Source organism: Nostoc sp. NMS9 (genome assembly GCF_017114995.1).
Lineage (GTDB): Bacteria > Cyanobacteriota > Cyanobacteriia > Cyanobacteriales > Nostocaceae > Nostoc.
Genome location: NZ_JABXKL010000071.1, coordinates 173014 through 223146, shown reverse-complemented (window position 1 = coordinate 223146; position 50133 = coordinate 173014). Strand labels below are relative to the sequence as shown.

The following is a 50133-nucleotide window of genomic DNA, read 5'->3' as shown; positions in this document are numbered from 1 at the left end:
TTTGCCACCCTTCAGATGTACGGAATTTGTTCAAAACTCAAATAGGAGTCCTATAGTCCGCTAGCAATGAGTTCAGCAACAAACTTATCAAATGTCTGACCTAGATGTACGTTCATAAGAAATCTCTAGAAACTCCAACCGTATTGGGCAGATACCTACACGTTGGTTCTCTGTGGGTATTGATTGCCAAGCAAGGCGATGTTTCCAGTGCGATGTGAAATTAAGTTGAACTGCTTGCTTAAAGTCCTCCAAAGCTGCTGAAAAAGCTTTCTCTTTTAGCTTTGCTGCACCTTGGTTGTTCAACTGTTTAGGGCATTGTGGATTCCATACATATTTTTGACAAATTTGGTGGGCAATTTCTATATCACTGCCATTGTCAGGATTTTGAAAGATGGGATGATAATGTAACCTGTTGCAGCAAACTTGCAACCATTCTTGCCACCCACAGTGCCACAAGCGCACTGTTCCATCAAGACTACCACTGGCAATCAGTTTACCATCAGGGCTAAAAGCTGCGGAATTTACCCAATATTCATGTCCGTGCCAAGGTTGACCAATGGGTTTGCCGTTGCTATCCCACAAGCGCACTGTAGAATCATTGCTGGCACTGACAATCCACTTACTATCAGGGCTAAAGGCGACAGAATTAACTTCTTTTTCATGTCCGCGCCAAGGTTGACCAATGGGGTTGCCGTTGCTATCCCACAAGCGCACTGTAGAATCATTGCTGGCACTGACAATCCACTTACTATCAGGGCTAAAGGCGACAGAATTAACTTCTTTTTCATGTCCGCGCCAAGGTTGACCAATGGGGTTGCCGTTGCTATCCCACAAGCGCACTGTAGAATCATTGCTGGCACTGACAATCCACTTACTATCAGGGCTAAAGGCGACAGAATTAACTTCTTTTTCATGTCCGCGCCAAGGCTGACCAATGGGGTTGCCGTTGCTATCCCACAAACGGATTGTCGAATCATTGCTGGCACTGATAATCCACTGACCATCAGGGCTAAAGGCGACAGAATTAACTTCTTTTTCATGTCCCTGCCAAGGTTGACCAATGGGGTTGCCGTCAGTATCCCACAAACGGATTGTCGAATCATTACTGGCACTGACAATCCACTGACCATCAGGGCTAAAGGCGACAGAATTAACTTCTTTTTCATGTCCCTGCCAAGGTTGACCAATGGGGTTGCCGTCAGTATCCCACAAGCGCACTGTCGAATCATTGCTGGCACTGACAATACACTTACCATCAGGACTAAAGGCGACAGAATTGACCCAATTCTCATATTTGCGCTGCGATCGCCCGATGACCCGATCTTGTAGTATTTGATGTAGCTCCCACAAACGCACAGTTTGATCGCCACCACTGACAATCAGCTTGCCATCGGGGCTAAAGGCTAGGGAATTAACCTGTCCTTCATGTCCGCGCCAAGGTTGAGTGATGGGGTTGCCATTGATATTCCACAAGCGTATTGTCCGATCGCAGCTACCACTAATAATAAACTTGCCATCAGGGCTAAACGCTACAGAATTTACATGTCCTTCATGCCCGTGCCAAGGTTGACCGATGGGATTACCTTGTATGTCCCACAACCGCACTGTACAATCACTACTACCACTGACAATAAACTTGCTATCAGAGCTAAAGGCGACGCAAATAATTTTTGCCTCATGTTTGTGCCAGGGTTGAGTGATGGTGTTACCTTGTAAATCCCACAAACACACCGTTCCGTCAAAACCAACGCTGACAATGCGTACCCCGGAGGGGTTGGCGCAGCCATCGCCATTTGGGTTAAAGGCGACGGAAATAACTCCTTCCTTGTGTCCGCGCCAAGGTTGAGTAATGGCGTTACCTTCTAAATCCCACAAACACACTGTTCCGTCAAAACCAACACTGACAATGCGTACCCCGGAGGGGTTGGCGCAGCCATCGCCATTTGAGCTAAAAGCGACGGAAATAATTCCTTCCTCATGTCCCTGCCACGGTTGAGTAATGAGATTACCTTGTAGATCCCATAAACACAAAATTCCGTCAATACTGCCACTAACAATAAACTTGCCATCAGGGTTAAAGGCTATACAATTAACCTCTTGCTCGTGTCCACACAAAAATTGAACAGTAGGATTGCCAATGATATTCCACAAGCACACCGTAGAATCGCTACTGCCACTGGCAATAAACTTGCCATCAGGACTAAAGGCTACACAATTCACCTCTTGCTCGTGTCCGCGCAAGCTATTCGTCTCTGTGGGTGTGTTCATTGCTTCCTTTAAGCTTCCCAAAACAGGAGCTAGAAGCTGGTTTGGGTATTTCTCTAGATTCTCACCCATTGTTTGAATTGCCAGCACCAAACCCTCTAGCGGTTGAACAGGAAGTAAATTTAAAACCCTGGCAGATTGCTCGCGCAGTTTTAATTCAGTCAGTGCAAGGTTTAACTTTTGAATCTCTTGTTCCTTTTCTTTCGAATGGCGATCGTGCCATCCAACACTACCATTAATAAATCGATTAGCTTGTTCGTCTAAATAACCAAACGTTTGCTCTTTTAGTTCTTTATAAGTCTTTGTCTTCAGAACCCGGTTTGCAATATTTTCTCTTTCCCACAGTACATCTAAGGTGTATGCCAGAAGTGGTAGATAATCATTTTGTTGGTGAAAATCATGAATAATTTGCTCAACTAATCCTTGTTCAAAGGTAACGCCATTTCTAGCAGCAGGTTCAGCGATCGCTAACTTTAATTCTCCATCGCTCATTCTAGTGAGTATACGACTATAGCAATCGTGGATCTTCGCAAGTTGGGGATACTCACTAAATTTATCCAAAAAATCAGAGCGCATTGTTAAAACAATTTTCACAGAGCTATCCTGCTGCTGGAACAGTTGAAAGAGACTAGCAACAAATTTATCGCGTTCCGGCTTTTGAGTTTTCGTAAACAGTTCTTCAAATTGGTCAATAAAAATCAGAACGCACTGATAATCTTGTTTGAGGAATGTGACAATTTTAATTAGAGTATTTTCTCTTATTTCTCGAGCAATATCCGCTATTGGTGATTTTTTCCCATAAGTAAAAGCAAGACACTGATAAAGAGATTTAAAAGGATTTTCATCTGGGTGAAAACTTATATTAATTAATGAATTGTTATTGTTTCCCAAATAAGGAATTAAACCTGCCCGAATCAATGATGATTTGCCACTGTCTGATGCTCCTAAAAGCAAGAGTACATTATCTTTTTTTAAGCGATCGCCCAGATTAGCAATCCACTTCTCCCGACCAAAAAATTTGTCTTTATCTTTAATTTCAAAAGTTTTTAGTCCTAAGTAGGGAGAGTCTGTTTTAAGTGGACGACGATGAATGTCCTCAGACTTACTGTCAGAAAAAAAGTTGTATTCAGAAATACCTTGGACATTACACCCAATATTTATATCGCCTTCAGAACTGTTAACCATCTTATCTCCTTACCTTTGGACACCTCTGGCTAAATCTTTACCTCAGTTATAGTTCCTCCGCTAATCTTTGTAAGTAACTCAACAAAATTAATTACATCTCTTGTGAAGCTTTCCCTGTCACCGCTCTATAGGATCTACGGTGTAGACACAAGTCGAATTACCCCCCTTAATCCCCCCTTGTAAAAGGGGGAAACCGGAAAATCTAGTTCCCTCCCCAATGCATCGGGGAGGGTTAGGGTGGGGTAAAACCCGGATTTGTCAATTATTTCCAACTTGTGTGTACACGGTAGCCTATAGGATAGAAGTTTTGTAAATCCCGTCCCATCCTTAAATAGCTTTATTCAGCAAAATTACTTAAGTAACTTTCAAAAATATGTAGTAACTTTATCCTAAAACGCCGGAAATGACAAACGGGATGGAACTTTTTGATAACCTACACCTTGCTATGTTTAGCGGCAAAGGTGGAGTCGGAAAAACGACAATCTCCTGCACCTTTGCATGTCGTTGGGCACAGAAATTTGCCAATGAGCAAATTCTTTTAATCTCAACCGATCCGGCTCACTCTCTTGGAGATGTTTTACAAGTTAGCGTTGATGACATTCCTCGTCCCATAGCGGAACTACCCAATCTACTAGTAAGGGCGTTGGATGCAAAGCGTTTGCTACAAGAGTTTAAAGAACGTTATGGTCAGGTGTTAGAACTGTTAGTGGAGCGCGGTAGTTTTGTTGAAGGACAAGACTTGCTTCCAGTTTGGGATTTAAATTGGCCTGGACTAGACGAGTTGATGGGCTTGTTAGAAATCCAACGCCTTTTTAAGGAGCAGCAGGTAGATCGAGTAGTAGTGGATATGGCTCCTAGCGGTCATACTCTCAACTTGTTTGGATTGATGGACTTTTTAGACACTTTCCTCCACTCTCTTGAACTGTTTCAAGAAAAGCATCGGTTTATTAGCAAGACCTTTGCTGGAAGTTACACACCTGATCGCGCTGACGAGTTTTTGCAAACTCTGAAAGCTGAACTGTCCCAAGGTCGTCGTCTGCTTCAAGATCCCACCCATACAGCTTGTTTGTTAGTTGCGATCGCCGAACCAATGAGTTGGTTGGAGTCAAAACGATTCCTAGAAGCCTTACAAACCATGCAGATTCCTTGCGGAGGGTTGTTTGTTAACCAAGTCCTTGGCAGTGCGACTGACCCAGATCGTTACCAAGAACAACAACCGCTGATCGGTCAGTATACGGATCTTGCTAGCGGAAAGCCGATGTTTATTGTGCCACAACAAGATGAGGAGCCTTTAGGGATTCTAGCCCTCAGCCATCTCATCAACCAAATCGATATTCCTCAGCTTGAACCGCTATCTCCTATTGATCTACTCCCAGTTCAATGGCCGGAAACAATTCCTCCTAGCTTTGGAGATTTTCTGAGCAAAGGTCGTCGCCTGTTACTAATTGGCGGTAAGGGTGGAGTAGGCAAAACCACAGTAGCAGCTGCCATTGGTTGGGCTATGGCTCAACAACATCCTGAGCGTAAAATTCGCATTGTTTCTATCGATCCAGCCCATTCCTTGGGTGATGCCTTTGGTCTGAGTTTAGGACACGAACCATATCAAATAACTGCCAATCTTCGAGGTCAGGAAGTGGATGGCGATCGCATTGTCGATCAATTCAGAGCCGATTACCTATGGGAACTGGCCGAAATGATGAGTGGCGAAACCCAAACAACCGAAGCTATTGAAATTGCCTATGCTCCTGTTGCCTGGCGCAAAATTGTCGATCAAGCTTTACCAGGGATCGATGAAATGCTTTCCCTGTTAACAGTAATGGAATTGCTAGAGCAACAAGAAGAAGACTTGATTATTTTAGACACTGCTCCTACAGGTCATCTTCTGCGTTTTCTAGAAATGCCAACTGCACTGGCAGACTGGCTAGCTTGGATTTTCAAACTCTGGATCAAGTATCAGAATGTCCTTGGTCGTACAGAGTTTATGGGGCGTTTACGAATTTTGCGACAGCGCGTGGTCAAAGCCCAAAAAGTGCTAAAAGACCCACAACAAGCAGAGTTCATTGGGGTTACACTTAACCAGGCTAGTGTACTTGCCGAACAACAACGCCTGTTCAAATCTCTTCAAGAAATAGGTGTGAGCCAGAATTACCTTGTTCTCAACCGCTTTACTTCTACAGCAACCATTAATTGCGATGGTGCGAGCAAGGATGACTGCCAGACAAATTTTCCAGGTTTGACAATGGTTCGCTTACCTGTGCTTCCTCGCTCAGTTCAGCCTTTAGAACGCATCCAAGCAGCAGCCGCCTGTTTATTTTAACGGCTAATTAGACTAAATACTTTCATACCCAAAGAGAAATTTATTATGCATCGCACTCCAAACCGCAGACAAATTCAAGCCAAACTTAGCTCAATGCCTCCTCAACGTTCTCAAGCAACAGTTTACTTAAATGCTTACAAAATCATGTTGGAAAAAGAGCGTTTAGAGCAGGAACTAGAGAAACTCGAAGCACGCCGACATCAGATTCAGCAGCGTCTTGCTATTTTAAATAGTCAAACAATTGCTGAAGAGGACACGACCCATCAACAAGCAAATACTAAGTTGGAAGACAATACACCAAAATTCAACACCCTAACATTGGAATACTAAGTACTAAGATTTAAGCTTGCCTATATCATTCTCATTCCCTTTGCTCTCTATTTTAGGAAATAAAACCCTGTACATACTAGTGTGAAGTATGCAAACTACGATCTGGCATAGTTGTTTTGAAAAATCTAACGTCAGTAAAATTTGCTTTATCTGTAATAGCATCAGTAAAGTTCGCAAGGCTAAAATCTGTTTTTATAGGTTCTACTATATTCCCTATAGTTTCTTCGTAAGGGCTAAAATCAGCACTGCTTAAATTAGCCTCAGTAAAATACGTTGATAATAATTTAGCTCCTTTGAATTTAGCCCTCACTAAATTAGCTTTATCAAAATTAGCTCCTGTTAAATTGCATTTATTAAAGTTAACATTAGCTAAATTAGCACCTGTAAAATTTCTATAAGAAAAATCTTGTCCACAAAGGTCAGCATCGCTAAGATCGGCTTTAAAGTTTGGATCTAAGTCCACTTTATTGTTCCACTCCTCACCATTTTGCAGTAAGCTCAAGTGTATTCTGTTAGCCATTTTTTTACCTCAGATATCAGTATAAATGTACTATATAACAATTTTACAGTCAAGCATATATTGGGGGTAAAAAACGTTCTTTGTGAGTAACGCCTATTAAACTACTAACTAATTCGGCTTCTAGGGTACGAGGTAACGTAATTTTCTCATAATATTCATTTTGTTCATCCCAATAGCCACACACTTTATAATCACACTGGTCAAGATGTTCTTGAACAAGAAGATGAGCAATTGTATGAAAGATTACTAAACGAATTTCCTACTTGGATTAAAGAGGCAAGGGCTAAAGGTATATTGAGTGCTTTGTAATAGCAGTCATTGTATGAGTGTATTTTCTACCAATTACTTAATTGCCAATAGGGGTCAAATGAGCAATCGATACTGTTGGTCTTTGAGGCATTTTTCTCTCTTTTTATCGGTCGTAGTTATCCCAACGTTAATTCACCCGACTGTATATCAACGACTAACCGACGATTTGTTAACCATTGACGACCGAGTAAAACTTCTGTTAAATCTTTGCCAACATGTACAGGTATGTCAAACTCTTGACCATCAAATAGTACTTGACCAAGATAGATTTCAAATTTTACATCTCCCCGTGCAGTTCGCATTGTTTGCTCTCGTAAACGCTCCCAACCAAGTGCATCTATATCTTGGTCATTAATCGCTAACCAATATGAAAAACCTGTATCAAACATCGCCCCAACAGGTAATTCTAATCCATCTGATGTTATTAAATTAATTTCAAAAAGTAGTGCATCCTCATCACCAAAAAAACCGGAAATCGTCATATCGTGCCGCAAGCCCCAGACTCATTAATCCGAAAAGTATAGTGGATTTTGCCTGGATGCTGTTGGCGACACTGTAATGAAACTACTTCTAAATCTTTATCAACAAAATATTCTCCACTATCCGGTTCAACTGCAACAAACCAGTTGTAGTGAGTTTCAATTAACTCTGATTTAACTCGATCAAAAATAGGTTTACAACGTTGGTAAAAAGCCTCGCGTTCGGCTTCACGTCGTGCTTTTTGTTCCTCATTCCACTGGATTTGGGGGAATATTCGTCCCCTGCGTGCGGTACGAGCAGGTTTAGTTTCAGTCATGGCTGATTATATTCTGAATCGCGATACTTATATTTTCCCTCATCCACACATCGCGGATTAAATTCGATGAAAAAAGCCTTGCGTTCGGGGGTACTGTCCGTGAAAAATATTGTATTGTGGTTGTGGGAATACACGGTATCACAAGCTACTAATTTTTGATGTTGGCAAAAGTTTTCGGTGTACTGAAATTTATTCATGGGAATTAACTTCTGCCACGGCAGCTGACGGCAGTTGCTACCCTTCTCCTAACGGAGACGCTGCGCGAACGGGAACGCCAAGGGCGAACAAGTCGGCAAAGCCGCCCAACGCACTGCCTCCTTTATGTCGGGAAACCCTTTCGGCAGTTCCTCCTCTGCCTCCTGCCTTACTCTTGTGTTTGATTGTGTTCCTCCTGTTCTGCTTCCAAAATCGCTAATAAAAGGGCTTCTTCCTGAATTTCAAACTCTTCTTCAGGAATTTCTCCCATATCAAAAGCAAGTTGGAGTGCAAGAAGTTGCTTGCTGAGATTTTCTTTATCATCAATTTCAGTACTCGCCTGTTCTAAAATTTTTTCCCCAAGCCACGTTACCCCCATTAATGGGCCAGTAATCGGTAATAGTAAGAAGCGCAGAACCATATTGCTTTACACTTGTGTGGACTTCTTAAAGGTATCCTCTCAACACCGTAATCATGCTGATGACATAAATATTAAACATTACTAGTCTTGTGTTGATGCCAAAATGCGTTGGATTTGAGTCCAGTTAAGGCTGATTGACATCTGTATTTTATATTTGCAATGTAAAAAAATACTTTTGTATGACACATTACTACTTAGGAGGTACTTAGAGTTTGACAACAGTATTAAATGCATCTCCCCAACGATTTGTCAATACCCCTGCTGTTCAACGCATCGCTCAACGTGCTTTGCGCTATCTACAGTCAGGTTTTTCAATACATTTACGCGGTTCAGCCGGAGTCGGAAAAACTACTCTGGCAATGCATCTAGCTGATTTGCTCAACCAGCCTATCATCCTCTTATTTGGAGATGATGAGTTTAAAACCTCAGACTTGATTGGTAATCAATTAGGTTATACCCGTAAAAAGGTTGTTGATAACTTCATCCACAGCGTTGTCAAAGTTGAGGATGAACTCCGACAACATTGGGTTGATGCACGATTAACCCTAGCTTGTAAAGAAGGATTTACGCTGGTTTACGACGAATTCAATCGATCGCACCCTGAGGTAAATAACGTTTTACTCTCTGTACTTGAGGAGAGGTTGTTAGTATTACCAACAAACCAACATCGAGCCGAGTATATCCGGGTTCATCCTCAGTTTCGGGCAATCTTAACATCAAATCCTCAAGAGTATTGTGGAGTTCATGCAACTCAGGATGCTTTGATGGATCGTGTTATTACCATCGATATGCCTACACCTGATGAACTGAGTCAGCAGGAAATTGTAGTTCATAAAACAGGTATAGATTCTGAGAAAGCAGAAGTAATTGTCCGCTTAGTACGGACGTTTTGGAGTCGATCTGGTTCTGGACAGGGCGGTGGATTACGTTCCTGTCTGATGATTGCCAAAATCTGCCACGAACACGAAATTTCCGTAAACCCTGGAGATTCTTGCTTCCAAGATATTTGTGCCGATATCCTGCTTTCTCGCACGAATCAACCTCTCATCGAAGCAACTCGGCTACTGGAAGAGGTTTTAAGTGAATTGTATCATAGTATAAATACTCAATCTCAGTCGTCAGAGATAATACCAAACAGCCCAAATCAGATTGTATTGGAACAACGAGTACCTTACGAGCATGAAGTCTACAACTACCTGTGTAATTCTCCAGGAAGGCGTTTCTCTGAATTGGCAGTAGAATTAGCGATTGATCGCAGTCAAATTGTGGCTGCACTCAAGTCTCTTAGAGAGCAGGGAGTATTAGTACAAATGCAGGGCAATGCCGAGCCGCCGAACGTATCACAGACAGTTGCTTTTGATTCTGGCCATTTAATAAACAAATGAGTACTAATACTAACCGAGGAGTTATCACAGCAACTCAGGGTTCTAGCTTGGCAGATATTCTAGAACGGGTTCTGGATAAAGGCATTGTTATAGCAGGAGATATTTCTATTTCCGTAGGCTCCACAGAATTGCTCAACATCCGAATTCGTTTGTTGATTTCTTCTGTTGATAAAGCCAAAGAGATTGGAATTAACTGGTGGGAGAGCGACCCCTATCTTAATAGTCAAACTCGCACCTTATTAGCAACTAATCAACAACTTCAAGAGCGTCTTGCCAGTCTAGAAACAGAACTGCAATCGCTCAAAGTACTCAATCCTAATAATCATCAGAATGCAGGCGATTAGTAAATCAAAAGGTTCCGATTCAGGTTTAGCACCATTGTTACTGACGGTTGTTGAGCTGATACGCCAACTCATCGAAGCTCAGGTGATTCGGCGAATGGATGCTGGCACCCTCAACGACTATGAGCTAGATCGAGCTGCCGAAAGCCTGCAACAGCTTGAACAACAGGTTGTTAAACTTTGCGAGATATTTGATATTGACCCAGCCGAGCTAAATATTAACTTGGGTGAAATGGGAACTTTACTTCCCCAATCTGGAGGATACTACCCCGGTGAAACCTCTAGTCAACCCTCTATTCTAGAACTCCTCGATCGCCTATTAAATACGGGTGTTGTGGTTGAAGGTGACTTGGACTTAGGACTAGCTCAGTTAAGCTTAGTTCATGCCAAGTTGAGATTAGTACTCACCTCTAAACCCCTGTAATTTTTTTATCTAGATTCTTCTTGGTAAGACATTCTTATGAGTTATGGCTTTTACATTTATGGAATTTTGACCTTGCCTGCTCCACAAAACTTAAATTTACAGGGCTTAGATCGGCAACCTGTACAAATTAAAATTTTGGATGATTTTGCAGTAATCTACTCGGAAGCACAGCAAGAGCGTTATTTGGCCAGCCGTCGTAACCTGCTAAGTCATGAAAAAGTCCTTGAGGAGATCATGCAAGCAGGCGATCGCTATTTACTGCCCGTGCAATTTGGACTTTTGGTTTCAAGCTGGGAAACGGTTTCACAGCAATTAATTCGTCCTCATCAAGAAGAATTGACGCAATTGCTTGCGAAGTTATCGGGTTGCCGAGAAGTTAGTGTCAAAGTTTTTTGGGATACCGAGGCAGAAATTCAGGGACTATTGGCAGAACACCCAAATCTCAAAACCGAAAGGGATAAACTAGTAGGTCAACCCCTGAGTATGGAGCGGGTAATCCAAATAGGGCAAACCATCGAACAGGGAATGAACGATCGCAAGCAAGGCATCATAGATATATTTCAAGGCACACTCAACTCCATTGCGATCGAAGTGGTAGAAAATACTCCCCAAATGGACACAATGATCTACAATTCAGCCTACCTAATTCCTTGGGAAGCAGAATCACAATTTAGCGAACACGTTGAAGCACTCGATCGCCAATTTGAAAACCGTTTGCGAATTCGTTACAACAATTTCACTGCCCCGTATAACTTTGCTCGTCTTCGATTAACCATTTCCAACTGATTAATTCCTCTCCCTGTTGAACAGCAATAAAAATTGAGAATCAAAAATATTGAAACTTTTAATTTTTTGGAACAGGACTTACGCAATAACTCTCTAAAACTCTTATTTCTCTGCGTCCTTGGCGTCCTTGGCGGTTCGTTTTTTCATTATTTTGCGTAAGTCCTATGAAAATAAAATTTTTCTCTCCCTTTTATTTAAGTAAAATCAATGGACGACATATTTAAAGGATTTGAACACCTATTAGAAATTGCCAAAGCTTTAGAAGAAAAAGTAGAGAAAGGCGAGTTAAAAACTTCTATTCAAATTCGGTCTCATAATCTCAGTAGTATTCCCCGGCAAGGCAATATTCCGAGAACAAGGAGTTCCAGCCGAGTCAGATCCAATTCCACCGATGCAGCTACACCAATGGATGATGCTGATGTCACCCCCCCATCAGCTCGGACGAACTCAAAAACTTCTTGGCAAGATGTCGGGGGCTTGGCTGATGTTCTCCAAGAAATCAGAGAGTTAGTTGAAATTCCACTTAAACGTCCAGATTTATTGGTGAAATTAGGGTTAGAGCCTCCGCGTGGGGTTTTGCTCGTTGGCCCACCTGGTACGGGAAAAACTTTAACAGCCCGTGTTTTGGCAGAAGAGTTAGAGTTAAACTACATTGCCATCAATGGTCCAGAGGTGATGAGCAAGTATTACGGGGAAGCAGAAGCTCGTTTGCGAAGTATTTTTGAGAAAGCAACTCGTTCTGCTCCCTGCCTGATATTTATTGACGAAATTGACAGCCTTGCCCCAGATCGCAGCCAAGTGGAAGGTGAAGTTGAAAAAAGACTAGTGGCGCAGTTGCTTGGGTTAATGGATGGGTTTGCCAAAACCGAGGGCGTAATTGTATTAGCGGCAACAAATCGTCCTGATTATCTCGATCCGGCGCTTCGTCGTCCAGGACGCTTCGATCGCGAAGTTCAGTTTCGGGTTCCCGATCGCAATGGACGATTGGAAATTCTGACGATTTTGACAAGTGCCATGCCCTTGGAGACTTCGGTTAATTTAGGAGCGATCGTTGATTTGGCAGTCGGTTTTGTTGGTGCCGATATCAAAGCTCTTTGTCAAAAAGCAGCCTACATTGCCCTTCGTCGTCAAGTCCCCTCGCTCAATAGTCCCGTTCCTGAGAACATGACTATCATGCAGCAGGATTTTCTCGAAGCAATTAAGGAGATAAAACCCTCAGTTCTTAGGGCTGTAGCAGTTGAAATACCAAGTGTCAGTTGGGATGACATTGGTGGTTTGGATGATGTGAAACAAAAACTTCAAGAATCTGTTGAGGGCGCACTCCTCTATCCCGAACTATACGAGCAAACCAAAGCCAAGCCTCCCCGTGGAATTCTGTTGTGGGGGCCGCCGGGAACGGGAAAAACCTTACTTGCAAAAGCGATCGCTTCTCAGGCTAAAGCCAACTTTATTGCTGTGAATGGCCCGGAATTATTAAGCCGATGGGTAGGTGCCGCAGAACAGGCAGTCAGAGAACTCTTTCGTAAAGCTCGGCAAGCAGCTCCTTGCGTTGTGTTTATAGATGAAATTGATACCCTGGCACCAGCACGCGGACGATTCAGTGGTGATTCTGGAGTTAGCGATCGCGTTGTCGGTCAACTGCTCACCGAACTGGATGGGTTGCATGAATGCCCGAAAGTACTGTTAGTAGGAGCAACCAATCGTCCAGAAACGCTCGATCCTGCCTTGCTCAGAGCAGGAAGATTGGACTTACAAATAAAAATCGATCTACCAGATCGAGCCAGCCGATTAGCGATTTTAGGAGTTCACAATCTAGATCGTCCCCTGGTTGATGTCGATTTAGAAACCTGGGCGACAGTTACCGAGGGTTGGAATGGGGCAGACTTGGCTTTGTTGAGCAATCAAGCTGCTTTAAGCGCAATTCGTCGATACCGCGCCCAGGGGAGTGACTCCAGCTTGATTCAGATTACAAATGATGATTTCCAAGTTACATACCAAATGCTTGCTAATCAGCATCAATCTCAATAGAGGGCAGAAGGCAGGAGGCCTCCTGCCTCATCCCAGCTACAAATATTTACGCCGTTTTACTTATGTCAATATACGTTTATGCTCTTCTAGTACCGACCGCATCACCGCTGGTTCTACCCTTAGGGATGGAAAGGGATATTGAACTCGTGTACTCTTCTGGTTTAGCCGCGATCATAGAGCCGGAAATCTCACTGGAGGCAATACAGGCAACGGATGAGCGTTTACTTCAAGCTGTATTAAACCACGATCGCGTGATTCGAGAACTTTTTCAACAAACTCCCCTTCTTCCCCTACGCTTTGGGAGGGGTTTTACCTCTGTAAAAAAACTGCTGAATCATCTAGAAAAGCAGCAAGAGCAATATCTAGAAGCCCTAACTCAGCTAGCAGACAAAGTTGAGTACACTGTAAAAATGACACCCTGTTCTTTACTTGACGATTCTGAAACTATTGATGCCAGGGGAAAAGCCTATTTATTAGCTAAAAAACAACGCTACCAAACACAGCAAGCATTTCAAGCACAACAATGCGAACAGTGGGAACTCTTGAACCAGTTAATTCTCAAAACATATACAAATGTTATCTGTGAAACTCGACAGCAAGATATGCGGCAAATCCACTTTTTGGCACAGCGCAACGATTCAACGCTCAGTACGCAGCAGTTTTCCCTCTGGCAGGTACAATGCTCGCACTGGCAATTGGCACTGAGCGAACCTCTGCCACCCTATCATTTTCTAAAAAATACTCTCATATAAATTCATAAAAAATAATATTTAAAACTTTCCCAGAAAAAATAAAGATGAGATGATTTTTTCTTTAATTTTTCTATAAAAAAAATATTGTTAACTTTTTAGTATTTTTTTATTTTCTTGTATTTATTTTATATTTTTGGGAACACTAAACCCAGGAAGAATAAAACACATTGTGTAAGTTTTACCTACTGCTCAATCAGAGCAAGATGAAATAAATAATTAGAGTTGTGAGAGAAAAAGAAAATGGCTGTTGAAAAAGTTAACTCATCTTCAAGTCTGGCTGAAGTTATTGACCGCATTTTGGACAAAGGAATTGTAGTTGATGCTTGGGTGCGTGTTTCTTTAGTTGGTATTGAACTGCTATCAATAGAAGCTCGGATTGTTATTGCTTCAGTTGAAACTTACTTAAGATATGCCGAGGCAGTTGGTTTAACATCTCAGGCTGCTGTTCCATCTGTTACTTAACACCACATTAGAAAAAGGGAGTCTTCATGGCTCCTAAGCTGATGCGCGTCTAAAGTATATAAACACTCTTGATGGTCGTTGACTGATGACTGTTGACGGTTAACGGTTAACAGTCATCAGTCATCAGGTAAATGTACAAATTAAATGCGTAACAGCTTATTTAATATTTCTAGTTAACAAAATAGGAGACTTCAGCTGATGGCTCTCAAGAATTTATGGGAACAAGAGCGATCGCAGCGATTGCAAATAACTGCTGAACGCCGTCAACAAGTTAACCAGTGGAAACAGCTAACTCAACAAGAATTTCAGCTGCAAGCAGATATGCTTCATCAAGAATTGAGCAGTTTTGTTACCAGCCTTGACAACAGCAGAAAGTTACAACAGCAGCAATTTCAGCAAGAGATTGTAGAGCGGCAATTGGAAATATTGCAAATAAAAACAGATGTCTGGCAACGCCAGCAAGAATACCGCCAACAGCGGGCAGCAAAGGCTCAAGCATTATTCCAAAACTTGCAAAATTTCCGGGCAATCTTACATAACAGTGTTTGGGACGATTACAGTCATGAACAAGCTGTTTCTCCGACTCCTGTTAAAGAAGAGAAATTAGTTGTAACAGTTCCAAAATGGTCAATATCCCGTTCCGCAATTAAAGCCAATGGTTTTCGTCCTTCCGCCAATACGATGACTAAGAAAGTGCCTGCCTTGAATGCAGATACTGTTAAATCTAAAGTGCAGCAATACATTCAGCAAGCTGAAGGAGCTACTCTGATAGAAATTGAAGAGGTGATAGGCTTAAGCCGGGTGCAAACGATAGATATCCTACGCTCCTTGATCAAGCAAGGGGTACTAGAACAACGCGATCGCCAATACTTTATTCGGCAACAAGCAATTTCTTGACAAACTTAATTAAAGCTCATTTTTTGTATTTGCAGACTAGCAGAATGCGATCGCTTGTGTCTGTCGCCTTAAGCAGCAGAGTACAAAATCGATAAGCATTAAAGCTGGTCTATGCTTTGTAGTATTCAACATTTCCATCTTTTTCAGGTCTGTATTGCAACTACATCCATACAAGCAATTTGCTCAGTAGATGTAACATGGTAACAAGTTAACCTATTAATAATTAGTTAACCTATTAATAATTAGAAAAAGAGCTTAAATCTTTGTTCAAGCTTCCGGCTTTGAACTTTAAAAATATCCAGATTGGAAAGGGATATAACAAGCTGGGATAGCTCAATCAAGGTTTTGAACTTTGCTATTGGCAATCGCACGATGAAGTTAGTAAGCTGGATTGTTTGAGGAATTCTAAATATAAATGCAAAACTCAAGATATATAAGGAGGTGCGATCCATTGTGAATCAATTGATCAACCAACTTCAAACTAAATTATTCACAGGCAGGCTGAATCTTGAAGCAAGGGATGGGCCGACTTGGACGCTATATTTTCGTTTAGGACGATTAATTTGGCAGGCTGGCGGTTCTAATGCCGATGAGCGATGGCGACGACACTTGTTGCGGTACTGTTCTAATCTGGATGTGACACAGTTGGAGCGGCTTGTCTCTCCCCAGGAAAATTATCGCGAGTATTGCATTCTTGCTAAGTTGCGAGAACAAAAATTAATCGAACAACAACAACTTGTTAACCTGATTACAAGCTCAATAGCTGAAGTCCTGTTTGATATAATGCAGTACATTGAAGCCAAAAGAAATGGTGACAATCCAGCAGGGCAATTGTCACATACTACCGTTGTTGGTGAAGTTCCTGGGGTTCTCCTAGCTGTAATACCAACTGAGGAAGTCTTGAAACAGGCTACACAAGCTTGGCAAGAATGGCGAGATGCAGGACTGGCAAGCTACTCGCCCAATTTATTTCCGATCATTCAACAACTTGAGCTACTCCAAAGACAAGCATCCTCTAAACAGATTATTTCTCTAGTTGATGGAACAAAAACTTTACGAGGTCTAGGGCAAAAAAGCGGTCGGGATGTCTTAGCTTTGACTCGGTTATTAATGCCATTGGTAAAAGCAGGGGCGATCGCTTTTTCACCCACCCCAAGACTCAGGAAGGTTGGGATTAGTCAAGAAACTGGCAACCCGTCCAGTACAGTTAATAATTCCAATTCTTCACTAAAGACAGAAGAGGACACTGTTATACAAGTTGCGCCCAATTTTAACAAAGTTGCTTCCCCAGCGACTGGTAAAGAAATTGTCAGTCCGTCCAGTGCAGTTAATAATTCCAATTCTTCACTGAAGACAGAAGAGAAGACTATTTTACAAGTTGGTCTCCCAGCGGCGAGTAAAGCAATTATTGATGTCTCAAGACCTTTAGTAGCCTGTGTGGATGATAGTCCGACGATCTGTCGCAGTTTGGAGGAAATTCTCATTCATCAAGGTTATCGCTTTGTTGGCATTCAAGAGTCCTTGACGGCAATTTTAAACCTAATTAAAAGCAAGCCCGACTTCATTTTTTTGGATCTGTTGATGCCAAAAGTGAATGGCTATGAAATTTGTTCTCAAATCCGTAAAACTCCAAGTCTCAAAAATGTGCCGGTTGTCATCTTAACAGGGAAAGATGGCATAGTAGATCGGATGAGAGCAAAATTAGTCGGGGCAACTGACTTTTTGGGTAAACCCGTAGAGGCAGAAAAAGTACTCAATGTGCTTCACAAGTATTTAAGCGTTTAGGTTGAAGCGACAGTCATGTCGATGGCTCCCCTACATCCATTTTCAAAACAAATTTTGCATTGGAAATTGCTTTCTACATCTGGGTTGGTGTTAATTCATTTGTCGCAATCATTTTTCAAATTCTAAATTAAATAGTTAGGAAAAAATGAAAAAAGTTCTTTTAGTTGAAGATAGTCTCACAGAATCCGAAAAGATGACACGTTACCTAGAGCAAGGAGGATATTCAGTTTATGAAGTTCGCAGTGGTGAAGAGGCTCAACTCAGGTTAAAACAACAAAAACCTGACTTGATCTTACTGGATTTGATTTTGCCAGGCCAAAGTGGATTTGAGTTCTGCCGCAAGTTGAAAGCCGATCCGACAACAAAAGCAATCCCGGTAGTGATTTGCTCAACTAAAAACACAGATGTTGATAAAACTTGGGGCACTATGAGTGGTGCCGATGGCTATTTAGTCAAACCTGTAGATGAAAATACCTTGCTCCAGACTGTTAATAAATTTATTCGCTAAAGGAAACTAGGGCAATGGTACAGGGCAATGATAGCTTTTCTTCGCTACCCATGAATAGCCAATTTCGACTTGAAAACTCTTCCCAAGGAAACAACCAGAGGTTTTTAAGATTTCCGTTGAATGGAAAGGTAAATGGGTTACTCCCATTAGCTGATTTGCGGGGAGTAATTCAGGTTGCACTCACCGAAATTTTGCCAGTACCGCAGGTAGCAGAATTCTTGTTAGGCATAATGAATTGGCGGGGAGAAGCGATCTGGATTCTTGATTTAGCAGGTTTGTTGGGAGCAACACACTGGTGTCGGCGAGAAGGTGTGCGTAACTCTGGCATGGCGATGCTTGTTCAAGTCCAGAATCAAACCGTCGGGCTGTTGGTCGAGCAAGTCAATACCATTGAAGTTCATGACCCCCAAGAGCGGTTAGCAATTTCGACATCGATGTTACCTGCCCGACTAGGCTCATTCTTGCAGGGTTACTTTGTGGATTCTCAAGGTAGCCCTTTGATGTTACTTGACACCCATGTTGTGATTCAAGCCCTTCAGCCTCTTTAAAGTTCAGAGCTTCCTACACAACCCCAAGGGCGGACGCACAAAGGCTTCTGGACGCTGAAGCCGTTCTAGAAAAGTCAGTAGCCTCCGCTCTGCATTCTACTTATTAACTCCAACAACCTTCATAGCAAGAAAGATTATGGTAGCGCAACACAATCTTACACCCAGCCAACCTCGCTCAAATTCCAGCAACGGTTATAAGGAAACCGATAACGGGCATACCGTTGATGTACCAGCAAAACAGCAAATCACCTCCGCTTTAGAAGAATTGCGAACTGAACTGGATCAAGCTGATTGGGTGGAAACAGGACCATTGCGAGAGAGAATCCGCAAGTTAAAAGAACTGGTAAGTGTGTTGTCATATCAAGACGGAGGAGATGGATTAGAGGTAGAGCAAGTACAGGCGATCACTAGCAAAATCCGTCAATTTTCCGATCTAGATACCTTGCTCGCTACTGTTGTCATGGAGGTACAAAGCTCACTGCAAGCCGATCGCGTGGTGCTGTATCAGTTTACGAATCCGACGCTGGGGATAGTTGCTGCGGAGGCGATGAGGGATGGCTTTACCCCAATGCTGAAGGAAAAACTGCCCGCCGTCACTTTTGGGTTAGGTTCTGCCAAGCTTTATCAACAAGAAAAATTAGTCGCGATCGCCGATACCTACACTGCTGGCTTGTCCCCTTACCAAAAGCAGCTCGTGGATCGGTTTCAGGTAAGAGCTAGTGTGAGTTTGCCGATCTTAGGAAAAGATGAGATTTGGGGTTTGTTGGTAGTGCAGCAATGCACTGCTGCTCGCCAGTGGCAAAATCCTGAAATTCGGTTACTAAAATTGATCGAGCAGGAATTAGAAGTGCAACTGCAAGTTGCCGCGATTCAGGCTACGTTGCAACAAGAAGTGGAAAAAGACCAAATCCTGGTCGGTGTAGCGAATAAAATTCTCCAGTCCAAAGATTTGGATACCATCTTTCGCGTTGCCACCCAAGAAGTGCGACAGTCACTAAAATGCGATCGCGTAGCAATTTATCGTTTCCAGCCAGATTGGAGTGGGGAATTTGTGGCTGAATCTGTTGGATCTGAGTGGGTTTCTCTATTAGAAGAACAGCGAAACAACCCAGCAATTGTCAAGAACGTTAACTATTGCAGTGTTAGGAACTTTGCAGACGAAGGGGGATTGGCTGGGACAACAGGGCGATCGCCCAGTGCAGATAGCCACATTCAGCACACCCAAGGCAAAACTTTCCATCGCGGACAGATTTATCGAGTCACTAATGATATCTACAGTGCTGGTTTTTCTGACTGCTATATCAAAGTTTTAGAAACCTATCAAGCCAAAGCATACATTATTGTTGCCATCTTCCAGGGAGAACAGTTGTGGGGCTTACTCGCTGCCTATCAAAATTCTCAGCCTCGTCAGTGGAAAGATAGTGAAGTTCGACTAATGGTGCAGGTTGCATCTCTATCTAGTATTGGTATTCAACAGTTGCAATATCAGCAACAACTTTCTCACCGCTCTGAGGAGTCAGCCAAACTTGTGGAACGAGAACGTACTGTTTTCGGCATCATTGAAAAGATTGGGCAAGCAATGGATCTTCGCACCCTTTTCCGCACTGCAACCCAAGAGTTGCGTCGATTTTTAAAATGCGATCGCGTTGTCGTTTATCAATTTTATCCAGATTGGAGTGGAGAAATTATCGCTGAATCTGTGGCTGCTGGTTGGTCGTCACTGTTGGAGATGCAGGAACAAGACAGCATTTTAAAAACAGGTCTGATATCTTCAGAGCGTTGCAATGTTAAGGATTATGGCTCCCCTGTTAAACTTGATGCCGATACCTATCTGAAGGAAACGCAGGGTGGAATGTATGCCAAAGGAACGCGCTTCCGTAAAGTCAACGATATTTCTGCTGCTGGTTTTTCACCTTGCTATTTAGAAACATTAGAGAAGTTCCAAGCCAAAGCATACATCAATGTTCCCATCTTCCGCGCCGGCAATCTCTGGGGTTTGTTAGCAGCCTATGAAAATTCTAATGTTCGGAAATGGACTGAGGAAGAGGCCGGTGCTTTGTTGCAGATCGCCGAACCGTTGAGTATTGCCCTCCAGCAAGCTGAATATATCGAACAGCTACGGTTAAAAAATCTAGAAATGACACAAGTAGCTGAAGTAGAAAACGCGATCGCGCGAATGGCGGATAGAATGCTTCATTCCCAACAGCCAGAAACAATTTACCGCACTACCTTGGCAGAATTGCGGCAGTTGTTTAAATGCGATCGCCTAGCAATATATCGCTTCAACTCTGACTGGAGTGGTGAATTTATGGCTGAATCTGTAGGAAGTGACTGGGTGCCTCTGGTTGGCCCCGATATCAAGAGCGTATGGGAAGACGAACACCTACAGCAAACCCAAGGCGGGCGCTATCGTAACAATGAAACCTTGGCCGTTAATGACATCTATACTGTTGGTCATGCTCAGTGCTACATCGACCTGTTAGAGCAGTTCCAAGTTAAAGCTTACACCATCGCCCCTATTTTTGCTGGAAACAAACTTTGGGGTTTTTTAGGAGCTTACCAAAATAGCGGCCCGCGCCAATGGAATTCCGAGGAGGTGCGATTGCTGACCAAATTGGGCATTCAATTGGGGTTAAGCGTGCAGCAAGCCGAATACATCCAAGAACTGAAAACGAAGAATGCAGAGTTAGCGCAAGCAGCAGAAGAGGAACAGTTGCTGACAGGGATGGTGGAAAAAATTCGCCAAGCCCAAGAGCTAGATACAATTTTCCTGAATGTGCTGCCAAGTTTACGCAAACAACTACAGTGCGATCGCCTAGCAGTATTTCGCTTTAATCCCGACTGGAGTGTAGAGTTTATTGCCGAATCCGTAAAAGATCAATGGCTGTCTTTAGCTGGTTCCGACATCAAAACGATTTGGATGGACGAGCACTTACAAGAAACTCAGGGCGGACGCTATCGCAATCATGAAACCTTTGTTGTCAATGATATTTACACTGTTGGTCACGTTCAGTGCTACCTAGAGATATTAGAAAAAATCCAGGCCAAGGCTTACACGATCGCTCCTATCTTTACTGGAAACAAACTCTGGGGCTTTTTAGGAGTATACCAAAATACTGGCCCTCGGCAGTGGAAATCCAAAGATGTGCAACTGTTGCGAAAACTAGCTGTGCAAATGGGTATAGGCTTGCAACAGATTGAGTATATCGAACAGCTCAAGAAGAAGAATGCAGAGTTAGCGCGAACCGCAGAAGGGGAACGAGCATTGACACGGCTGGCAGAAAAAATCCGCCAAGCTCAAGAGCTAGATACGATTTTCCGCAATGCCCTACCAGAATTGCGATCGCATTTGGAATGCGATCGCCTAGCCGTGTATCGCTTCAATCCAGATTGGGGTGGGGAGTTTATTGCCGAATCCGTAAGTCGTGAATGGGTGGCTTTGGTTGGCCCCGATATCAAGACTGTATGGGAAGATGAACACCTACAACAAACCCAAGGTGGACGCTATCGCAACAACGAGACCTTTGTGATTAATGATATTCACACTGCTGGTCATGCCCAGTGCCACTTGAAAATTCTAGAGCAATTCCAGATTAGAGCCTATATCATCACCCCGATTATTGCCGGAAACAAGCTCTGGGGTTTGTTAGGAGCTTACCAAAATAGCGGGCCGCGGCAATGGCAAGATAATGAAGTCAACTTGGTAACGAAAATCGGCACGCAGTTTGGGGTTGCCGTCCAGCAATCGCAATACTTACAACAAACCTTAAGCAAGAATGAAGAACTGATAAAACTGGCAGAACGGGAAGTAGCAAACGCCCGATTTTCCTATCGCCTGCCAAGTCGGTTAACAGAAATGGCCCAAAGTCATGGTAATGTTCTGGAATTTGTCCAGTTTGCCACCCACGAACTTCGTCAGCTACTCAAAGCAGATCGAGTTGGAATTTACCGTTTTGAGCCTGATTGGTCTGGAGAATTTGTAGTTGAGTCTGTGAGTGGGGATTGGCCTAAGCTTGTGGGAACAAGCCTTGCCAGAGTTAGAGATACCTATCTCCAGTACAACCAGGGAGGGCGTTATGCCCGCAAAGAAAGTTTGCGGGTTGACAATATATATACTGTCGGTCATGACGAATGTCACATCCAATTGTTAGAACTGTGGGGAACTAAAGCCTACATGATTTCTCCAATTTTTCAAGAAAATCGGCTATGGGGGCTGATGGGAGTTTATCAAAATAGCACACCGCGCCAGTGGGAGCAATCCGAGGAGGATGTTCTCAACCAAGCCAGCGTCCAGATTGGTCTTGCCCTGAATCTTGCAGACTACCTAAAACAGGTGCGTATTCAAGAGCAGCAACTAGCAGAAGCAGCAGAGCGCGAACGCACCGCCCGGGAAAAACTACAACAAGGAGCTATACGCGTTCTCATGGCTTTGGAACCATCCTTCAGGGGCGATCTCACTGTTAGAGCTCCCCTATCTGAAGATGAAATTGGGACGATCGCCGATGGTTACAATACTACGATCCAAAGTTTGCGAGATTTAGTGCGACAAGTGCAGATTGCTGCTGGCAGGGTGAGTGAAACTTCGAGCAATAACACTATCTCAGTAGTGAAACTATCTGACCAAGCTCAACAGCAGGCAGAACGGCTCGAACACGCTCTGGAACAATTACAAATGATGGTAACTTCCACCCAGGTAGTCGCTGCTGATGCCCAAAAAGTAGGACAAGCGGTTCAAAGAGCTAATAACACCGTCCAAGCTGGTGATTCCCTGATGGAAAGAACCGTAGATGGCATTTTGGAGATTCGGGAAACCGTGTCTGAAACAGCGAAGAAGATTAAACGCCTCGGTGAAGCTTCTCAGAAAATCTCGAAAGTAGTGAGTCTGATTGAAAACTTTGCCACTCAAACTAATTTGCTGGCACTCAATGCTGCGATCGAGGCTACCCGTGCTGGAGAGTATGGCAAAGGCTTTGCGGTGGTTGCAGATGAAGTTCGTTCCCTAGCTTATCAGTCGGCTAGTGCCACTACAGAAATTGAGCGACTCGTGCAAGAAATTCAAGCTGGCACCAACGAAGTTACCGAAGCAATGGAAGTAGGGATTACTCAAGTTGTCCAAGGCTCGAACTTGATCGATGAGACTCGTCATTCCCTCAGTGCGATCGTAGCAGCCACCAACGAAATTGGTGGACTGGTACAAGGAATTACCCAAGCAGTTTCCCATCAAAGTCAGCAATCTCACATATTGACAGAGGCGATGATGGATGTTTCGGCGATCGCCCGCAAGACTTCACAAAGTGCCATCCACATTTCCGAGTCTTTCGAGGAACTACGGATGACTTCACAACAACTGGAAACCAGCGTTAGCCAGTTCAAAGTTGACTAATCTCGCAAAACTGTTATGAACCCCGATCCCAGTAATCAAGAGCAGGCTTTTCTTGCGGAAGCGGCAGAGTTGTTGCAAACCATTGAGCAGAATCTGATCGGTCTACTTGATGAAAAAACAATAGAAAAAGTTCATGCCTTGATGCGAAGCGCCCATACTATCAAAGGGAGTGCTGCCAGTGTTGGGCAAGAAACTATTCAGACAATTGCCCATCATTTGGAAGATGTATTCCAAGCGTTATACGCTCCAGAATTGGAAATCGATCCAGAATTGGGTGCTTTGCTTCTAGATGCTTATGAGTGCCTGCGAACTCCATTGAGTGCAACCTTGATGGGCTTATCCTGCAATGAGGCAGAAATACTCGATCGAACTGCCTCAATCTTCGCCCAACTCCAACATAAACTAGGCGACTTTTTTGGTCGCGAGGCTCTGCTTCCCAGTTCGGAAGAACTTGGCTTTGATGTGGTAGAGTCAATCTTTTCCGGGAGTGTACTCCAGGATCTGCAACAGCTTGAAGCTGACATTCAAAGCCAAGATCCGCAACAAATTCAAACAACACTCAACTCCCAAGCAGAATTTTTTGTCGAACTAGCAGCATCTTATGGCTTATCTGGATTGGAAGAAATTGCCCAGGCGACCCTAAACGCGCTCAAAGCACATCCAGACAAAGTATTGGAAATCGCTCAGGTGGCTTTAGAAAATTTTAAAGCGGCTCAAGCAGCAGTACTTGCAGGCGATCGCACTCAAGGGGGAGAGATATCTCCACAATTGCGAGAATGGGCAGGAATAACTATTCCTGTCCAAGAACCGCAAGGGCAGTCAGTTTCGATAGCTGCCCAACCAACACAAACGACTACAACTGAGAATAAGCCATCCCCTCTCCTCAGTGCCAGCGAAGCGGAATCAATTTGGTCGTTTTTCCCGAAGCGGACTGATAATTCCGTACCGAAAGCACCGGAGGTACTGGAACCTATTTCTCAGGATTCGGTAGTAGTCCCCTCTGCCATAGAGCGGATTTTACAATCAATCTGGATAGGAGATCCAAAGACATGTTACCGATACTCAGACTCAGATCGGCCAGCCTCTCCACCACCAGCGCCAAGCCTCCAGGCTCAATCATCGGCATCACTTCCCAGTATCCGAGTCGCGATAGAACAGCTCGATCGCCTCAGCCATACAATTGGGGAATTGCTAATCAGCGAAAACCAACAAAACCTGCAATCTAACCACATCCACAAAGCAGCTGAGGACACTCTACTAAAGTTTTTGTACTGTCAACAACAACTTAGTAAAGTTTTTACTTGGTCGGATCGACATTTGCTGCTTCCCGAATGCAAGCAGCGACATATACATGGCTCTCCACGCTCAGTTCCAACTACCGAGGCACAATCCAATTTTGATGCCTTAGAAATGGATAACTATAGCGAGTTGCACATTCTCCTGCAAAATCTTACAGAAGACATGGTGCAATTAGGAGAACGGATTGAGGCTGTTAATGGCTTAGTTCAGCAATCTCGCTTCAGTCTCGGAAAGCGCAAGCAACTGCTTTCAGGAGCGCAGGAGGATTTGCTGCAAGCCAGAATGGTTCCACTGGGAACAGTGTTGAATCGATTACCCCGCCTCCTGCAACAGATGGTAGCAACTTATCATAAACCTGTTGAACTCAAGCTTGGCGGTACAAAGGTACTGGTGGATAAAGCCATTTCTGAGCAGTTGTACGATCCCTTGCTGCACATGATTCGCAATGCCTTCGATCACGGCATTGAACCGGTAGAAACCCGCCGCCAGCAGGGTAAACCAGAAACCGGAACAATTACAATTAAAGCCTATCATCAAGGCAACCGCACTACTATTGAGGTACGGGATGATGGTCGAGGGTTAAACTGGGAATCCATTCGGCAGCGAGCTATAGAAAAACACCTGCTGACTCCCGAACAAGCCGCCTACGCCTCAGAAGACCAACTGGCAGAGTTATTATTTGAACCAGGCTTTTCTACCGCCAACCAGATTGGTGAGTTATCTGGCCGTGGTATCGGCTTAGATGTCGTTCGCACTCAATTGCAAGCTTTACAAGGTTCGATTGTGGTGCGATCAATTTCAGGACAAGGAACCACCTTCATCCTGCAATTGCCCCTGAGCTTGACAACGGCACGCTTGCTCGTTTGTCAATCTCAAGGTATTACTTATGGGTTGCTGTCTGAAGGAATTAGCCAGGTTTTATTACCGCAGCCAGAGCAGATTCAAGTCCAACAATCTTTACACGGGCAAGGCATCCAAAAATTCTGGCAGTGGGGAGAAGGGCAAAGTCAGCAACTAGTTCCCATCCGCTCGCTTGCGAATTTGCTGGATTACAAATATCCTTTATTCACCCAAGACCACAATTTAAACCTAAGTCCTTTTCCAGTCAAACAACGGAACACCGTCGAACCTCTGCTGCTGTTGGAAACAGAGCATCAATACCTGTGTTTGCAAGTCGATCAGATTTTAGTCGAGCAGGAATTAGTAATTAAATCCCTCGGCAGAGTCCTGACTTTACCTAGTTACATCCAAGGCTACAGCGTGTTGGGAAATGGTAGTCTTACCCTAATCGTTGACCCGTTGGAGTTAGTTCGGCAAACTTGGGAGACAGATATGATGCCGACTTCCCCGGCATCAAGTCTTGCAACTAAACTATTGCCCGCGCCTGAGCCTGTTCTTACTCTAGAGGGGCAGCAATCCGAGCTAACTACGCAACCGCAACAACAGTCGATGGAAGTCAATACAGCCGTTGCTCAACCTAACCGACTGATGGTGTTAGTGGTGGAAGATTCGGTTGTACAAAGGCAAAGTTTGGTGCAGACGCTCCAGAAAGCCGATTATCAAGTGTTGCAAGCAGGCGATGGTCGAGAGGCGATCGCGCAAATGCTGCAACACAGTGATGTCGATTTAGTGATTTGTGACATTGAAATGCCGCAGATGAATGGATTTGAGTTTTTAGAACACCGTCGCCAAGACGAGCGTTTGTTCGGGGTTCCTGTAGTGATGCTGACTACCCGTAGCGGACAGAAGCACCGCCAATTAGCTTTAGCTCTAGGGGCGAAAGCTTACCTGACCAAACCCTATTCAGAACAGAACTTCCTGACCACGATCGCTGAACTGCTTAACACCCCTTAGCCCAATTCTCTAAAATGAGGCAACACATTCAAACCCCGAAAGCCATGCCATATCTGACTTTCTTAATTACGAATTACGTTAGCGCAGGTTAGCAAGTCTTCGAGCGTCATTACGAATTACGAATTACGAATTAGTATTTATGCTTAACACTCCCTTTCCGTTTAAGCGATTATCTGGCGCTGTGAGCGAGCGCGACTCATTACGAGTCGTTGTTTTTGCGATCGCAGACTATTTATTTGCCCTGCCAGTTGGTGCAGTTCTCAAGGTGATGGCTTGTCCCCCTATTAGCAGCAGTACAGTTGAAAGTGGTATCGGGATGGTTAATTTGGGAGCGCAAACCATCACAATTGTGGACTTGCGCCAGAAGTTCATTTCGCAAGTACAAGCCCAACAGGCGCATCAAGTTCTATCTGCGGTTGACACTTCAGGGCGCTTCTTACTTCTGACTCAAACGCGGACTGGGGAAATTTGTGGCATTCCTGTGGACAAGCCCCCTGCCTTAATCGATATTCCTTTGTCAGCTGTGCGTCCGGTGCCGTGGTCTTATCGGCAAGTGGCGGAGTTAAGCTGTGTTAGCCACATGGCTGTTTTGTCTGTAGCACCAAACGAAGAACCACTCAAAGTACTTCTTCTAGGCATGAGCCAGATATTGGCTGATAAGTTGGGGTTGCCCGGAACAACCCCAACCTTGGCTCCTGGGCTGACATCAGGTGAACAACGGGAACGATTTCTCCGTTTTTCCTTGGGGAATCAAGGAAGTGGATTGCTACCATTCCACTCATTACAGGACATTATTCATCTCGCTAGCCAAGAAATTTCCCCAGCCCCGGCCTTACCAAGTTGGATTTTAGGTTTCTATAATTGGCAAGGACAGATGCTGCGGCTGGTTGACTTGGAACATTTGCTTGGTTATGCGCCGCTTTTGAAGCGGCAGTCACGACCAGAAAAGCCAATGGTTCTGGTTATCGAGCTGCAAAATCAGGTAATCGGGTTTTTGGTGGCTCATGTCTACGATGTAGAGTGGCAGGATTTACAGCAAGCACAATCGGCACCAACCGACTTTTCCCCAAACAAACTGCTAAATTTTGTTCGAGGTATTCTGCCAGGCGAGCGCTGGATTTTAGACACCAGAGCCATCGCCCAGACATTGCAATGGCAAACCCACTGATTTAACTTGATGCTGCCAAGGAGTTTTCTGTCATGATCGCAACCTTAGACCCTAATTCTGAAACCCAGCCTGTTGAAAATGAAATCCAGATAGAAGAAATTTTGGCTAATGTGGCTGTAATCAAAGCAGTCTTTCAATCTGCTAAGGGGCCAAAGGTCGCTCAATTGCAGCAGAAGGTGAGTCAAATCGAAGCTTTTATCCAAGCTTTGGCTAAGGATTCGCCCAGCGACAATGATGAAAATGTTCGAGGGGCTTTTCAGCTCCAGCGAGAACAACTTGCGGCCATCGATCAGCAAATGCAGCAGACAAAAGGTCAAGCTGCACTTTTGGAGGTTACAGTCACCGCCCTTCGAGATGTTCTCAACGCCGATCGCGTCCTGATTTATCGTTTTGAGGAAGATAATCGCAGTCGAGCGATCGCTGAAGCGATACAAGCGGGTTGGACATCCTTGCTCAACCAATCTCTACCGATAAATTTATTTGTTAATAAACCCGACGTTGGTGACGGACAACACTTGCTCAACAACCTAACTGAAGTATTAGAACTAACTCCACGCCAACAGCAATTTTGGCAACGCTTTCAGGTGCAAGCTAGCCTGTGCTTGCCCTTGATTGTCAAACAACAGCTTTGGGGTTTGTTAGTTATTCATCATTGCCTTCAACCCCGACAATGGCAGGAAGCAGAGCGCAGTTTGCTACAACAAGTAGGAATGATGTTGACAATTAACTTGCGTTGGGCTGAAATAGTAGCTCCACCTGCTCAACAGCTGTCATCGCCTCCCCAAAAGGCTGAATCCGGCGATCGGTCACAGTTACTAGTGCCATTTCAGCAGGTGAGCCAGGCGGTACAAGCAGGAGCAAGAATCGCCGAGCAGGAGCGCGAGCATTTAATGTCTATTCAAGATACTGTTGCTATTACTAATAAACAGCTGCAATACCTTGGTGAATTTTGCCAGCAAGCTTCTGGCTTTGTTCGCCTTGTGGAAAGCTTGAGTACCAAAATTCAGATTTTGTCCCTGAATACAGCCATCGAAGCCACAAAAGCTAGCGATCAGGAACGAGGTTTGCTAGCTGCTGCCGAACAGGTGGAAATTCTCGCCCGTCAAGCCCGCGACAGCACCCTAAATATAGAGGAATGGTTCCAGGAACTCCAGGTGGCAGCAACAGACGTTGCTTCTGCTATCGAACCGTGCGATCGACAAATCAGTGCTGGGCTGGAGTCAATCGCGCAAATCCAGGAGCAATTCAGAGCGATCGCCGACATCGCTGCTTGTAGCCTCCAAACAATATCGAAGCCATAGAATTGTCACAAACCCCATAGAAACTGAGAGTTGTTTTCATGAGTACCGATTTTGTCCCCCAACCGCAGAACGACGATCGCTTTCTAGAAGAAGCGATCGATTTGTTACTGTTCTTGGAGCAGGAGTTGCCTAACTATACAAAAGACAGTAACCCTGGTACAGCTTTGGCTCTTATGGAAGCTGCTCGCTCTCTGCATTCGATTGCCATAGCAGCCGAGCTAGATGCCATTGCCATAGTTGCGGCTGCACTAGAAGAGATTTTTCAGCTTCTGCATCAGTATCGGGCAACTGTCAACGCCCCAATCGCCTCCCTGTTGTCGGAAGGATTAGATTGCCTACAGATGCTGTTGATGGCATTTTTAACAGCCTCGCAAATTGACGAAGTAGAAATTCTGGAGCGGATGTCTGCCATTGTTGCTCGTCTACAAGCAGAGTTTGGTGATCGCCAACAAAGCGTTATCCCCCAGGAAACAAACCTTGAGACATCGATAGAGCAACCGCAAGAATCTCAACCAGTTATTCAGTTTGGCGATTGCTTGGCCAAGGTAGAATCTTTTACAGCTCTACCAGAGCAAGTCATGGTTAAAGACAAGGATAGTCTTGACAGGGAACTAATAGATGAAACTAGCCCCCAGTCTGACAGCCTTGTTCACGTACATACCGAGCAACTTCCCATCAATGTAGGGGAACTAGCAAACCCGAAGGAGTATGGGGAAGAAGATTTTCATGCTTGGTTGGGGGATTTTTCCCTGCCGACTGAAACTTCTGTTGCATCCCTAGTTAAATCTGTTCGCGATCGCCATCCACTCTCTTTGCAAGAATCCATTTCTACCATTGTTGCAACAAGTATTCCAACCGCCACACCCATCAATATTAAGCATCTCGAACAACTAAACGCGCTAGTTGCAACATTATTAACTACATATAATCAGCAAGCCTGTCAGGAAGAACAACAACAACATACGATCGGGCGGTTGCTCCGACAAGTTAAACGATTACAACACCTGCTGGATAACCTACAGGAATGGTCAGGACGTTTAGCAGCAATTTCAGATACCCTTTCTCCTCTAGCTGCTTCTCGCTCTCAGCAATTATACAGTACTCTTCAATCTGTTTTGGCTGAAGCGTCTCAGGTGGCATCAACTGTTCATTCGCTGAATAACAATCATCATCAACTCAAACAAGAACTCATACAGCAGGAAAAGTTGCTTAACCATTCTTCCAATTTAGTCAAAACAGTTACAACTATTCCTTTAAAAGTAGCCTTAGAACCGTTGCATCGGCTTTGGTCTCAGTTACAAGCTCTACAAGATAAGTCTGCTAGACTACATTTACAAATTAGCGATATCCAAGTCGATCGGGCATTTAGCGATCGCCTCCATGCTCTCCTGTTGCATATAAGTTGCTATTTACTAGAGCAAAGTATTGAGTCTCGCCAAACACGCCAACAGCTAGGTAAAAATAGCAACGGTATTATTGAAATTCAAGTTTACCAGCAGGGAAATCAACTGATTATTGATGGCTGTGATGATGGTGCAGGAATTAACTTATCTCAAATTTATCAACAAGCTTTAGCCCAAGGACTCGACCTTACAAAACCAGGGGATATCTTACAAGAACTGGTACTTGAACCAGAGGTTTCATCTGTTTTATGCGATCGTGCTGCCTTAGAGTTAGGAGTAGAATTAACTGAAGTTTGCAAGCAATTAACAGCTATTCAGGGAAGAATAGTATTGAAGTCTAAAGCTGGACATGGTACGGCCTTCTCGCTCCAAATTCTCCTCGATCAAAAAATTGCTCAACTTATCGTCTGTCAAGCTAACTCCAGAGTCTATGCATTTATTGCTGATTCTGTAGAGCAGATTTGTCTATCGCAGTCCGAACAAATTATCCAAACTCAAGCGGGACGCATGTTATTTTTGCAGTCTTCTGGCAGATCCAGTGCCTTCCTTGGTTGTGCTCATGAGCATCTAACAACAGAAATGCTCGTCCCTATCCACTTATTGACTGATGTACTGACTTGTCCTAACCATCTTCCCACCTCAGTTACTACTTACAGCACAGATACACTAAATGCTTTCAAGCAGGATAAGCCTTTATTAGTATTTCGTTACTTAGACAAACGATGTGCTTTAGAAGTAGATTGCATCATCGGCAAGCAATCCTCTGCGATCCATCCTCTGGGGGAAGCAATCCCAGTTGCTGCTTATATTCAAGGAACTAGCATTCTTGCCAATGGGCAACTTAGCCTGGTATTGGATGGTAACCTTCTCACAAAATCTCTAGCTTGAACTCAATACAGGAGTAATGCGATTTTGTGAGGTTTGGTCAAAAATACATCACAAATAAAAAATCAAAATCGATTAATTGTTCTTGTTCCTTACGCTACTGGACAAGAGTTTTATTCAGAATGTACAGATGAAGTCGCTTATTTACCAGTTTATGTAGAAACAAAAGATGAAAATTTAGTTTTAATGGCTGTTGCTATTGTAACTGCCGAGCTTTTGAACGATTTTGAATCACGCACGTCTTCAATCTTACTTTAGATATGCGCTTGTGGGGAAGTCGTGCAACAGGTAGCGTTGACCGTGAATGGTTGCAGCAGAAGGTAGTACAAGGTTGTTTTCCATTACACCCATTAGCTACTTACTGTTTACCAAAATTAAACGCTGTTCTTGCTCTGGGCATTGGGCATTGGGCATTGGGCATTGGACATTGGACATTGGGCATGGGGAATAGTAACTATCCCCTGTAACCTGTTGCTTTTTTTGGGAAACCTTTGCCATCAGTCAACGTCACAAGGGTAAACGTCTCTGAGTTATTCTTTCTTAAGGGCATCTACAAGTCAGACAACTGACATCTTGTACGTTATCAATAACCGTAGGGTAGACATTGCTAGTCCTGAGTCCCCAGAGTCCTCTAAAAAAGGGACGAGATTTGGGTAATATAAAGTAGCTATCTTTTCTGCATTGCAGATACTGAAAGAAAAGCTTTCTTTGTTTTACCCGTTGGAGATATTTCTATGCTGACTTTAAAAATCGCTGTTTATATTGTTGTTGCCTTCTTCGTAACTATCTTCATCTTCGGATTTTTGTCGAACGATCCAGCTCGTAACCCCGGCCGTCGGGACTTAGAGTAAAAGGGCGATAAATCATCCGCGACTTTGGAAGGCGGAAAATACTAAACGCCACGGAAACTTACTAAGCGAAAATTTAGTAAGTTTCTTTCTCCAAGTAGCTTGCTGTAGGTAGCAGAAGGCGACAGTCGGAAGGCAAAATGTATGTTTAATCCTTCCCTTTGTCATTTGGCTGTTTGTTAGCCCGATTTTGCTCACTTATGCTTCATCCAGTTCTGCCACCTAATCCGCCTCCTATCGTTGAATCTTTACAACCTGTAAATCCCGCCTCATCTGCTAGTCATACAAAGTTTCTTTCAGGTGTAGATACTGGAATATACGAAAAGACAGACAAATCCAAGCAGCCCAAGAATTTGGCTCAGTTGGCAATTTCGGGTAACACCAAGAGCGATCCTTTATTGTCAACTCCGATCAACTCAACTCAAGATGACTTGGTAGTTGCTGAAACTTCTTCTGTACCTCATTCACCAGAAACCTTTCCACCAGAAAGTTCCCCACTCGCTGGTTCTGCAACTGCTGGGCTTTTGGGGCAGCCGCTGGTTGTTAGTTATCCCACGCAAGAGGTTACAACCTCTAATCGCCAAGTTAAAGAAGACACAAAGACAAGTCCGAGCGTCGAACCCCGCCCCTCGGAACTTCTCCTGATGTCGGCGCTGCGTAAACGGGAGATGCAAAGAAAAGTCGAAGCGGAGGCTTCAGACCAAAACGCAAAAGATGAACCTTCTCAAAAAGTCAGTCAGCGCTCGCTAAATCCAAACTCTAATGGTGGAGAAAAACCAACCTTTTTGGACTCTTCTAGCTTTAGCTATAGAGTTTCTCCAAGTCCCCTTGTCGCCCAATCTCCACGCCCTCTTCAAATCGCCCCAACTCTCACAAACAGCAACAAGTTAGGCAAATCCAAGGCAGAAATTTTAGCTGAGAAGTTAACCCAACAAAAACAGCAACGTGATATTACTACACAACAGTCTCTAAAACAAGCCAATATCTCTGTATCTGCTGCCGATCTAGCACCGAGTTCTCAATCAGTACAAAATTTCATAACATTTAAGTCTCGTAAGCCCACAAACCAACTCTCAGCACCCATCACTGTAGAATTTAAGTCCCAAGTCCAGCAACAAAGCCAAGTACCAACGCCTACACCACAGGTAAATACCACTCAGCCACAAGCTCAACCATCTGGTACAACTGCGCCAGCTACCACACCGCCAGCCGGACAAAGAATTGTAGAAGTCACTTCAGATCGGCAAGAGTATGACGAGAAACAGCGAATTATTACAGCTGTAGGTAATGTAATTGTGCGATTTGATGGGGCGGTGGTGGATGCCGATCGCTTACAAGTTAATTTGGACAACTTGATCGCTGCGGGGTTCGGCAACGTAACCTTAACACGGGGCGACCAGATACTGCGTGGACAACGCTTTACCTATAACTTCGTTCAAGATCGTGGGGAACTGGAAAATGGTAGAGGAGAAATTTACGTACCTTCAGCACAAACAGATTTTGCTTTTTCACCCACGGCTGTAAGTGCTGGTGGAGTTTCAAAACGTCCGCCCAGCGATCGCATTAGAGCCAATCAACCCATTTCTGGCGTGAGTAGCCCTGGAGGAATTGATGTGATATTTGGTGGTCAGGCAGATGCTAGCAACATCCCGCCACCGAAAGCAGGGGGTGCAGTCAATCGGCTCAGGTTTGAAGCTGAACAAATTGACTTTTATCCGCAAGGCTGGCAAGCAAGTAATGTCCGCATCACCAACGATCCGTTTTCGCCCCCGGAATTAGAATTACGCGCAGATAAAGTGACTTTGACGCGAGAATCACCCTTGGTAGACCGTATTAGGACACAGCGACAGCGTTTGGTATTGGATCAAACACTCTCATTACCAATTCCGCTGAATGAGCGGACTATTGACCGCCGAGAGCGGGACGTTACACCTGCAATAGTCTCCCCTGGCTACGATGGAGAAGATCGGGGTGGTTTGTATATTGAGCGTGGCTTTCCAGTAATCGATACAGAGCAGACACGTTGGACAATCACGCCCCAGTTATTATTACAGAGAGGTGTGCAAGAAGGCACGGGTGACTTAGGCGCACTCTTTGGTGTGAAGACCAAGATAAATTCTGTTTTGAGTCCACGGACGATAATTCAGGGAACTGGGGAGTTAACTAGTTTTAACTTGAATGACGTGGAAGAAAATTTGCGAGTGAATTTAGGATTGCGCCAGACATTAGGCACTTCTCTTCCCCACACATTGAATGTGCAATATAACTACCGGGATCGTCTCTACAACGGTACTCTGGGTTTTCAAACTGTCCAGAGCAGTTTTGGCGGTATTATTACCTCTCCGGTGATTCCTTTAGGAAAAAGTGGCATCAACCTCAACTACCAGGCAAGTGCCCAGTATATTGATGCCAACACCGATCGCCTAGACTTGCTAGAACCAGTGCGGGAAAACGATCGCATTTCACTTGGTCGTTTACAAGGTAGTGCTACCCTCAGTAGAGGGCTGTTGCTGTGGCAGGGAAAACCATTACCACCCACTGCCAGTGAGGGATTGCGATACACGGCTAACCCTGTAGTTCCTTACTTGCAAGCGATCGCTAGCCTTACAGGCACTACCAGTTATTACAGCAATGGTGATAACCAAAGTACCCTAATTGGTACAATTGGCTTACAAGGGCAAATTGGTCATTTTTCTCGACCTTTTTTCGACTATACGGCCTTTAATATTAGTTACTCTCAAGGCTTAAACAACGGATTATCACCCTTTTTGTTCGATCGCTCCGTTGATAACACAGTATTGAGCGCTGGAATATCACAGCAAATCTACGGCCCTTTTCGCTTAGGCTTCCAAACATCTGTTAACTTGGATACTGGTAAAGAAACTAGCACTGATTACATTTTGGAATATAGCCGTCGCACCTATGGCATCACCTTACGTTACAATCCGGTGCTGGAGTTAGGCGGCTTCAGCATCCGAATCAGTGATTTTAACTGGGGTGGTGGCACCGATCCATTTTCGGAAATTAAGCCAGTAGTGAACGGTGTGCAACAGGATTATTAATGAATAGTGCTGAGTGCTGTACATGGATAGCGGGGCGTTTAGCCCGTGCTGAGTCAATACGGTTCTGATAAGCAGGGGAGGCGGGGGAGGAAAGAGAGTTATTATTAAGCCATTCAAATTGAATCTTTGTATCTTCGTGTCCCCGCATAAGAGCGTCTTTCTAGCGATTTGAACTATGCAACTTAAAAGCACATCAGCTTATTGCCTGCCTACACAAATAAATTCAGAAATCAAAGCGGACTGCTGATTTTCTATCTTTTGCCCAGTTTAAGGACTGGGGACAACTCGACAGGCGATCGCACAATTGGTTGATGCACCACCAGGTATTCTCAAGCTGGCATAGTCGCCGCTTAGTTGAACGCATGATGGTGGTTGATGTAGGGTTACACAGCATCTGTGAACTGCGGCTTGGTATTCTCGCCATTGCCTACGAATTGCAATACTTGCAGCATCGTCACCTAAATCTGAAAATCTTAGCCCCGCTCGCATCAGCCAAGATTCTACGTCAGTTGTTTCACCAACTATTTCTGGAATGGGATTAATCTTTTTCATCAGTAATATCTTATACGTGTATTCTCAATTACTCATTTCACTTTAAAAGAAAGTATCAATACTAGCCAATATCATTTTTTATCAAAATCATCAATAAAAATTATTCATACCTGAATAGAATACTCAGGTATGAAACAATGAATTACTATTACGGCTGGTAAACAGCATTGCTTTAGCTTCTGAATAGGCCGTTTTCTAGCTTGTAATTACTAGAAGCGATAGCCTAATCCGGCTTGGAAGCTGACGGCATCAGCATCACTATTTCTGTAAGCGTCAATACCCCACTTAGTATCACCGTAGGCAATGACATTTTTGCTAACTTCTGATTCAATCCCAAGGGTGACTACAGGTGAATTCCGATTGCCCAATGGAGTTTTTTGACCTTCGTCAGTTACAAAGGAATAACCACCACCGAAGTAAAGGTTAGTATTTTTGGCGATGGGCGCATCATAAGTGACTATGGGCATAATTGCAGCAGCATCACCACCATACAACACAGAACCCCGCAGTGAAACAGGGGCATTGGGTACGGCGTATCGTCCTTGAATATTACCACCGATTTGTGCTTCATCGTTTCCTTGTCCGCCACTGGTTGCACCAACAGCAACACCAGCACCGATGTAATTACCGTTAGTACCTGCTGTTTGAGCAGATGCAATACCGGCTGAGAGGACAATAGAAGCAACAGCAAGGAAAGAGGCAGCTAATTTTGTAAATTTCATAGAATTATTCTCACTAGAGTTAGTAAAATCAATGTTCTCTAGTACTAGAATCTCTTTTTTTACAAAATGTAACCTCACGCATCTGGTTCACCCAAGTGGCTGAATTATTTCTCACCCACTTGGGTATACCAACTGAAAAATTCAAAATTCTTTAAATCGAGTAGTGGGTGCGATCGCGCTTTTACCCCTGCCTTATCCCAAGGATAATTATTTACGCCGACCTACTTAAGCATCTCCAACAGAATGGAACTAGCCTGATTGACTGACAGGATCTCCTGAACTCAGATGCTGGAGATGCTGTAGATAAATTTCCCGCTTAAATTGATTGAGCCACTGCCCTTGGGATAATACTTCATCTGCTCCTATTGAGTCAGCAGAACTTTTAGCTGTAAAATTTATCTAGAGTTGATGAGAGTAGATGATAAGCTGGCAATGACCAATCAAATTCTGCAACAACAAATTGCCTACTATCGTGCTAGAGCCAACGAATACGATCAGTGGTTTTATCGCCTTGGTCGTTACGATCGCGGTGAGCAACTAAACCAGCGTTGGTTTAAAGAAGTTGATATTGTCAAACAGGATTTACAAGAAATTGTCCAAGCTGAGGAAATCTTAGAATTAGCCTGTGGAACAGGAATTTGGACACAAGAGCTTTTAAAAACTGGACAGAAAATTACTGCAATTGATGCCTCCGAAGAAGTAATTGAAATTAATCGTAGCAAATTAAATTCACAAAAAGTAGAATATCACCAAATTGATTTATTTGCCTGGGAACCGCACGCTGAATATGATTTAGTATTTTTCTCTTTCTGGTTATCTCATGTGCCGCCAGAATTACTGAAATCGTTTTTGCTAAAAGTTTATAAATCTGTGCGTGTCGGCGGACAAGTATTTATTGTTGACTCGCGCTTTGAACCGACATCTACAGCTAATAACCATATTCTGAATGATGATGGCAGTATCTACAAAAGCCGGAAGTTAAATGATGGGCAAGAATTTCAAATAGTGAAAGTTTTTTATCAGCAAGATGAACTGGAAAAGCATCTGATACAAGTTGGTTTTAAAGCCGATGTAAAAGTGACAGACCATTATTTTATCTATGCTAATAATACGAAGTTTTAGAATTAATTTGTAATGTTGGACACTCATCTAATGGTTGCTTAAGTGACGATGGTTAAGAATCAAATCTTAATCATTTTTATTTTTTCTAACGACTATAGCTCGTCAAAAACCAAGGTACAGTTTCTGCTTTATCTGGTTGGTATGACTCTGTTTACATTTCCGATGACCAGTTCTACGACTACAGCGATACTAATCTCACTTTCATCCTAACAAGAGAAAATACGCCTCTAGCACCTGCCAGTAGTTATACAGCCACCCAAAATATTTCTATTCCTAACTCTGTAGCAACAGGCGATGTCTACGACGGACAGCGCCGACGCTATCTATATATTTGGATATTTCTTAACATTGGCTAGAGCGATCGCTCGTTATTTCTTCAAAAAGCGTTGACGTAGACGAGATATAAAAATATTCACCTCTGGTATTTTCAACCATGAAGCGATCACAGCAAACACCACAATCCCTACGAAGCCAGATACACACAACTGCAACACCAGAATCAGTAAACCCGTTTTACCTAACAAATACTGAGAACCAATCAATGTCCCATAGCTTGCTACCCCAGCTACCACGCTCCCAGCAGCCAAACCCAAAATCGGCAAACTCCACTCGCGCCAAGGTAAACCATTGAGTTTGCGATCAAGCAACCATAACAGCATTAACATTGAGCTACAATTTACACCCACCGTTGCTAATACCAAACCGGGAGCGCCAAAAGGTTTAACGAAAAACCAATCTAATAAAATGTTGAGCAAAATGTTAAAAATACTGATGCGAAAAGGTGTCTGTCCATCGCCTAAAGCATAGAATACCCGCACCAAAACATCACGCCCCAAATAGACAAACATCCCAATTCCATAAGCTACTAGCAAGGATGAAACTAGCTGTGTGGCTTCTGGCTTAAAAGCACCGCGCTCATATACCACCTGTACAATGGGTATAGATAGCGCCACCATCAGCGCCCCTAACGGTAACATGGTAAAAGCAGTGAGTAAGAGTCCTTGGCGAATCCGTAATTTTAAGTCCTGCCAATTTTCGGGGCCAGCAAGTTTGGCAAATATCGGTAATAGAGGCAGCAAAATAATATTAGAAATAATCCCCAAGGGAGTTTGGACTAATAGATTGGCATAGTTAAATCCTGCCGCTGCACCAGGGATAGGACTAGCAAAATAAAGGTCAGTGGCAACATTAATTGGCATCATTCCAGAGGAAATCGTTGCCGGAGTCATGATTTTGATCACTTCTTGAACGCCAGGGGATTTAAAATCAAACCGCAGACGTAATGTGCCCAATCCTAACCGCCATTGAACAATTAGCTGCACTAACCACTGGAGAATTGCTCCTGCTAAAGTTCCCCAAGCTAAGACCATTCCCCCGATTAAAGCGTACTCCGGTTTAATAATATTCTTGCCCAGTTGCATCGCCAAGATAGCAAGTCCGCCAACAACGGTAATACTCGATAATAAAGGGCTAATGGAGAGTAACCAATATTGATTAGCTGTATTGAGAGTACCAAAGCCAATGCCAATTAAACCGGCAAATAAAGCCATTGGTGCCATAATGCGGAGTTGTTGAATGGCGATCGCTCTGGTTGTTTCTTCCAAACCATGACCGACTAAATCAACGATCGCATCCGCAAATAGAACTTGAGCCACTGTCACCAGCAACAGCACTCCTCCTACCAGCGTTGTCACGGTTTCCACTAGAGGAGCCGCTTCTTCTCGGCGACGCTTGGCTAAAACGCTGACGAGCGCACTGTGTAATGGTCCATTTACGCCACCAAGTAAGATCAATAGAAAGCCAGGGATAATATAGGCATAACTATAGGCAGTGGCAGCAGCACCAACACCAAATGCGGCAGCGATCGCTTGCTGCCGCACTAAGCCGAAGACTTTACTAATTAATGTGGCTGCGGCAACAATGCCAGCAATTCCAGCGAAAGAACGAGAGGGTTTTTGATCTTGTTGTGTCACGAATAATACCCGACAACTCTTGCAGAGTGCATACTTTAAAACATTTAACCTGAAATTCCACAGTCTGTCAGGTAAATTTTGACAAATTAGTAATTTTAAATGCCTACGCCAAGGGCAAAGGCAAAGCTATGCCATTCGCAAAGCGTCTCGTAGAGAAGGCGGGCTACGCCTACGCTCAAAATTAAATTGCTATAATACAGCGAATTACAAGTTAGTTAGATCGCGATTCCGAAGGGATTCAGACCGCTTTTCTGATTTGCCCCGACAACACTAACTTAATACAGCCTTGCCTAAGTTCGTAGTGAATATACCCAAATAAACTTTGCGCTCCTCTTTATTTAAAATTAAATCCTCAATTGGCGACAAATTTACAAAATTGTGTACTTAGTCATCTGTTTTGTTGTGTACAAGCCAAAATTATTTTTTAACCCATTACAAGGATAGATCGAGAAAGGGGAACTATAACAATAACCATCTTCTGGGAAATAGTTGAACTAGGGACTGGGGATTGGGGACTAGGGACTGGGTATCAGGCGAGATTTGAATCCCAAACAAATTTTACTTATATTTTCTTCCCTAATAGCCAGTACTCAGTCTCAGAGCGCCCATTCGTCCCCAACAAGTTGCCATTCATCTGAAATTGGTGAATTCTGGACGCGGCCAGTTGAAGACTGTAAAACTTTGCAGTTTGTCATATTTGTGACACTTCTTAACCCCATGAACTTTGGTGTGAGGAACCCTTGTATAAAAACGAGATAATCCAGAGCAATGGAACCCAATTTAAATTTCACAGAAAATCAACTTCTCTTGTCCAGCACTCAACTTCAAGAGCAACTAGAGCAACAAAAGGCTTTGGCGAGTGTAATTGTCCGAATTCGGGAGTCTCTGGACTTAGAAACAATTTTTCAAACGACTGTTACACAAGTGCGTCAGTTGCTAAATGCTGACCGAGTAGCAGTCTTCCAGTTTGACCGCGAACAAAACTGGGAGGGAGAATTTGTTTCTGAGGATGTTGCACTTGGCTGGGACTCAGCAATGGCAGTAAAAGTTTATGACCACTGCTTTGGAGAACAATTTGTTTCTAGTTATCAACAAGGTCAAGTGCAAGCAGTAGCAGATATTTACAAGGCGGGACTGAATGATTGTCATGTGGCAATTTTGAGTAAATTTCAGATACAGGCCAACCTCGTTGTCCCTCTATCCCGCCAGAAGGAACTGTGGGGATTGCTTTGCATTCATCAGTGCAGTGAGGCTCGTGACTGGAAAGAATCGGAAATTGAGTTTATTCGTCAAATTGCTGACCATCTTACTGTTGCGATTCAACAAGCAAAGCATCTCCATGAAGTCCAATTGCAAGCCGCAAAATTGGCTCAAGCAGTTCAGCGCGACCAAGTAATAGCTAAAATTGTCGATGAAATTCGCTCACCCCTTGATATTGAAACTATCTTTAAAACCACAACTCAAGAAATACGCAAGCTGCTGCAAGCTGACCGAGTTGCCATCTTTAGCTTCAATCCCGATTGGAGTGGTAACTTTGTAGCTGAATCATTTGCGGGAGGCTGCACTCCTTTAGTTGGCGTTCAGCCTGCGATCGCTGATACTTATTTACAACAGACGCAAGGTGGACGTTACGTTAACAACCAGACATTTATAGTTAATGACATTTACCAAGCCGGATTAACAAACTGCCACATAACACTGTTAGAGCAATTTCAGGCAAAAGCCTTTGCAACTGCCCCCATTCTCCAAGGAGATCAACTTTGGGGCATCATCGCTGCTTATCAAAATGCCTCACCCAGAGAGTGGCAATCTTATGAAGTCGAATCACTGAGCAAAATCGGTACACAAATTGGTGTAGCAGTGCGACACCATAAGTTGCTGGCATACGCTCAGTACCAAGCAGAGCAACAAAAGACATTAACTAGTGTAATTACTCGAATTCGGGAGTCTTTAGATTTAGATACAATCTTCCAGACTACTGTCACTGAGGCACGGCAAATGCTGCAAGCAGACCGAGTAGCAGTCTTTCGTTTTGACCCGCAAAAAGATTGGGAAGGGGAATTTATTTCTGAGGATTTTGTGCCTGAGTGTAACTCGGTAATAGCAGAAAAAGTTTATGATTATTGCTTCGGTGAAAACTTTGCACACCTTTACGCCCAAGGTCGAGTAAATGCGATCGCTGACATTTATCAAGGAAAGTTCCCCGGTTGCTACATCCAAATCCTAGAAAAATTTCAAGTGCGGGCAAATATGATCGCACCTCTATTGAAAAAAGGTGAACTTTGGGGATTGCTATGTATTCACCAATGCAATGCTCCTCGCTACTGGCAACCCTCTGAAATTGAATTTGCCAGCCAAATAGCCGAGCAATTGGGAGTCGCATTAAAACAGGATTCTTATTTAAAGCAAGTTCAAATGCAGGTTGTCCAGTTAGCAGAAGCCACTGAACGCGAAAAAGCAATGGAACGGCAAGAATTGCTGGCTGCAACCATTGATAAAATCCGCCAGTCACTCGATATTAAAACTATTTTTAGAACCACTACTCACGCTGTGCGAGAGTTGCTCGAAGTCGAGCGAGTTGCAATCTACCGTTTCAACCTGGATTGGAGCGGTAAATTTGTGGCAGATTCTTTTAAAGATGGTTGGAAACCTGTTGTCCAAGCTCAACCAATGATTATAGAAACTTTTGAGGACACAGATGACGATAACGAACTTCCGCGTAACGAAACCTTTGTTCCAATTCGGGAAGGTGAAAAATTATGGGGATTATTAGTTGCTTATCAAAATTCGCAACCACGTTATTGGAAAGAGGAAGAAATTAATTTACTGGCTCAAGTTGGGGTGCAATTAGGAATTGCGATTCAGCAAGCAGAATTACTAGAGCAAACTAAACGTCAAACCTTGGAACTGTCTCAAACTCTGCAAGAATTAAAACAAACTCAGACCAGGTTAATTCAGGGTGAAAAAATGGCGGGATTAGGACAACTACTTGCTGGAGTTGCCCATGAAATCAACAATCCTATCAGTTTTATTTTTGGCAATCTTATCCATTTAAGTGAATATACTCAAGAACTCCTAAAAGTAGTGAAACTTTACCGTCAAAACTCCTCAATATTGCCAACTATCCAAGAGCAAATCAACAAGAGTGATTTGGACTTTATCATCGAAGATTTACCCAAAACCCTTGAGTCAATGAAAGTAGGAACAGAGCGGATTTGTGATATTGTGCTATCACTACGAAACTTCTCTCGTACAGATGAGGCTGAATTGAAGCCAGTAGATATTCATGAAGGGTTGGATAGTACTTTGCTAATTTTAGGACATCGCCTCAAAAATAATAACGATCGCCCAGCTATTGAGATTGTTAAACAATATGATAGTTTACCTTTACTCGAATGCTATCCTGCACAATTAAATCAAGTATTTATGAATCTTTTGAGTAACAGTATTGATGCATTAGAGGAAAAGTTTAACACTATACAGCAGAGGTATTTGAAATTATCACAAACGTGTCCGAGAATACCCTTGACTATCTGGATTAATACGCAAGCCATTAATAATCAGATTGTAATAAGAATAGCTGATAATGGTCTTGGAATTCCAGAAGAGGTGCGATCGCATATATTTGATCCCTTCTTCACTACCAAAGCACCAGGTAAAGGTACGGGGTTAGGATTGTCTATTAGCCATCAAATAGTAGTTGATAAACATAATGGTCAAATGAAATGTTCTTCTAAACCAGGAGAAGGAACAGAGTTTTTGATTGAAATTCCCAGCAGTAATTAGAGGCGATTGATTTTTGACAATTCTCAGTCAATCTTAAATAGGGGAGCCAGGGTTTCCTCCGTTCCCCGAAGGTATCATAACTGCCATTGCGTTATGTCATTAGACTAATACACCAACGCCTGAATCAATATAATTTATTTATAGTTTAGGACGTTTTTTGGGATGCGATCGCAGAGTTGATCTTGAGAAAGCGGCAGAATTGGTATAAATAGGTACTAATTGGCAGCGAGAAAACTTTTGATTATCTTAACTATTTCTTGTTTCTCTTCAAACCTAGAACTATAGCAGCCACTTAAAGATACGCTTTCACCAGATATTAACGTTAAGCTAACCCGATAAACAAAGCCATCTTCGCTAGAAGAGCTTTCAACCTTAATCTCGACAATTTCATTCAACGAGTAAAGAAAAACTGCTTTTCCCAATGTCCCAAACCATCTATAGTGGCTGAGAGTTAAACTATTTGATTCTTTATCAAAATTACAGTTTATAAATGAACCTGTCGCTATTACGAATAAACATAATAAAAACCAAAATAGGGTTACGCCAATTGCTGCATAGCCTTTTAAAGTATCATCTTGCTTAACTACTAAACTTTTTTCTAACGGTTGTGCTAAGAAATTATTAATTTTTAATATTATCAATTTTGCTTCTTCGTAATAAGAATCGCTGTAAGCAATTCGTGTAAATAGAATAGTTTCTGTGTTAGTTAATAATTCAACTCGATATGTATATAGGATTTTTCCCTCTTTATCAGTTTTAGTTTGTTTTTCTAAACGAGTTCCAATTAACCCAGTAATTTGTTTTTGGGTTTTTTGATTACCAAAAAAATCAAATTCTCGCAATTTACATATAATTTTTGATGACTTTTGCTCAATAGTGGAAGCTTGTAAATTTTGCGGAACACGGTAACAACTAAGTTGTGTAACTGGTATAATCGCGAAAATAGCAAATAATAAAATTATCCCTGCTTGTCCAATAAATAACCCAATAAATCGAAGCAACTTCGGTTGAATAGTAAAATTAAGTTTATTTTGTGTTTGCTCATGGATTTTTAGATTTTTACCTTTGTGAAAATACCAAAATAAAAGCAAATTTGTAATTAATAATACATAATCTAATAAAGAAGCTTTATTTTCCATATTCCGATAAAATATCTCTCTTTTATGCTCAACGCCGAGATTCTTCACTTACAACCCAAACTATCTCGTGTTGACACACCTGTAACTGGATTTACACCATCGGCTCTTTCACACAGCAATGACACTTGATAGCGGTCAATTAAAGCATCGGTAAAATCAGCACCAGTGACATCAGCATCATAAAAGCGGCTACGGGTCAAAGTTGCTTCAGTAAATATGGCATTTTTCAGGTTAGCACCATCCATAGTGGCGCGATCGACTAAAGCGCCGCTCAAGTTCGCATCTTCCAAATTTGCCTTTAATAAAACTCCTTTAGTCAGAATTGCGTTGGTTAAATTCGCTGCTTGAAAATTCGTCCCCCGCATTTCTGCTGCGACAAAAGTTACACCGGCTAAATCAGCATGAGAAAAGTCACGATTTTCTAAATTTATATTGTTGTAATTGATTGTGTTTATCTGAGCAAAAGCCGGTTTGGGATTAAGTATTATCCACCCAAATGCTAGTAGTAAAATCACAATCAAACCCAAAAAGCGCAGTAAAATCTTTTTCATAATTTTATTATTTGTCTTTTGTCATTAGTCTTTTGTCATTTGTCCTCTGTTAGTTAACAATGACTAATGACTAATGACTAATGACTAATGACTCTTGGCTATTTCCAATCTTTACCAATGCGGATTGTCAGATCGGATTCTAAATCACCAATGGCAGACACCTCGATTTGACCTAAGCCTAAGACTTTTTGCAAATCAACTCCAACTCGTCGGTTGCCTTTTTGGACAATAATCTGAGTTTGACGTTGGGTATCTGGCCAATCAGGCACTTTGTAAATATTATTAAAGCCTTTCTGTTTCAGATAAGCAATAACTTTTTCAGTTAGCTGAGGTTGATTTGAAGCATTTTGAATAGCAATTTTGAGGTTAGGAACCTGACGCATATCTGGCTTTAGACCAGGTACATTTACCCCAACATAATCATTCAACAGGCTCTGTTGTCCAGTCATATTCAGCCAATAGCTATCAGGGTCTTTGCTAAAACGGCTAAAGGTACCAGGCAACACGGTCATTTGGAAATTATCTCGATCTAGGTTAAGACCGAAATTGACCAACGCCATCATTTCTTCCATCTTCAGGTTGGTATCAAAATATTTTCGCATCAAGCGAGTTAATTGAGGCAACCTGGGTAAGATGGTGGGACTATTTAAGCGTTGCAGCAAGGCTGCTGTTAGTGCTTGCTGACGTTGTACTCTCGGCAAATCTCCCAAACCTGGTTCGCGGAATCGGGCAAACTGTTCTGCTTGTTCGCCGTTGAGGGTTTGCCAGCCACTGACTAAATTAATCGATAATCGACTGCTAGAGTCTTTATATTCCATTGATTGGGGAACAAAGACTTCTACTCCGCCTAACTGATCGACTAACTGCCGTAAGCCGCTAGTAGAAATGCGGATGTAACGATCAATTGGGGCGTTATTTAAAGTACGGCTAACTACCCGTGCTGCCAAGACAGGGCCGCCTTTGGCATTGGCATCAGATACCTTAGTTAATCCCTTTTCTCCCTTTTCGGGGATGGCGATCATCGTATCTCTGGGAATGGAAAGCACCCTTACAGATTTTTCACTAGGGTTCAGTCGTACCAGTAGCATGGAGTCGCTTTTCCCTGCAAAGCTTTCTGGTGAGCCATCAACGGTACCGCTGACTGGTTCAATCCCCATGATTAAAATATTCATCGGACGTGAAAGCTTGTACTGGGAGAGTTTGCCCCATAACTCCCCTGGTAATGGGATTTTTACTTCGTCTTTAGCAGTAGTTCCTAAATCTTCATCTGTTCGATCTAGATTGCTCCATAAAGGAGTCCACAGCGCTAACGTTGACACCAGCAGCCCAGATAAGATGATGCCAATGACAACCGTCATAAACCATAACAGCCATCGAGGCATGGTTAAGCCCAGTCTCTCAGAAAGCTGATTGGGAAACGCGCCCACAGATTCGACGACGCTACGGTTCGGATTCGCTGGCTGGTTTAGTTCGACCTGCTCCTCCTCTGAGTCGGCTACTGGTGCTGACGTTACTTGATTTTCTGTCCGTTGAAGTTGCGACGATCGCACGTCACTTTCAAACTCTACTACTTGTTGAGACGTAACCGGATTTTCCGACCATTCGACTTGTTTTATCACAATTATCTCCCCACTCAACCACTCCCTAAAAGTATGTTAATCCAAGCTACAAATATTGCCAGTGGAAAAGCTCACTGTAAACTTGTAATGTTCTTCGGTAGGCGTGTATGACAACATGAATACTTTATTGTTCCCCGTAATCCTAGCTGGTGGTAAAGGTGAACGTTTTTGGCCCCTAAGCCGCAAAGACCGACCCAAGCAATTTTTAAGTCTTGATGGTAGCTCTAGAAGTCTATTACAAGCAACCGCCGATCGATTGATTGAACTCGGTGGCGGTTGGGATTCCTTGTGGGTCATAACTTCTAGTCAGATAGCTGAAGGCGTAAGACAACAACTACCCGATCTACCAGTTGAAAACTTGCTGATTGAATCGGAAGGAAGAGACACTGCCGCAGCTGTTGCTTGGACAAGTTTAGAAATCAAACAGCGCTATGGAGAAGACGCTGTTATTGGCTTTTTCCCTGCTGACCACTGGATTGCTGACCAAGAGGCGTTTGCACACACATTAAATGCAGCAACACAACTGGCAGCAAGCACAGCAGCGATCGTTACACTGGGGATCAAGCCTACTTTTCCATCAACCGGTTACGGCTACATTGAACAAGGTGAAAAAATAGGTAGCTTTAATGAGTTGCCAGCTTATCACGTGAACCGTTTTACTGAAAAGCCCGACCGGGAAACGGCAGAGACTTTTTTATCTACGGGGCGTTTTAGCTGGAATAGTGGAATGTTCGTTTTTCGGGCAGGGGTTGTTCTCAAGGAACTACATACCCATGCTCCGGAAATTATCGAACCTTTAGAACAACATGGTCCTGATATCTATCCCCAGTTGCCTAAGAAGAGTATAGACTATGCGTTAATGGAAAAGACCACTCTAGCATACGTTTTGCCAGTTGATTTTGGTTGGGATGATTTAGGAGATTGGAATGCGATCGAACGTTTACTGAAGACAGAAGAGACTCCAAACGTGGAACTCGCTACTCACGTAGGTTTAGATACGCAAGGGGCGATTATTTACGCCTCAAATCCAGAAGATGTAGTTGTTACTATTGGTTTAGAGGATGTGGTGATTGTGCGCGATCGCAATATCACTCTCGTTGTCAAAAAAGAACGTACCCAGGAAATCAAGCAGATCCTTAAAATTCTCCAAAGTGATTCCCGATTTACTGACCTGCTATAAAAGTTAGAACCCTTGGCAGAGGCGAAAATGTCTATTTTCCCATTATAACTTGACAGTCTGTTATTTTATCTGACAGTTATGGACATTATTAGCTTTGAGCCTCTGGCCAAGACAATGGCAATCGATTCTATTACCGCCTATCAAAAATATATTTCTCCGTCCAAAGGATTTTCTTGTTCCCATCGCTTATTACACGGCGGGGATTCCTGCTCTAATTACGTCAAACGAATGCTGAGTGAACAGAAGCTCCACGAAGCCGTAGAATCATCCATAAAAAGATTTCAAGATTGTGCGGCAGCTAGCAAAACTTTAACAAGCATCAAAACTAGAGCCGATTTCGGTTGTATTGTCATCCCCTGCTGTTTACCTCTTTAACTCCTCTGCCTCTTTGCAGTTTTTTACAAAAATGTTCCTCACCCAAACTGTTCCCCGTCAACGAGAAATCCTTGAAGTCTTCCTTCGCAATGGCTGGGACTATATGCGAAGGTTACTTACTGGTGGCAAAGCTGATGAACCCCAGCTGCCGACACCTGCGGTTTTAAAAAATGTCCTGGTAGACTTGGGGCCAGTTTACGTCAAACTTGGTCAGTTAATGTCTACCCGCCCTGACTTACTGAGCGCCTCCTATATTGAGGAATTGTCAACTCTACAAGATGAAGTACCGCCAGTTCCTTGGTCAGAGATAGAAATAATTCTCCGTAAAGAATTAAAACGTCCACTAGCAGAAACCTTCAGCACAGTTAACCCAATCCCAGTCGCCGCCGGATCGATTGCCCAGACACATCGAGCTACACTAGCAGACGGTCGAGAAGTCGCTCTGAAAGTGCAACGTCCGGGAATAGATATTACTATTGCCCAAGATATTGCTTTAATTCAAGGTATTGCCGATTTAGTGGCGCGGACTGAGTTTGGGCAAACCTACGAAATTAAATCCATCGCCGAAGAATTTACCAAAGCTTTAGAAGCCGAGTTAGATTTTACCCGGGAAGCGGGTTTTACAGATCAACTACGTCGCAACTTATCCCAGAGTCGCTGGTACGATCCCACACAAATAGTGGTGGCGGAAATTAACTGGGAATTGACCACAGAGAAATTACTGGTAATGGAATGGCTGGATGGAGTGCCGTTCCTGGCCGCGGATTTGGATAATGACCCCAACGTTAAAGACTCTGCCGAAAAGCGTAAAGAAATAACTACTTTGTTATTTCGGGTATTTTTTCAGCAACTATATATTGATGGCTTTTTTCACGCCGATCCCCATCCAGGAAACTTGTTTTATCTGAAAGATGGGCGTGTTGCCCTGTTAGATTGTGGAATGGTCGGAAGACTCGATCCCCGGACACAGCAGATATTAACAGAGATGTTGTTAGCGATCGTTGATTTAGATGCTCAAAGGTGCGCTCAGTTAACTTTGCAGCTATCAGATTCTGCTCAACCAGTAATTTTGTCGCGGTTAGAAAATGATTACGATCGCATGTTACGTAAGTATCACAATGTCAGCCTCACACAAATAAACTTCAGTCAGATAATTTATGAAGTTTTACAAGTTGCCCGCAACAATAAAATTAGGTTGCCTAGTAATATGGGTTTGTATGCCAAAACCTTAGCAAATTTAGAAGGGGTAGCGCGGACATTCAACCCAGAGCTTAATTTTTTTGATGAAGTCAAACCATTAATTACAGACTTATTTCGTCGCCAGCTAATAGGGGATAATCCAGTGCGATCGCTTTTGAGGACAGCCTTGGATCTGAAAAGTCTGTCTCTCCAATCTCCCCGCCAAATCGAACTGTTATTAGACCGAGTTACCTCAGAAACCTTACAGTGGAATCTCTCGCTGCGGGGTTTAGATGGTGTACGGCGCACTATGGATGATGCCGCTAACCGACTATCTTTTAGTATATTAGTGGGTTCGCTGATTATGGGTGCGGCAATTATTTCTACCAGAGCGCAGACAACTCAGCTATCTTTTTTAAGCACCATCCTATTTGCAGTCGCTAGTTTATTGGGTTTGTGGTTAATTATTAGTACATTG

At 43.3% G+C, this 50133-nt stretch carries 40 protein-coding genes (1 of these 40 only partly in view); 28 read left to right on the top strand and 12 right to left on the bottom strand.

The features are described 5' to 3' along the window. Nucleotides 1-87 precede the first annotated feature (87 nt). Nucleotides 88-3450 carry a WD40 repeat domain-containing protein gene (locus tag HWQ40_RS21730; RefSeq protein ID WP_292781652.1) on the bottom strand — a complete coding sequence of 1121 codons (3363 nt, stop codon included), beginning with the start codon at nucleotides 3448-3450 and terminating at the stop codon, nucleotides 88-90. Nucleotides 3451-3853: 403 nt separating this feature from the next. On the opposite strand from HWQ40_RS21730, the gene HWQ40_RS21725 reads away from it, so the two are divergent. After that, the gene (locus HWQ40_RS21725; RefSeq protein ID WP_292781650.1) at nucleotides 3854-5767 is read left to right on the top strand and encodes an ArsA family ATPase; all 1914 of its coding nucleotides are present in this window, start codon (nucleotides 3854-3856) and stop codon (nucleotides 5765-5767) included. A gap of 45 nt (nucleotides 5768-5812) precedes the next feature. Next, entirely contained in the window at nucleotides 5813-6097 is a 285-nt protein-coding gene (locus tag HWQ40_RS21720) for a hypothetical protein (protein ID WP_292781648.1), read from the top strand. 76 nt (nucleotides 6098-6173) lie between these two features. Here HWQ40_RS21720 and HWQ40_RS21715 read toward each other — a convergent pair whose 3' ends face one another. Beyond that, nucleotides 6174-6617, bottom strand: a complete 444-nt coding sequence (locus HWQ40_RS21715; protein WP_292781647.1) for a pentapeptide repeat-containing protein — start codon at nucleotides 6615-6617, stop codon at nucleotides 6174-6176. Nucleotides 6618-6848: 231 nt separating this feature from the next. Between HWQ40_RS21715 and HWQ40_RS35700 the strand changes: the two genes are divergently transcribed. Further along, a complete protein-coding gene (locus HWQ40_RS35700; protein ID WP_366934020.1) occupies nucleotides 6849-6926 on the top strand; it encodes a hypothetical protein in 78 nt (25 codons plus the stop codon). Between the two features lie 116 nt (nucleotides 6927-7042). Here HWQ40_RS35700 and HWQ40_RS21705 read toward each other — a convergent pair whose 3' ends face one another. From HWQ40_RS21705 to HWQ40_RS21690, 4 genes are all read right to left on the bottom strand, one after another. Then, nucleotides 7043-7408 (bottom strand): aspartyl protease, encoded by a 366-nt coding sequence (locus tag HWQ40_RS21705; RefSeq protein WP_292781646.1) that lies wholly within the window; start codon nucleotides 7406-7408, stop codon nucleotides 7043-7045. Next, nucleotides 7405-7722, bottom strand: coding sequence for a hypothetical protein (locus HWQ40_RS21700; RefSeq protein ID WP_292781643.1), 318 nt, complete (start codon nucleotides 7720-7722; stop codon nucleotides 7405-7407). The genes HWQ40_RS21705 and HWQ40_RS21700 overlap by 4 nt, the downstream gene beginning before the upstream one ends. Further along, a complete protein-coding gene (locus HWQ40_RS21695) occupies nucleotides 7719-7919 on the bottom strand; it encodes a hypothetical protein (protein WP_292781641.1) in 201 nt (66 codons plus the stop codon). Before HWQ40_RS21695 ends, HWQ40_RS21700 begins: the two co-directional genes overlap by 4 nt. A gap of 167 nt (nucleotides 7920-8086) precedes the next feature. Continuing rightward, entirely contained in the window at nucleotides 8087-8338 is a 252-nt protein-coding gene (locus HWQ40_RS21690) for a gas vesicle protein GvpG (RefSeq protein WP_292781638.1), read from the bottom strand. 212 nt (nucleotides 8339-8550) lie between these two features. Here HWQ40_RS21690 and gvpN point away from each other — a divergent pair, with 212 nt between their 5' ends. The 20 genes from gvpN (at nucleotide 8551) to HWQ40_RS21590 (ending at nucleotide 35457) form a co-directional block, all read left to right on the top strand. Further along, nucleotides 8551-9723 carry a gas vesicle protein GvpN gene (gene gvpN, locus HWQ40_RS21685; RefSeq protein WP_292781635.1) on the top strand — a complete coding sequence of 391 codons (1173 nt, stop codon included), beginning with the start codon at nucleotides 8551-8553 and terminating at the stop codon, nucleotides 9721-9723. Continuing rightward, entirely contained in the window at nucleotides 9720-10067 is a 348-nt protein-coding gene (locus HWQ40_RS21680) for a gas vesicle protein (protein WP_292722738.1), read from the top strand. The genes gvpN and HWQ40_RS21680 overlap by 4 nt, the downstream gene beginning before the upstream one ends. Continuing rightward, nucleotides 10054-10488: a gas vesicle protein K gene (locus tag HWQ40_RS21675; protein ID WP_292781631.1), complete on the top strand. Its 435-nt coding sequence runs from the start codon at nucleotides 10054-10056 to the stop codon at nucleotides 10486-10488. The genes HWQ40_RS21680 and HWQ40_RS21675 overlap by 14 nt, the downstream gene beginning before the upstream one ends. Nucleotides 10489-10524: 36 nt before the next feature. Further along, nucleotides 10525-11274 carry a GvpL/GvpF family gas vesicle protein gene (locus HWQ40_RS21670; protein WP_292781629.1) on the top strand — a complete coding sequence of 250 codons (750 nt, stop codon included), beginning with the start codon at nucleotides 10525-10527 and terminating at the stop codon, nucleotides 11272-11274. A 207-nt stretch (nucleotides 11275-11481) separates the two neighbouring features. Beyond that, nucleotides 11482-13302, top strand: coding sequence for an AAA family ATPase (locus tag HWQ40_RS21665; protein ID WP_292781627.1), 1821 nt, complete (start codon nucleotides 11482-11484; stop codon nucleotides 13300-13302). A gap of 62 nt (nucleotides 13303-13364) precedes the next feature. Next, complete coding sequence (locus HWQ40_RS21660) at nucleotides 13365-14054, top strand: GvpL/GvpF family gas vesicle protein (RefSeq protein WP_292781625.1); 690 nt, start codon at nucleotides 13365-13367, stop codon at nucleotides 14052-14054. Between the two features lie 240 nt (nucleotides 14055-14294). Beyond that, nucleotides 14295-14516 carry a gas vesicle structural protein GvpA gene (gene gvpA, locus HWQ40_RS21655; protein ID WP_292781623.1) on the top strand — a complete coding sequence of 74 codons (222 nt, stop codon included), beginning with the start codon at nucleotides 14295-14297 and terminating at the stop codon, nucleotides 14514-14516. 198 nt (nucleotides 14517-14714) lie between these two features. Next, a complete protein-coding gene (locus HWQ40_RS21650; protein WP_292781621.1) occupies nucleotides 14715-15413 on the top strand; it encodes a gas vesicle protein GvpC in 699 nt (232 codons plus the stop codon). 453 nt (nucleotides 15414-15866) lie between these two features. Continuing rightward, a complete protein-coding gene (locus tag HWQ40_RS21645) occupies nucleotides 15867-17198 on the top strand; it encodes a response regulator (RefSeq protein WP_292781618.1) in 1332 nt (443 codons plus the stop codon). 145 nt (nucleotides 17199-17343) lie between these two features. Next, on the top strand, nucleotides 17344-17706 hold the full coding sequence (locus tag HWQ40_RS21640; RefSeq protein WP_073640802.1) for a response regulator: 363 nt from the start codon (nucleotides 17344-17346) through the stop codon (nucleotides 17704-17706). 14 nt (nucleotides 17707-17720) lie between these two features. Continuing rightward, nucleotides 17721-18254, top strand: coding sequence for a chemotaxis protein CheW (locus tag HWQ40_RS21635; RefSeq protein WP_292781610.1), 534 nt, complete (start codon nucleotides 17721-17723; stop codon nucleotides 18252-18254). 136 nt (nucleotides 18255-18390) lie between these two features. After that, complete coding sequence (locus tag HWQ40_RS21630; RefSeq protein ID WP_292781604.1) at nucleotides 18391-23637, top strand: GAF domain-containing protein; 5247 nt, start codon at nucleotides 18391-18393, stop codon at nucleotides 23635-23637. A 15-nt stretch (nucleotides 23638-23652) separates the two neighbouring features. Next, nucleotides 23653-26790: a hybrid sensor histidine kinase/response regulator gene (locus tag HWQ40_RS21625; RefSeq protein WP_292781601.1), complete on the top strand. Its 3138-nt coding sequence runs from the start codon at nucleotides 23653-23655 to the stop codon at nucleotides 26788-26790. A gap of 139 nt (nucleotides 26791-26929) precedes the next feature. Continuing rightward, a complete protein-coding gene (locus tag HWQ40_RS21620) occupies nucleotides 26930-27958 on the top strand; it encodes a chemotaxis protein CheW (RefSeq protein ID WP_292781598.1) in 1029 nt (342 codons plus the stop codon). A gap of 32 nt (nucleotides 27959-27990) precedes the next feature. Next, nucleotides 27991-29259 carry a GAF domain-containing protein gene (locus tag HWQ40_RS21615; protein WP_292781596.1) on the top strand — a complete coding sequence of 423 codons (1269 nt, stop codon included), beginning with the start codon at nucleotides 27991-27993 and terminating at the stop codon, nucleotides 29257-29259. 38 nt (nucleotides 29260-29297) lie between these two features. After that, on the top strand, nucleotides 29298-31550 hold the full coding sequence (locus HWQ40_RS21610; protein ID WP_292781594.1) for a chemotaxis protein CheW: 2253 nt from the start codon (nucleotides 29298-29300) through the stop codon (nucleotides 31548-31550). 33 nt (nucleotides 31551-31583) lie between these two features. Further along, on the top strand, nucleotides 31584-31805 hold the full coding sequence (locus HWQ40_RS21605; protein ID WP_292781593.1) for a hypothetical protein: 222 nt from the start codon (nucleotides 31584-31586) through the stop codon (nucleotides 31803-31805). A gap of 2 nt (nucleotides 31806-31807) precedes the next feature. Continuing rightward, complete coding sequence (locus HWQ40_RS21600; protein ID WP_292781591.1) at nucleotides 31808-32014, top strand: hypothetical protein; 207 nt, start codon at nucleotides 31808-31810, stop codon at nucleotides 32012-32014. Between the two features lie 267 nt (nucleotides 32015-32281). Then, on the top strand, nucleotides 32282-32398 hold the full coding sequence (locus HWQ40_RS21595) for a photosystem II reaction center protein I (RefSeq protein ID WP_041566417.1): 117 nt from the start codon (nucleotides 32282-32284) through the stop codon (nucleotides 32396-32398). A gap of 197 nt (nucleotides 32399-32595) precedes the next feature. Further along, nucleotides 32596-35457 carry a DUF3769 domain-containing protein gene (locus tag HWQ40_RS21590; RefSeq protein WP_292781588.1) on the top strand — a complete coding sequence of 954 codons (2862 nt, stop codon included), beginning with the start codon at nucleotides 32596-32598 and terminating at the stop codon, nucleotides 35455-35457. A 267-nt stretch (nucleotides 35458-35724) separates the two neighbouring features. On the opposite strand, the gene HWQ40_RS21585 is transcribed toward HWQ40_RS21590, so the two are convergent. Then, nucleotides 35725-36009 (bottom strand): hypothetical protein, encoded by a 285-nt coding sequence (locus tag HWQ40_RS21585; protein ID WP_292781585.1) that lies wholly within the window; start codon nucleotides 36007-36009, stop codon nucleotides 35725-35727. A gap of 209 nt (nucleotides 36010-36218) precedes the next feature. Continuing rightward, a complete protein-coding gene (locus HWQ40_RS21580; RefSeq protein ID WP_292781582.1) occupies nucleotides 36219-36731 on the bottom strand; it encodes an outer membrane beta-barrel protein in 513 nt (170 codons plus the stop codon). Nucleotides 36732-37163: 432 nt separating this feature from the next. On the opposite strand from HWQ40_RS21580, the gene HWQ40_RS21575 reads away from it, so the two are divergent. Then, nucleotides 37164-37853 carry a class I SAM-dependent methyltransferase gene (locus HWQ40_RS21575; protein ID WP_292781579.1) on the top strand — a complete coding sequence of 230 codons (690 nt, stop codon included), beginning with the start codon at nucleotides 37164-37166 and terminating at the stop codon, nucleotides 37851-37853. A 368-nt stretch (nucleotides 37854-38221) separates the two neighbouring features. On the opposite strand, the gene murJ is transcribed toward HWQ40_RS21575, so the two are convergent. Beyond that, nucleotides 38222-39826 carry a murein biosynthesis integral membrane protein MurJ gene (gene murJ / locus HWQ40_RS21570; RefSeq protein ID WP_292781577.1) on the bottom strand — a complete coding sequence of 535 codons (1605 nt, stop codon included), beginning with the start codon at nucleotides 39824-39826 and terminating at the stop codon, nucleotides 38222-38224. A 768-nt stretch (nucleotides 39827-40594) separates the two neighbouring features. Between murJ and HWQ40_RS21565 the strand changes: the two genes are divergently transcribed. After that, nucleotides 40595-43612 carry a GAF domain-containing protein gene (locus HWQ40_RS21565; protein WP_292781574.1) on the top strand — a complete coding sequence of 1006 codons (3018 nt, stop codon included), beginning with the start codon at nucleotides 40595-40597 and terminating at the stop codon, nucleotides 43610-43612. A gap of 215 nt (nucleotides 43613-43827) precedes the next feature. On the opposite strand, the gene HWQ40_RS21560 is transcribed toward HWQ40_RS21565, so the two are convergent. From HWQ40_RS21560 to HWQ40_RS21550, 3 genes are all read right to left on the bottom strand, one after another. Then, nucleotides 43828-44751: a hypothetical protein gene (locus tag HWQ40_RS21560; RefSeq protein ID WP_292781571.1), complete on the bottom strand. Its 924-nt coding sequence runs from the start codon at nucleotides 44749-44751 to the stop codon at nucleotides 43828-43830. A 44-nt stretch (nucleotides 44752-44795) separates the two neighbouring features. Beyond that, nucleotides 44796-45302, bottom strand: a complete 507-nt coding sequence (locus tag HWQ40_RS21555) for a pentapeptide repeat-containing protein (protein WP_292781568.1) — start codon at nucleotides 45300-45302, stop codon at nucleotides 44796-44798. A gap of 98 nt (nucleotides 45303-45400) precedes the next feature. Continuing rightward, the gene (locus tag HWQ40_RS21550) at nucleotides 45401-46921 is read right to left on the bottom strand and encodes an LCP family protein (protein WP_292781566.1); all 1521 of its coding nucleotides are present in this window, start codon (nucleotides 46919-46921) and stop codon (nucleotides 45401-45403) included. 115 nt (nucleotides 46922-47036) lie between these two features. Here HWQ40_RS21550 and HWQ40_RS21545 point away from each other — a divergent pair, with 115 nt between their 5' ends. The 3 genes from HWQ40_RS21545 to HWQ40_RS21535 form a co-directional block, all read left to right on the top strand. Next, entirely contained in the window at nucleotides 47037-48101 is a 1065-nt protein-coding gene (locus HWQ40_RS21545; RefSeq protein WP_292781563.1) for a mannose-1-phosphate guanylyltransferase, read from the top strand. A 78-nt stretch (nucleotides 48102-48179) separates the two neighbouring features. Continuing rightward, the gene (yidD, locus tag HWQ40_RS21540; protein ID WP_292781560.1) at nucleotides 48180-48476 is read left to right on the top strand and encodes a membrane protein insertion efficiency factor YidD; all 297 of its coding nucleotides are present in this window, start codon (nucleotides 48180-48182) and stop codon (nucleotides 48474-48476) included. A 31-nt stretch (nucleotides 48477-48507) separates the two neighbouring features. Next, nucleotides 48508-50133, top strand: partial view of an AarF/ABC1/UbiB kinase family protein gene (locus tag HWQ40_RS21535; RefSeq protein WP_292781557.1) — the 5' portion only. The gene runs 21 nt beyond the window's last position; the window shows 1626 of its 1647 coding nt (coding positions 1-1626); its start codon is at nucleotides 48508-48510; its stop codon lies off the right edge, out of view.

Bases quoted from the DNA above. Each gene is read 5' to 3' on its own strand.
- HWQ40_RS21730 (WP_292781652.1), bottom strand. From the start codon at position 3,450: ATGGTTAACAGTTCTGAAGGCGATATAAATATTGGGTGTAATGTCCAA.
- HWQ40_RS21725 (WP_292781650.1), top strand. From the start codon at position 3,854: ATGACAAACGGGATGGAACTTTTTGATAACCTACACCTTGCTATGTTT.
- HWQ40_RS21720 (WP_292781648.1), top strand. From the start codon at position 5,813: ATGCATCGCACTCCAAACCGCAGACAAATTCAAGCCAAACTTAGCTCA.
- HWQ40_RS21715 (WP_292781647.1), bottom strand. From the start codon at position 6,617: ATGGCTAACAGAATACACTTGAGCTTACTGCAAAATGGTGAGGAGTGG.
- HWQ40_RS21705 (WP_292781646.1), bottom strand. From the start codon at position 7,408: ATGACGATTTCCGGTTTTTTTGGTGATGAGGATGCACTACTTTTTGAA.
- HWQ40_RS21700 (WP_292781643.1), bottom strand. From the start codon at position 7,722: ATGACTGAAACTAAACCTGCTCGTACCGCACGCAGGGGACGAATATTC.
- HWQ40_RS21695 (WP_292781641.1), bottom strand. From the start codon at position 7,919: ATGAATAAATTTCAGTACACCGAAAACTTTTGCCAACATCAAAAATTA.
- HWQ40_RS21690 (WP_292781638.1), bottom strand. From the start codon at position 8,338: ATGGTTCTGCGCTTCTTACTATTACCGATTACTGGCCCATTAATGGGG.
- HWQ40_RS21680 (WP_292722738.1), top strand. From the start codon at position 9,720: ATGAGTACTAATACTAACCGAGGAGTTATCACAGCAACTCAGGGTTCT.
- HWQ40_RS21675 (WP_292781631.1), top strand. From the start codon at position 10,054: ATGCAGGCGATTAGTAAATCAAAAGGTTCCGATTCAGGTTTAGCACCA.
- HWQ40_RS21670 (WP_292781629.1), top strand. From the start codon at position 10,525: ATGAGTTATGGCTTTTACATTTATGGAATTTTGACCTTGCCTGCTCCA.
- HWQ40_RS21665 (WP_292781627.1), top strand. From the start codon at position 11,482: ATGGACGACATATTTAAAGGATTTGAACACCTATTAGAAATTGCCAAA.
- HWQ40_RS21660 (WP_292781625.1), top strand. From the start codon at position 13,365: ATGTCAATATACGTTTATGCTCTTCTAGTACCGACCGCATCACCGCTG.
- gvpA (WP_292781623.1), top strand. From the start codon at position 14,295: ATGGCTGTTGAAAAAGTTAACTCATCTTCAAGTCTGGCTGAAGTTATT.
- HWQ40_RS21650 (WP_292781621.1), top strand. From the start codon at position 14,715: ATGGCTCTCAAGAATTTATGGGAACAAGAGCGATCGCAGCGATTGCAA.
- HWQ40_RS21640 (WP_073640802.1), top strand. From the start codon at position 17,344: ATGAAAAAAGTTCTTTTAGTTGAAGATAGTCTCACAGAATCCGAAAAG.
- HWQ40_RS21635 (WP_292781610.1), top strand. From the start codon at position 17,721: ATGGTACAGGGCAATGATAGCTTTTCTTCGCTACCCATGAATAGCCAA.
- HWQ40_RS21630 (WP_292781604.1), top strand. From the start codon at position 18,391: ATGGTAGCGCAACACAATCTTACACCCAGCCAACCTCGCTCAAATTCC.
- HWQ40_RS21625 (WP_292781601.1), top strand. From the start codon at position 23,653: ATGAACCCCGATCCCAGTAATCAAGAGCAGGCTTTTCTTGCGGAAGCG.
- HWQ40_RS21620 (WP_292781598.1), top strand. From the start codon at position 26,930: ATGCTTAACACTCCCTTTCCGTTTAAGCGATTATCTGGCGCTGTGAGC.
- HWQ40_RS21615 (WP_292781596.1), top strand. From the start codon at position 27,991: ATGATCGCAACCTTAGACCCTAATTCTGAAACCCAGCCTGTTGAAAAT.
- HWQ40_RS21610 (WP_292781594.1), top strand. From the start codon at position 29,298: ATGAGTACCGATTTTGTCCCCCAACCGCAGAACGACGATCGCTTTCTA.
- HWQ40_RS21600 (WP_292781591.1), top strand. From the start codon at position 31,808: ATGCGCTTGTGGGGAAGTCGTGCAACAGGTAGCGTTGACCGTGAATGG.
- HWQ40_RS21595 (WP_041566417.1), top strand. From the start codon at position 32,282: ATGCTGACTTTAAAAATCGCTGTTTATATTGTTGTTGCCTTCTTCGTA.
- HWQ40_RS21590 (WP_292781588.1), top strand. From the start codon at position 32,596: ATGCTTCATCCAGTTCTGCCACCTAATCCGCCTCCTATCGTTGAATCT.
- HWQ40_RS21585 (WP_292781585.1), bottom strand. From the start codon at position 36,009: ATGAAAAAGATTAATCCCATTCCAGAAATAGTTGGTGAAACAACTGAC.
- HWQ40_RS21580 (WP_292781582.1), bottom strand. From the start codon at position 36,731: ATGAAATTTACAAAATTAGCTGCCTCTTTCCTTGCTGTTGCTTCTATT.
- HWQ40_RS21575 (WP_292781579.1), top strand. From the start codon at position 37,164: ATGACCAATCAAATTCTGCAACAACAAATTGCCTACTATCGTGCTAGA.
- HWQ40_RS21565 (WP_292781574.1), top strand. From the start codon at position 40,595: ATGGAACCCAATTTAAATTTCACAGAAAATCAACTTCTCTTGTCCAGC.
- HWQ40_RS21560 (WP_292781571.1), bottom strand. From the start codon at position 44,751: ATGGAAAATAAAGCTTCTTTATTAGATTATGTATTATTAATTACAAAT.
- HWQ40_RS21555 (WP_292781568.1), bottom strand. From the start codon at position 45,302: ATGAAAAAGATTTTACTGCGCTTTTTGGGTTTGATTGTGATTTTACTA.
- HWQ40_RS21545 (WP_292781563.1), top strand. From the start codon at position 47,037: ATGAATACTTTATTGTTCCCCGTAATCCTAGCTGGTGGTAAAGGTGAA.
- yidD (WP_292781560.1), top strand. From the start codon at position 48,180: ATGGACATTATTAGCTTTGAGCCTCTGGCCAAGACAATGGCAATCGAT.